Annotated in this window: 43 protein-coding genes, 1 tRNA gene and 2 pseudogenes (1 of these 46 running past the window's edge); 26 read left to right on the forward strand and 20 right to left on the reverse strand. The window is 72.3% G+C overall.

All coding sequences use genetic code 11. The annotated features are described in order from the left end of the window. Positions 1-132: 132 nt before the first annotated feature. Genes EMA17_RS44205 through EMA17_RS44215 form a run of 3 tightly spaced genes read right to left on the reverse strand, consistent with a single transcriptional unit; the run spans position 133 to position 2,967 of the window. Complete coding sequence (locus tag EMA17_RS44205) at positions 133-936, reverse strand: ABC transporter ATP-binding protein (protein WP_126642873.1); 804 nt, start codon at positions 934-936, stop codon at positions 133-135. Next, complete coding sequence (locus EMA17_RS44210) at positions 933-1,985, reverse strand: FecCD family ABC transporter permease (RefSeq protein ID WP_126642874.1); 1,053 nt, start codon at positions 1,983-1,985, stop codon at positions 933-935. Before EMA17_RS44210 ends, EMA17_RS44205 begins: the two co-directional genes overlap by 4 nt. A 10-nt stretch (positions 1,986-1,995) precedes the next feature. Further along, the gene (locus EMA17_RS44215; protein ID WP_246127297.1) at positions 1,996-2,967 is read right to left on the reverse strand and encodes an ABC transporter substrate-binding protein; all 972 of its coding nucleotides are present in this window, start codon (positions 2,965-2,967) and stop codon (positions 1,996-1,998) included. 415 nt (positions 2,968-3,382) lie between these two features. Here EMA17_RS44215 and EMA17_RS44220 point away from each other — a divergent pair, with 415 nt between their 5' ends. Together EMA17_RS44220 and EMA17_RS44225 are read left to right on the forward strand one after the other, a co-directional pair. Next, a complete protein-coding gene (locus tag EMA17_RS44220) occupies positions 3,383-3,844 on the forward strand; it encodes a MerR family transcriptional regulator (protein WP_126642875.1) in 462 nt (153 codons plus the stop codon). After that, a complete protein-coding gene (locus tag EMA17_RS44225) occupies positions 3,822-4,820 on the forward strand; it encodes an aldo/keto reductase (RefSeq protein ID WP_126642876.1) in 999 nt (332 codons plus the stop codon). Before EMA17_RS44220 ends, EMA17_RS44225 begins: the two co-directional genes overlap by 23 nt. Before the next feature lie 34 nt (positions 4,821-4,854). Here EMA17_RS44225 and EMA17_RS44230 read toward each other — a convergent pair whose 3' ends face one another. From EMA17_RS44230 to aceE, 3 genes are all read right to left on the reverse strand, one after another. Continuing rightward, positions 4,855-6,015 carry an ARPP-2 domain-containing protein gene (locus tag EMA17_RS44230; RefSeq protein ID WP_126642877.1) on the reverse strand — a complete coding sequence of 387 codons (1,161 nt, stop codon included), beginning with the start codon at positions 6,013-6,015 and terminating at the stop codon, positions 4,855-4,857. After that, entirely contained in the window at positions 6,012-7,442 is a 1,431-nt protein-coding gene (locus tag EMA17_RS44235; protein WP_126642878.1) for a hypothetical protein, read from the reverse strand. Before EMA17_RS44235 ends, EMA17_RS44230 begins: the two co-directional genes overlap by 4 nt. A 213-nt stretch (positions 7,443-7,655) precedes the next feature. Next, positions 7,656-10,391, reverse strand: coding sequence for a pyruvate dehydrogenase (acetyl-transferring), homodimeric type (gene aceE / locus EMA17_RS44240; protein WP_126642879.1), 2,736 nt, complete (start codon positions 10,389-10,391; stop codon positions 7,656-7,658). A 391-nt stretch (positions 10,392-10,782) separates the two neighbouring features. Between aceE and EMA17_RS44245 the strand changes: the two genes are divergently transcribed. After that, positions 10,783-11,007, forward strand: coding sequence for a DUF1918 domain-containing protein (locus tag EMA17_RS44245; protein WP_126642880.1), 225 nt, complete (start codon positions 10,783-10,785; stop codon positions 11,005-11,007). 192 nt (positions 11,008-11,199) lie between these two features. After that, positions 11,200-11,643, forward strand: coding sequence for a DUF3052 domain-containing protein (locus EMA17_RS44250; RefSeq protein WP_126642881.1), 444 nt, complete (start codon positions 11,200-11,202; stop codon positions 11,641-11,643). Positions 11,644-11,743: 100 nt separating this feature from the next. Here the strand turns inward: EMA17_RS44250 and EMA17_RS44255 are convergent, their stop codons facing one another. Beyond that, complete coding sequence (locus EMA17_RS44255; protein ID WP_126642882.1) at positions 11,744-12,691, reverse strand: maleylpyruvate isomerase N-terminal domain-containing protein; 948 nt, start codon at positions 12,689-12,691, stop codon at positions 11,744-11,746. A gap of 130 nt (positions 12,692-12,821) precedes the next feature. On the opposite strand from EMA17_RS44255, the gene EMA17_RS44260 reads away from it, so the two are divergent. The 5 genes from EMA17_RS44260 (at position 12,822) to EMA17_RS44280 (ending at position 16,937) form a co-directional block, all read left to right on the forward strand. Continuing rightward, positions 12,822-13,280, forward strand: coding sequence for a peroxiredoxin (locus EMA17_RS44260; RefSeq protein ID WP_126642883.1), 459 nt, complete (start codon positions 12,822-12,824; stop codon positions 13,278-13,280). Between the two features lie 166 nt (positions 13,281-13,446). Then, on the forward strand, positions 13,447-14,022 hold the full coding sequence (locus EMA17_RS44265) for a TerD family protein (RefSeq protein ID WP_126642884.1): 576 nt from the start codon (positions 13,447-13,449) through the stop codon (positions 14,020-14,022). Between the two features lie 197 nt (positions 14,023-14,219). Next, the gene (locus tag EMA17_RS44270; protein WP_126642955.1) at positions 14,220-14,798 is read left to right on the forward strand and encodes a TerD family protein; all 579 of its coding nucleotides are present in this window, start codon (positions 14,220-14,222) and stop codon (positions 14,796-14,798) included. A gap of 146 nt (positions 14,799-14,944) precedes the next feature. Continuing rightward, positions 14,945-16,099: a DUF475 domain-containing protein gene (locus EMA17_RS44275; RefSeq protein WP_126642885.1), complete on the forward strand. Its 1,155-nt coding sequence runs from the start codon at positions 14,945-14,947 to the stop codon at positions 16,097-16,099. 145 nt (positions 16,100-16,244) lie between these two features. Further along, the gene (locus EMA17_RS44280) at positions 16,245-16,937 is read left to right on the forward strand and encodes a Tellurium resistance (protein ID WP_126642886.1); all 693 of its coding nucleotides are present in this window, start codon (positions 16,245-16,247) and stop codon (positions 16,935-16,937) included. 76 nt (positions 16,938-17,013) lie between these two features. Here the strand turns inward: EMA17_RS44280 and EMA17_RS44285 are convergent, their stop codons facing one another. Beyond that, complete coding sequence (locus EMA17_RS44285; RefSeq protein ID WP_126642887.1) at positions 17,014-18,279, reverse strand: TerD family protein; 1,266 nt, start codon at positions 18,277-18,279, stop codon at positions 17,014-17,016. A gap of 250 nt (positions 18,280-18,529) precedes the next feature. Here EMA17_RS44285 and EMA17_RS44290 point away from each other — a divergent pair, with 250 nt between their 5' ends. The 4 genes and pseudogenes from EMA17_RS44290 to EMA17_RS44305 all read left to right on the forward strand — a co-directional run bounded on the left by EMA17_RS44290 (position 18,530) and on the right by EMA17_RS44305 (position 24,001). Continuing rightward, complete coding sequence (locus EMA17_RS44290; RefSeq protein WP_126642888.1) at positions 18,530-19,702, forward strand: HpcH/HpaI aldolase/citrate lyase family protein; 1,173 nt, start codon at positions 18,530-18,532, stop codon at positions 19,700-19,702. Positions 19,703-19,787: 85 nt separating this feature from the next. Next, a pseudogene (locus EMA17_RS54880) lies at positions 19,788-22,282 on the forward strand (phosphoribosyltransferase). After that, positions 22,279-23,106: an HAD family hydrolase gene (locus EMA17_RS44300; protein ID WP_126642889.1), complete on the forward strand. Its 828-nt coding sequence runs from the start codon at positions 22,279-22,281 to the stop codon at positions 23,104-23,106. The pseudogene EMA17_RS54880 and the gene EMA17_RS44300 overlap by 4 nt, the downstream one beginning before the upstream one ends. 85 nt (positions 23,107-23,191) lie before the next feature. Then, the gene (locus EMA17_RS44305) at positions 23,192-24,001 is read left to right on the forward strand and encodes a 4'-phosphopantetheinyl transferase family protein (RefSeq protein ID WP_160161786.1); all 810 of its coding nucleotides are present in this window, start codon (positions 23,192-23,194) and stop codon (positions 23,999-24,001) included. On the opposite strand, the gene EMA17_RS44310 is transcribed toward EMA17_RS44305, so the two are convergent. The 5 genes from EMA17_RS44310 to EMA17_RS44330 all read right to left on the reverse strand — a co-directional run bounded on the left by EMA17_RS44310 (position 23,972) and on the right by EMA17_RS44330 (position 29,585). Beyond that, positions 23,972-24,451, reverse strand: coding sequence for a hypothetical protein (locus tag EMA17_RS44310; RefSeq protein ID WP_126642891.1), 480 nt, complete (start codon positions 24,449-24,451; stop codon positions 23,972-23,974). The two genes, EMA17_RS44305 and EMA17_RS44310, sit on opposite strands and share 30 nt — an antisense overlap. Before the next feature lie 333 nt (positions 24,452-24,784). Next, positions 24,785-26,143 carry a hypothetical protein gene (locus EMA17_RS44315; protein ID WP_126642892.1) on the reverse strand — a complete coding sequence of 453 codons (1,359 nt, stop codon included), beginning with the start codon at positions 26,141-26,143 and terminating at the stop codon, positions 24,785-24,787. Positions 26,144-26,405: 262 nt separating this feature from the next. Beyond that, positions 26,406-26,999: a lytic polysaccharide monooxygenase auxiliary activity family 9 protein gene (locus EMA17_RS44320; protein WP_126642893.1), complete on the reverse strand. Its 594-nt coding sequence runs from the start codon at positions 26,997-26,999 to the stop codon at positions 26,406-26,408. 368 nt (positions 27,000-27,367) lie between these two features. Continuing rightward, on the reverse strand, positions 27,368-28,327 hold the full coding sequence (locus EMA17_RS44325) for a PhzF family phenazine biosynthesis protein (RefSeq protein ID WP_126642894.1): 960 nt from the start codon (positions 28,325-28,327) through the stop codon (positions 27,368-27,370). A gap of 91 nt (positions 28,328-28,418) precedes the next feature. Then, positions 28,419-29,585 (reverse strand): serine hydrolase domain-containing protein, encoded by a 1,167-nt coding sequence (locus EMA17_RS44330; RefSeq protein WP_126642895.1) that lies wholly within the window; start codon positions 29,583-29,585, stop codon positions 28,419-28,421. Between the two features lie 508 nt (positions 29,586-30,093). On the opposite strand from EMA17_RS44330, the gene EMA17_RS44335 reads away from it, so the two are divergent. Next, a complete protein-coding gene (locus tag EMA17_RS44335; protein WP_126642896.1) occupies positions 30,094-31,104 on the forward strand; it encodes a hypothetical protein in 1,011 nt (336 codons plus the stop codon). Positions 31,105-31,139: 35 nt separating this feature from the next. Here EMA17_RS44335 and EMA17_RS44340 read toward each other — a convergent pair. Then, positions 31,140-33,068 (reverse strand): annotated as a pseudogene (locus EMA17_RS44340) (glycoside hydrolase family 5 protein). A gap of 375 nt (positions 33,069-33,443) precedes the next feature. On the opposite strand from EMA17_RS44340, the gene EMA17_RS44345 reads away from it, so the two are divergent. After that, positions 33,444-33,517: transfer RNA gene (locus EMA17_RS44345), tRNA-Val, on the forward strand. 477 nt (positions 33,518-33,994) lie between these two features. Beyond that, entirely contained in the window at positions 33,995-35,482 is a 1,488-nt protein-coding gene (locus tag EMA17_RS44350) for a glycosyltransferase family 39 protein (RefSeq protein WP_160161787.1), read from the forward strand. Positions 35,483-35,528: 46 nt separating this feature from the next. Here the strand turns inward: EMA17_RS44350 and EMA17_RS44355 are convergent, their stop codons facing one another. Together EMA17_RS44355 and EMA17_RS44360 are read right to left on the reverse strand one after the other, a co-directional pair. Next, positions 35,529-36,317: a polyprenol monophosphomannose synthase gene (locus EMA17_RS44355; RefSeq protein WP_126642898.1), complete on the reverse strand. Its 789-nt coding sequence runs from the start codon at positions 36,315-36,317 to the stop codon at positions 35,529-35,531. Positions 36,318-36,359: 42 nt separating this feature from the next. After that, positions 36,360-36,965, reverse strand: coding sequence for an ATP-binding protein (locus EMA17_RS44360; RefSeq protein ID WP_126642899.1), 606 nt, complete (start codon positions 36,963-36,965; stop codon positions 36,360-36,362). Between the two features lie 318 nt (positions 36,966-37,283). Between EMA17_RS44360 and EMA17_RS44365 the strand changes: the two genes are divergently transcribed. After that, entirely contained in the window at positions 37,284-37,949 is a 666-nt protein-coding gene (locus tag EMA17_RS44365) for a nitroreductase (protein ID WP_126642900.1), read from the forward strand. Here EMA17_RS44365 and EMA17_RS44370 read toward each other — a convergent pair. Continuing rightward, entirely contained in the window at positions 37,936-39,303 is a 1,368-nt protein-coding gene (locus tag EMA17_RS44370) for a type III PLP-dependent enzyme domain-containing protein (RefSeq protein WP_126642901.1), read from the reverse strand. The two genes, EMA17_RS44365 and EMA17_RS44370, sit on opposite strands and share 14 nt — an antisense overlap. 505 nt (positions 39,304-39,808) lie before the next feature. Between EMA17_RS44370 and EMA17_RS44375 the strand changes: the two genes are divergently transcribed. From EMA17_RS44375 to EMA17_RS44390, 4 genes are read left to right on the forward strand one after another with little or no spacing between them, the layout of a single operon-like run. Next, positions 39,809-41,431: an NAD(P)-binding domain-containing protein gene (locus tag EMA17_RS44375; protein WP_126642902.1), complete on the forward strand. Its 1,623-nt coding sequence runs from the start codon at positions 39,809-39,811 to the stop codon at positions 41,429-41,431. 5 nt (positions 41,432-41,436) lie between these two features. Continuing rightward, positions 41,437-42,579, forward strand: a complete 1,143-nt coding sequence (locus EMA17_RS44380) for an alpha-hydroxy acid oxidase (RefSeq protein ID WP_126642903.1) — start codon at positions 41,437-41,439, stop codon at positions 42,577-42,579. Next, complete coding sequence (locus EMA17_RS44385) at positions 42,576-44,075, forward strand: cytochrome P450 (protein ID WP_126642904.1); 1,500 nt, start codon at positions 42,576-42,578, stop codon at positions 44,073-44,075. Before EMA17_RS44380 ends, EMA17_RS44385 begins: the two co-directional genes overlap by 4 nt. A gap of 13 nt (positions 44,076-44,088) precedes the next feature. Beyond that, on the forward strand, positions 44,089-45,363 hold the full coding sequence (locus tag EMA17_RS44390; protein WP_126642905.1) for a cation:proton antiporter: 1,275 nt from the start codon (positions 44,089-44,091) through the stop codon (positions 45,361-45,363). Between the two features lie 228 nt (positions 45,364-45,591). Here the strand turns inward: EMA17_RS44390 and EMA17_RS44395 are convergent, their stop codons facing one another. Together EMA17_RS44395 and EMA17_RS44400 are read right to left on the reverse strand one after the other, a co-directional pair. Next, positions 45,592-46,308, reverse strand: a complete 717-nt coding sequence (locus EMA17_RS44395) for a helix-turn-helix domain-containing protein (RefSeq protein ID WP_126642906.1) — start codon at positions 46,306-46,308, stop codon at positions 45,592-45,594. A 541-nt stretch (positions 46,309-46,849) separates the two neighbouring features. Further along, positions 46,850-47,533 carry an FMN-dependent NADH-azoreductase gene (locus EMA17_RS44400; RefSeq protein WP_126642907.1) on the reverse strand — a complete coding sequence of 228 codons (684 nt, stop codon included), beginning with the start codon at positions 47,531-47,533 and terminating at the stop codon, positions 46,850-46,852. A 253-nt stretch (positions 47,534-47,786) separates the two neighbouring features. Here EMA17_RS44400 and EMA17_RS44405 point away from each other — a divergent pair, with 253 nt between their 5' ends. From EMA17_RS44405 to EMA17_RS44420, 4 genes are all read left to right on the forward strand, one after another. Next, positions 47,787-48,689, forward strand: a complete 903-nt coding sequence (locus EMA17_RS44405) for a sigma-70 family RNA polymerase sigma factor (protein ID WP_126642908.1) — start codon at positions 47,787-47,789, stop codon at positions 48,687-48,689. 1,501 nt (positions 48,690-50,190) lie between these two features. Then, on the forward strand, positions 50,191-54,075 hold the full coding sequence (locus EMA17_RS44410; protein WP_126642909.1) for a Pls/PosA family non-ribosomal peptide synthetase: 3,885 nt from the start codon (positions 50,191-50,193) through the stop codon (positions 54,073-54,075). Continuing rightward, a complete protein-coding gene (locus EMA17_RS44415; RefSeq protein ID WP_126642910.1) occupies positions 54,075-55,580 on the forward strand; it encodes a M1 family metallopeptidase in 1,506 nt (501 codons plus the stop codon). Before EMA17_RS44410 ends, EMA17_RS44415 begins: the two co-directional genes overlap by 1 nt. 79 nt (positions 55,581-55,659) lie before the next feature. Further along, positions 55,660-56,433, forward strand: coding sequence for an SDR family NAD(P)-dependent oxidoreductase (locus tag EMA17_RS44420; RefSeq protein ID WP_126642911.1), 774 nt, complete (start codon positions 55,660-55,662; stop codon positions 56,431-56,433). 23 nt (positions 56,434-56,456) lie between these two features. Here the strand turns inward: EMA17_RS44420 and EMA17_RS44425 are convergent, their stop codons facing one another. Continuing rightward, a complete protein-coding gene (locus EMA17_RS44425; RefSeq protein WP_126642912.1) occupies positions 56,457-56,837 on the reverse strand; it encodes a hypothetical protein in 381 nt (126 codons plus the stop codon). A 334-nt stretch (positions 56,838-57,171) separates the two neighbouring features. Here EMA17_RS44425 and EMA17_RS44430 point away from each other — a divergent pair, with 334 nt between their 5' ends. Then, on the forward strand, positions 57,172-57,671 hold the 5' portion of the coding sequence (locus tag EMA17_RS44430; RefSeq protein WP_160161788.1) for a helix-turn-helix domain-containing protein. It continues 331 nt past the right edge of the window; the window shows 500 of its 831 coding nt (coding positions 1-500); its start codon is at positions 57,172-57,174; its stop codon lies off the right edge, out of view.

A 57,671-nucleotide genomic window follows, 5' to 3' on the forward strand; every position in this document is an offset into this window, starting at 1 on the left:
TCCCGTTACGACTCCGCCCCCGAGCGTCGCTCCCGTCGCGTCCCCGCCCCCGCGTCGTGTTCGCCCCGTCCCTTCGCGCCTTCGGCTCCCGCCATCCCGTGCCCGAAAGCTTCGTGGGCCGGTCGGCGTCCATTACCCGGTGTCGTTTCGCGTGTCGCGTTTCGGGCGGATCGGGTGGACTCGGGGGCGGCCGTCCGGGCCGCTGTCGACGGTGACGGTTGCCTGGTAGTGCTCGGCGATCGTGTCGGGGGTGAGTACCTCGGCGGCCGGGCCGGAGGAGACCGCGCGGCCGCCGACCAGCATCAGCAGGCGGTCCGCGTACTGGGCGGCCACGCTCAGGTCGTGCAGGGTGGTCAGGACGGTCAGGCCGTCGGTGATCCGCAGCGTGTCGACCAGTTCCAGGACCTGCTGCTGGTGGCCCAGGTCGAGGGCGGTGGTCGGCTCGTCCAGGAGCAGCACCGGGGCCTGCTGGGCCAGGGCGCGGGCCAGCACCACACGCTGCCGTTCGCCGCCGGAGAGCCGGCCCACGTCGCGGTCGGCGAAACGGCCCAGGTCGAGGCGGTCGAGCACCTCGCTCGCGATGGCGCGGTCGCGGCGGCCCGGGCGAGCCAGGTAGCCCAGGTGGGGGGTGCGGCCGAGGAGGACGTACTCGTGGACGGACATCTGGTCCGGCACGACCGGGTTCTGGGCGGTGTAGGCGATGGTCCGGGCCAGTTCGCGCGCGGAGAGGCCGCGGACCGGGCGGTCGGCCACGGTGATCTCGCCCACGTGGGGGAGCAGGCCGGCGACCGCCTTGAGGAGGGTGGACTTGCCGGCGCCGTTGGGGCCGATCACCGCCACCCATTCGCCGGGTTCGACGTCGGCGCGCACGTCGCGCAACACCGGGACGCCGTCCCGGTCGACCCCGGCCTCGCGCAGCGACAGGCGCGCGCTCACACGTCCACCTTCCGGGTGCCGCGCAGCACGAGGACGAAGAACGGCGCGCCGACGAACGCGGTGACCACGCCGATCGGGAGTTCGCCGGGCGCGGTCAGGGTGCGGGCGAGCACGTCGGTCAGGACCAGGAACGTGGCGCCGCACAGCAGCGACATCGGCAACACCCGCCGGTAGCTGCCGCCGACGAAGCGGCGCACGAGGTGCGGCACGACGATGCCGACGAAGCCGATCAGGCCGCTGATCGCGACCGCCGACGCGGTGGCGAGGGACGCCGCGAGCAGCACCACGAGCCGGACCCGGCCGGCCCGGACGCCCAGGCCCGCGGCCTCCTCGTCGCCCACCGACATCACGTCCAAAAGGCGGCCGTGCAGGACCAGCACCACCGTGCCGAGCAGCGCGTACGGCAGGACCATGCGCAGGTCGGCCCAGCCGATCCCGGACAGCCGGCCGAAGATCCACGAGTAGATCCGGCGCAACTCGTCGGTGTTGGCGGACTGGACGTAGGTCTGCGCGGCGGCCAGGAACTGGGCGACCGCCACACCCGCCAGGACCAGGTTCGCGGTACCGCCGGAGCGGTTCGCGGTCGTGCCGATGGCATAGGCGAGCAACACCCCGCCCATCGCCCCGACGAAGGAGGCGAGCGGCACCACCGGCACGCCGCCCACGCTGTCCCCGTGCGCGTACACGATCACCAGCGTCGCGCCCAGACCCGCGCCGGAGGCGGCGCCGAGCAGGTACGGGTCGGCCAGCGGATTGCGGAAGACGCCCTGGTAGCCGGCCCCGGCCAGGGCGAGCAGCCCGCCCACCATCACCGCGGCCAGCACGCGCGGCAGGCGCAGGTCCATCAGCACGGCGTGCTGTACCGGGGACAGCCCGTGGTCGACGTGCACGAGCGGCAACTCGTCGAGCAGCGCGAGCACCACCCCGCGTGCGGGCAGGTCGGCCGCGCCCACGATCAGACCGAGGACGACCGCGCCGACCAGCGAGGCGCCCGCGCAGAGCAGGGGCAGCAGCGCCGGTCGCCGTCGGGTCGCCAGGAGGTCCCGCATGGGCCGGCCGTCAGCCCTTCGCCGCACCGGCCCTGGTGACCGCGTCCGCCACGGCCCGGACCAGGTCCACCACGCGCGGACCCCAGCGCGAGGCGATGTCGTCGTCGAGCGCGACCACGCCGCCGCCGCGCACGGCCTTGAGCCGGTCCCAGCCCGGGCGCTTGGCCACCGTCTCGGCGCTCTGCCCGCCGCCCCCGGCGTCGGCGAGGAAGATCAGGTCGGGGTCGGACTGCACCAGGGCCTCGGCGGACAGCTGCGGGTAGCCCGAACCGCTCTTGTCCGCCTCGTCGGCGATGTTGCGCAGACCGAACTGCGCGTACACCTGACCGATGAAGGTCTTCGAGGTCGAGGTGAACAGCGTGTTGTCCAGCTCGTGGAAGTAGGTCAGCGGCTTCGCCGGCTTGGGCGTCGCGGCGACGACGGCCGCGATGTCGGATTTCATCCTCGTCGCCACCTCGCCCGCCTCGCGGCTGTGGCCGGTGGCCGCGCCCAGCGTGTTCAGCTGCGCGTAGGAGTCGTCGAAGGTCTTCGCGGCGGGCGTCAGCACCACCGGGATCCGCAACTTGTTCAGGGCCGCGACCACGCCGTCGGTGTCGTCGGTGGTCACCACCAGGTCGGGCGTGTAGTTGCTGATCGCCTCGACGTTCGGCTTGAAGCCGGACAGCTTGGTCTTGGGCGCGTTCGCCGGGAAGTTCGACTGGTCGTCGACCGCGGTGACCTGGCCGCCGGCGCCGATCGCGTACAACATCTCGGTCGCGGTGGGCGCGAGCGAGACGATCTTCTTCGGCGCGGCGGGGATGGTGACCTTGGCGCCGCCCGAGTCCACGGTCGCGGGGAACGCCTTGGTGTCGGGGCCCGACCCGGTGCCGGACGCCGCGGGCGCGCCCTGGGACCTGTCGTCCTTCGAGTCGTCCGAGTCACCGCACCCGGTCAGGACGAGCGCGCCGAACAGCAGCACGGCGGCGGAACGCAGCAGGGGCACGGATCTCAACGGAAACTCCAGGTCCACGGGACGCGGCAGGCGTCGGGACCCGTGGGGACGGATCGCCCCTCCTGCGAGGCCGATGTCGTCGGCGCGGACGAGGCGACCCGGCTCGGCGACCCCGGGGAGCGGGGCGGGCCATCACGGTTGCGGGACAGCGCCGGGATCACACCGGACTTCGCTGCGTTCGACGCCGTCGGCGACAAACCGGTCGCCGACGGGCGAACGATATCAACGCCCTCGTTCACCCTCGGTGATCGGGGGTGGTTTGCCGCCCCTCGCGGCACGCGGTGCGCCGCCGCCCCCGACTTGACCGACCCGCGAGAGCGAGTGCTTGCTTGGAGTGCGCTCGAACTCCGTAGCGTTCCCGTCATGCCCGTCCCACCGGGGCGGGCCTCCCACCGGAGGCTTCTCGATGTCGGTACAGCAGACCCGGCCGTCCGCGGACTACGAGGTCGGCAAGTACTCGATCGGCGAGGTGGCCGAACGCACCGGTCTGACCGCGCACACGCTGCGCTGGTACGAGCGGATCGGCCTGATGCGGCACGTCAGCCGCCAGCGCCCCCGGACGGGAGGGGACGGTAACGGGCGGGGGAGTCGTCGTCGCTACAGCGACCACGATCTCGACTGGCTGGAGTTCGTCGGCAAGATGCGCCTGACCGGGATGCCGGTGGCGGACATGCTCCGATACGCGGAGCTGGTCCGCCAGGGCGATCACACCCGGCGCGCGCGCCGAGAGCTGTTGGAGGACCACCGCGAGGAGGTCCGCGACCGCATCAGCGATCTCCAGAGCTGCCTGCTCGTCATCGACCACAAGATCGAGACGTACGCGGACGCGGAGGCGAGCAACGACGATGAGCACTCTCAAGCTGGGTGAGCACGGCCCGGAGATCTTCGCCCAGGGCCTGGGCTGCATGGGCATGAGCGCCTTCTACGCGGGCGCCGAGCACGACGCGTCGGTGGCCACCCTGGAGCGGGCCCTCGACCTGGGGGTCGACCTGTTCGACACCTCCGACGTCTACGGCCCGCACACCAACGAGGAACTGCTCGGGGCCTTCCTGGCCGAGGGCGATCGGCGCGCCCGGGTCACCCTGGCCACCAAGTTCGCGATCAGGTACACCGACGACGGCACGCGGGAGATCCGCGGCGACGCGGCCTACGTCAGGCAGGCCGCCGAGGCCAGCCTGCGCCGGCTGCGCACCGATGTGATCGACCTGTACTACATGCACCGCCGCGATGTCCGGGTGCCGATCGAGGAGACGGTCGGCGCGATGGCGGAGCTGGTCCGCGAGGGCAAGGTCCGGCACCTGGGCCTGTCCGAGGTGACCGCGAAGGAGCTGCACGCGGCGGCGGCCGTGCACCCGATCGCCGCCGTGCAGTCGGAATGGAGTCTGTTCACCCGCGACATCGAGGAGAGCGTGGTACCCGCCGTGCGTGCGGTCGGTGCCGCCCTGGTGGCCTACTCGCCGCTCGGCCGGGGCTTCCTCGGCGGTGCCTGGGCCAGCGCCGACACGCTTCCCGAGGGCGACTTCCGTCGTTTCCAGCCGCGCTTCACCGGCGACAACGCCGCGGCGAACGGGGCGATCCTGGCGCCGTTGCGGACGATCGCCGAGGCGCACGGCGCCACCCCCGCGCAGGTCGCGCTCGCCTGGGTGCAGTCGCGCACCCGGGCCTGGGGCCTGCCGGTGGTGTCGATTCCCGGGACCACCAAGCGGCACCGGCTGGAGGAGAACGTGGCGGCGGTCGACCTGGTGCTGACCGACGCCGACCTGGCCGCGCTCGAACCGATCGCCGGACAGGTCACCGGTGCGCGCTACCCGGACATGACGGGCACCTTCAACGACCGCGACTGAGCCGAACCCCGAGGCCGTCCCGCGCGGGGCGGCCTCAGCGGCGGCGGCCCTCGCGCTCCAGGCGCTCCACCACGTGCTGCCGCAGCAGGCCCTCGAACCCGGATTCGCGGATCCGCCGGGCGAGTGCCGAAGGCGTGGTGTTCAGGGCGGTCGCCGCCGCGTCCAGGGCCCAGCCGTGCGCGTGCAGCGTGGTGAGCAGGTGGCCGCGACGGATCTGCGCCGCGGACAGCCGGAACGTCTTGCAGTAGGCGAGTCGCCCGTCCTGGTGGGTGATGCGCTCGCCGATGTGGTTCTCCTCGTCGAGCCGGAACGAGGGCAGGAACCGGGACAGCTCGAACGGCCCCAGCCGGTACACCGACTCGCTCGTGTAGGAGCCCTCGCCGGTCAGGCCGGACAACATCAGGTGGTGGAACCGCTCCCAGGCCCCGGCCTGCCCGGCCGCCGCCCGGCGCAGGTCGGCGAGCGAGGACACCCGCTCGGCCTCGATCCCCACCACGAAGTCCGGCACCGCCTCGACGTAGTTCGCGTAGTGGAACAGCACCTCGCCGTACAGGTCTTCGAGCAGCGTCGCGTGCAGGGCCCGGTAGTCGGACGGATGCGGCACCACGAACACGCTCGCGAGCGTGTCCGCGACGTAGAGCGCGACCCCGCACTGGCCCCGATGGATCTCGAACACCTTGAGCGCGTCGGCCAGACCGCGCACCGCGTATCCGCAGTACGCCTCCTCCACGCGCGGCGACAAACCCTCGCGTACGGCCCGGTCGGTCCACTCTTCCCACACGATCGCGGGCCCGCCGAAGTGCAGCGCGAGATATCCCTCCAGGGCCAGGTGCATCGGCAGGAAGCGCAACCGGTTGCCGCCCAGGCCGCGGGCCATCCGGCGCGTCGCGCGCCGGGGCGGCATCCTCATCCGCGCGTTGCGCGGTGTGACCGGGCGCTCCTGGAGCTGGGTGCCGAACGCCGCGGTCCGATCCCCGTCGGGATCCCACGACGCGACGAAGGCGTGCGGAATGAAGGAGCGGTAGTAGGTGCCGTCGCCGACGTCGACGATCGAGGGATCACCGACCTCGTGGACCCGCCGATCCAGTCGCAGGCCGACCAGCGGCGCCTCGCGCACCAGCGGCACCAGCCGCACCGCGCCCCACACCTGCGCGGGCCGGGCGATCAGCCCGGTCGCCGCGAAACCGCCGTTCACGCCGCCGCCCTCCGGGACCGGAACCGGTCCTGACGATCCGCCAGATAGCGGCGCAGCTCGGCGAACCCGGCCCGCCCCTCGGCGAACCGGGCCAACTCCACCAGCGCCGGCACGTCCTCGGCGTCGCGCACCCCCACCGTCGGCACACTCGCCGACAACCGCTTCACGTCGAAGCCCTCCGCGTCGTACACCGGGTTCAGATGCACCACCGCCGTCGCCCCCGTCGGATCCAACCGCTCGCGCCACACCCGCAACACCTCGGCGGCCAGCCCCGGCGGACTGTTGTCCCACCCGTCCGAGACCACGATCAGCCGGTCCGGGGCCAGTTCGAGCGCGTCGATCAGGCGCTCGCCCAGCGGCGTCGGCCCGCTCGGCCGTACCAGCAGCGGATCGTGCGTGCCCGAGGTCCACAACCCGGTGAACTCCCCGGCCAGCGCCTTGAGCAGGAACCGACACGCGAGCGCCACGGCCAGCGGACGCTGCCGCTTCGCGGTCGAACCGAAGGACGAGAAACTGTCGTCGAGAACCGCGACCACCCGCCCCCAGGAGCCTGCGGCGGGGCCCGCCACGCGGCGTGCGGAGACGGTCATCGCGTGCCGCAACTCGTCGTGCCGGGCCGCCCGTTCGGCCTGCGACAGGGACAGTACGTACGACGCGAGCCGGGTCAGCGGCATCCCGGTGAGATCGGCCCGGACCGCCGCCACCCCGGCCCGCTCGGCCGCGTCCTGCAGGCGCAGGCGCTCCAGGCGGGTCAGCTGCGGAGCGATCTTCTCCAGGAACGTGGCCCGCTTGATGCCGTGCATCGAGGCCAGCCCCTCGGCCACGCTGTACGGCAGGTCGTAGAGCGCGCGCTGCGCGTAGTGCGCCTGTCGCCACGTCTCGAACAGCGGTGTGCCGAACGCCGACACCTTCCGCGGCGAGCTGAACAGGAACGTCCCGGTCTCGGCGGGCACTTCCAGATGCGCGTGCCGCATCGTCGCCTTCACCCCGGTCCGGTACTTCACCGCGTCGAGGACCGGATCGCGGCGCTGCGCCGTCCAGTCCCGCATGATCGCCCGGGTGCGCCGGTTGTTGACGCCGCGCCGGGCCAGCTCGCGAAACAGTCGCCAGACCCGCTGAGGGGCCATCAGCTCCAGCCGGCGGGCGATCAGTTCGCCCTCGCGGCGGCGCACCTCGGGGGTCAGGTCGCGGCTGCTCACCAGCAGGTTGCGGACGATCAGCGCGGCGTTGAAGTCGTTGATGTCCAGGGCCAGGGACGCGGCGTAGAGCTCGCGGTAGTTGCCCAGGATGTATTCGTGCAGGAACTCCACCGACAACCGCTGTGCGATCGCGTCGTCACGGAACTCGCGTTGCCCGGTGGAGGTCACCGCCGCGTTGACGAACATCACCACGTCTTCGCAGGCGACCAGGTCCCGGCGGTCCACCACGCATCCCCTCAGCCCGACGAAAGCGGATGCCGGCCGGGGAGTGGAGGAGCGAACAGCGAAGTGACGCTTAAGAGGCGATTCCGAAAGTCGCAAACCGAAGTCCCGCGGCCGGCCCGGAAAGTCTAGACCGGGGGTGATCCCGAAGGCGCGGGAAATAACGGCCGAGGCCCCGATCCGCGCAGGGATCGGGGCCTCGGCCGGGCTGTCGGCGGGTCAGGCGTCGCCGCCGACCGTGCCCACTCCGGCCGCCTTGACGTCCAGGAGCTGGTACTGCGCGATGGCCTTGGCCACCACGCCCGGGTCGATCTCGCCCCGGCGGGACAGCTCGGACAGCACGCCCACCACGACGGACTCGGTGTCCACGTGGAAGAAGCGCCGCGCCGCGCCGCGGGTGTCGGCGAAGCCGAAGCCGTCGGTGCCCAGCGACGCGAAGTCGGCCGGGACCCAGCGCGAGATCTGGTCCGGGACGGCCCGCATCCAGTCGCTGACCGCCACCACCGGGCCGGGCCGGCCGTCGAGCACGCGGGTCACGTACGGGATGTGCGGCTCGGCCTCGGGGTGGAGCAGGTTGTGCTCCTCCGCCGCGACCGCGTCGCGCCGCAGCTCGTTCCAGGAGGTGACCGACCAGACGTCGGCGACCACGTTCCAGTCCTGGGCGAGCAGCTTCTGCGCGTCCAGCGCCCACGGCATGCCGACACCGGAGGCGAGGATCTGGGCCCGCAGCGCGCCCTCCTTGGCGGGGCCGTCCTGGTAGAGGTACAGGCCCTTGAGGATGCCGTCCACGTCGACGTTCGCGGGCTCCGCCGGCTGCGCGATGGGCTCGTTGTAGACCGTCATGTAGTAGAAGACGTCCTCGGCGTTCTCGCCGTACATCCGCCGCAGACCGTCCTTGACGATGTGCGCGATCTCGTACGAGAAGGCCGGGTCGTACGCCACACAGGCCGGGTTGGTCGAGGCCAGCAGCTGCGAGTGCCCGTCCGCGTGCTGGGTGCCCTCGCCGGTCAGCGTGGTGCGACCGGCGGTGGCGCCGAGCACGAAGCCGCGGCTGAGCTGGTCGGCCATCTGCCAGAACTGGTCGCCGGTGCGCTGGAACCCGAACATCGAGTAGAAGACGTACACGGGGATCATCTGCTCGCCGTGCGTCGAGTACGTCGAGCCCGCGGCGATCAGCGACGCCACACAGCCGGCCTCGGAGATGCCGTCGTGCAGCATCTGGCCCTGCGCCGACTCCTTGTAGGACAGCAGCAGTTCCCGGTCCACCGAGTCGTAGGTCTGCCCGTGCGGGTTGTAGACCTTCGCGGTCGGGAACATCGCGTCCATGCCGAACGTGCGGTACTCGTCCGGCGCGATCGGCACGAAGCGCTTGCCGATCTCCGGGTCGCGCATCAGGTCCTTGAGCAGGCGTACGAACGCCTGCGTCGTGGCGACCGGCTGCTTCGAGCCCTTCTTCAGCACGCTGTAGACCGGGTCGCCGGGCAGCTTGAGCGCCTTGGACCGGTCCAGCCGCTGCGGCAGCGAACCGCCGAGCGCGGCGCGCCGCTCGCGCATGTACTCCATCTCCTCGGACTTCTCACCGGGGTGGAAGTACGGGGGGACGTCGCCCTCGAGTTGCTCGTCCGTGATCGGCAGGTAGAGCCGGTCGCGGAACGCCTTCAGGTCCGACTTGGTGAGCTTCTTCATCTGGTGCGTGGCGTTGCGCGACTCGAAGTTCGGGCCGAGCGTCCACCCCTTCACCGTCTGCGCCAGGATCACCGTCGGCTGGCCGACGTGCTCACGTGCCGACTTGAAGGCCGCGTAGACCTTGCGGTAGTCGTGCCCGCCGCGGCCGAGCTTTTGGATGTCCTCGTCGGACAGTTCCGACACCATGCGGCGCAGCCGCGCGTCGTCGCCGAAGAAGTGCTCGCGTACGTAGGCGCCGGACTCCACCGCGTAGGTCTGGAACTGGCCGTCGGGCGTCGTGTTCATCTTGTTCACGAGCGCGCCGTCGGTGTCCTGGGCCAGCAGCGGGTCCCAGTCGCGGCCCCAGACGACCTTGATCACGTTCCAGCCGGCGCCGCGGAAGTACGACTCCAGCTCCTGGATGATCTTGCCGTTGCCGCGCACCGGACCGTCGAGTCGCTGCAGGTTGCAGTTGATCACGAAGGTGAGGTTGTCCAGCTCCTCGCGCGCGGCCAGGCCGATGTTGCCGAGCGACTCCGGCTCGTCCATCTCGCCGTCGCCGAGGAAGGCCCAGACGTGGCTGCGCGAGGTGTCCTTGATGTTGCGGTTGTGCAGGTAGCGGTTGAACCGGGCCTGGTAGATCGCCCCGAGCGGGCCCAGGCCCATCGAGACGGTCGGGAACTCCCAGAACTCCGGCATCATCCGCGGGTGCGGGTAGCTGGGCAGCCCGTTCGGCGCGGCCGACTTCTCCTGCCGGAAGCCGTCGAGCTGGGCCTCGCTCAGGCGTCCTTCCAGGAAGGCACGTGCGTAGATGCCCGGCGACGCGTGTCCCTGGAAGTAGATCTGGTCGCCCGACTCCCCGTGGTCCTTGCCGCGGAAGAAGTGGTTGAAGCCGACCTCGTACAGGCTCGCCGAGGACGCGTAGGTGGCGATGTGGCCACCGACGCCCAGGCCGGGCCGGTTGGCCCGCGACACCATGATCGCGGCGTTCCACCGGACGAACGCACGGATGCGCCGTTCGATGTTCTCGTCGCCGGGGAACCAGGGCTCGCTCTCCGGGGCAATCGTGTTGATGTAGTCCGTGCTCCGCAGGCCCGGCACGCCGACCTGACGTTCACGGGCCCGTTCGAGCAGCTTGAGCATGATGTAGCGGGCTCGCTGGCGGCCCTGCTCGTTGATGACTGCGTCCAGCGACTCCAGCCATTCCCCGGTCTCGTTCGGATCGATGTCGGGGAGCTGGCTCGGGAGGCCGTCGCTGATGATCGAGAAGCGCTCTCGTCCGGAAGCCACGCTGTTCCTTCGCCTTATCGGTAGATGGGGACCCTCCCCGCGAGAGCGGGGTCGACCACCCTGAGCGGTGTCGCGCCGTCCCCATCGTGGTACCCGGACGTCGGATCCGTCATCTCTACCGACCGGTAATGGACCGGCGGGGTGCCCGCCTGCGTCTCATCCACCGATCATGTACCGAGCCCGATCCGTGTTCGGTTACCGCGACAGGAGCGGAGCTGCCCTGATCGTCCGGCTGTCACCGGACGCTCCACGCGGCGGTTCGCGATTGCGGGGTGATGCAACCGTGAACCTCCAAGACCTTACGCCGAGTGTCTTACGCACAGAGCACTGGCGTAGTTCCCTGGGAGGGTGTGAGTGGTTTCGCACCCGTTCGACAGGGAGGTCAGGGCTGATGCGGGCACGAATCGGCGACCGGCTCCACGTGCACGGGAAAACGGTCGGCCGAGGCGATCGATTCGGGGAGATCATCGAGGTCAGGGGCCCGGACGGCGGGCCGCCGTACGTGGTGCGGTTCGAGGACGGGCACGCCGGTCCGGTGATCCCCGGCGCCGACGCGGTGATCGAGCGGGTCGGCGGCGCGGATCCGGCCGCGGGGCGGCCCCGGCGCACCTGGTGAGCTTTCGTCTGTCAGGCTGGACCCTCGAATACGTTGCGTGATCCACGCCCGGTGGGGGTAGCTTCCGCACGACACGTGGTGTGGCGTTTGTGCGAGTACGTGACCTGGGTACTTGCGCGAACAGCCTGGCGCGTGTGGACTTACGCGCGTGAGCCCCGAAGCGTTGTGGGGCCGGACAAGGGAGGTTGATTCGTGAGCGCGACCGCGGACCACGCGGAAGAGCGGGCCAACTCGGCCGTTCGACTTGGGTTCCAGCCCGGACAGGTGGTCCAGGAGCTCGGTTACGACGACGACGTGGACCAGGAGTTGCGCGAGGAGATCGCGGAACTCACCGGAAACGAACTCGTCGATGAGGACTACGAGGAGGACGTTGCCGACGTCGTCCTGTTGTGGTTCCGGGAGGACGACGGCGACCTCGTCGACACCCTCGTGGATGCCCTCGCCACGCTCACGGACGGCGGCCATATCTGGCTGCTGACCCCGAAGACCGGCCGGGACGGATATGTAGAACCCTCGGACATCGGTGAAGCCGCGCCGACGGCGGGATTGGCCCGCACGACGAGCTTCGGCGCCGTCAAGGACTGGTCGGCGACCCGTCTGGTGTCGCCCAAGGCGGTGCGCAGCGGCAAGAAGTGACTCGACGCCACTGCGGTAAGCAGACGAAGAGACCCCGGTGCGGTGACGAAGGTCACCGCACCGGGGTCTCGGCTGTTCGGGGCCTCTCGGCTGTTCCGGGTCAGGGGCGGGTTCGGGTGAGGGTGGGGAGCAGGGCCGTCATGCGGCCGACGCCGCCGAGCGCGGCGGCGGTCAGGCGCAGGGCCGGGCCGCCGGGCAGGCCCGGGACGTGGTCGAGCAGGGGGGCCAGGGACAGCAGGCCCGCCAGGTTGTGCGGCTTCAGGTCGCGGCGGGCCAGGAGGGCGGGGACCGGGCGGCGGCCGGCGGAGGCGTCCAGGAGCAGGGCGGCGGCGCGGGCCTCGACGGCGGGGAGGTTCGGGCGGCCGGGCGGGAGCGGGAAGACCTCCCAGCCGGTGCCGGCCGCGCCGGGCGCGGCGAAGCCCCAGCCGCCGCCGGGGACGGCCAGGCCGGTACGGGCCCGGACGCCGTGCCGGGCGGCGAGCGCGCCGGTGATGTCGGCCAGGGCCAGGACGCCGGCGTCCAGCAGCTCCGGCGGCGGTTCGCCCGCGCCGCAGGGGGCCAGGTCGAGCGCGTGTACGGCCAGCTCGTAGGCGATCGCGCCGAACTGGGTGAGCAGCGGGACCGGGCCGACCTGCGAGCCGGTGCGGGCCAGTGCCAGGGACGGGTCCCGGGTGGTGGCGTCGAACGCGGCGACCAGTCGGGCCCGGCCGTCGTCGAGCGCGGCGAGCAGTTCCTCCCGATCGGCGTCGCGATGGGCCAGGACCAGGCGCGCGTTGACGTCGTCCTGGTGCATCGGCGCCGCGTCCGGGGCCCGTCGGCCGCTCGCCTCGGCCAGCAGGCGGGCGAGCAGCGGGGCGTCGGGCCAGGACGCGAGGTGGGTGATCACGGCGCGGCCGTCCCAGCCCGGCAGGCGGGACGGCGCGTCGGGGTCGACCCGGCCGGCCAGCTCGCGGAAGGCGTCCCAGGCGGCCAGGGCCCGCGTGCGCTGCGCCTCGGCGGGCATGGAGGCGGTGCCCCATGGGCCGCTGACGATCTCGATCGAGGACATGCCCGCATACTGCCCGCTTCCCCGACCACCGAACGCCGGGCCCCCACCCGCCCGTGCCGGCTTCCGTGCGCCATCCGGCTAGGCTCGCCGGCGCGAAACGGACGTCGACCGGGACGAGGAGACACACACGATGACCGTGGAGATCGGTAGCGAGGCGCCCGACTTCGAACTGCGGAACCAGCACGGCGAGTGTGTGCGGCTCGCGGACTTCCGCGGGGAGAAGAACGTGCTCCTCGTCTTCTACCCCTTCGCGTTCACCAGCGTGTGCACGGCCGAGCTCGGTGCGCTGCGCGACGGGCTCCCCGCCTTCCGGAACGACGATGCGCAGGTGCTCGCGGTCTCCTGTGACGCGCCGTTCTCGCTGCGGGTGTTCGCCGAGGCGGAGGGCTACGAGTTTCCGCTGCTCTCGGACTTCTGGCCGCACGGCGCCGCGGCTCGGGCGTACGGGGTCTTCGCCGAGGACAAGGGGTGCGCGTTGCGGGCGAGCTTCGTGATCGACCGGGACGGCGTGATCCGCTGGAGCGTGGTCAACGCGATGCCCGACGCGCGGGACCGGACGGAGTACCACAGGGCGCTCGCGGCGCTGTGAGGCGAGGTTCGTCGGCCGGTTCGGGCGTAGCTCGGGCCGGGGCGGGTACCCATGCCGCGGCGAGACCTCCCGCCGGTCAGGAACTCATGACTAGGATCGGCGCGTTGTCACGTCGTAGGCGAAAATCCCGGGGCACCCGTTGCTCCATGAACTTTTTGGAGGACTCGTGGGCGTCAGCCTGAGCAAGGGCGGCAACGTCTCGCTCTCGAAGGAGGCTCCCGGCCTGACCGCCGTTCTCGTCGGCCTGGGTTGGGACGTGCGTACGACCACCGGCACGGACTTCGACCTCGACGCGAGCGCGATCCTGCTCAACGGAAGCGGCCAGGCGCCGTCGGACGGGCACTTCGTCTTCTTCAACAACCTGAAGAGCCCCGACGGCTCCGTCGAGCACACCGGCGACAACCTCACCGGCGAGGGCGAGGGCGACGACGAGGCGATCAAGGTCAACCTCGCGGGTGTCCCCGCCGATGTCGAGCGGATCGTCTTCCCGGTCTCGATCTACGACGCCGAGACGCGGCAGCAGAGCTTCGGTCAGGTCCGCAACGCGTTCATTCGCATCGTGAACCAGGCCGACAACAAGGAACTCGCCCGGTACGACCTCACCGAGGACGCGTCGACCGAGACCGCGATGGTGTTCGGCGAGCTGTACCGCAACGGCGCGGAGTGGAAGTTCCGCGCGGTGGGCCAGGGCTACGCGTCCGGCCTGCGCGGCATCGCCAAGGACTTCGGGGTCAACGTCTGACCCGGGCGCACAGTGATCGACGCCCGCCGACCGCTCACCGCGGTCGGCGGGCGTTCGTCGTCCCGGACCGGTCGGGCCCGCGCCGAGGGCTGTCGATTGTGCCCCTGTACACGTCTCGAGCTGTGCAAAAAGGGGGTCCCGGCGGGTCGGGGGCGTGGCAAGGTTGAACGCGAATGTACGACGATCAGGAGGATTCGATGGGGGTCACCCTCGCCAAGGGCGGAAACGTCTCGCTGAGCAAGGCCGCACCCAATCTCACCAATGTGCTGGTGGGTCTGGGCTGGGACGCGCGCGCCACCACGGGCGCCTCGTTCGACCTGGACGCGAGTGCGCTGCTGTGCGGTGGGGCGGGCAAGGTGCTCGGCGACGACTATTTCGTGTTCTACAACAACCTGAAGAGCCCCGAGGGGTCGATCGAGCACACCGGTGACAACCTCACCGGCGACGGCGACGGTGACGACGAGGTGATCCTGGTCGACCTGACGGCCGTTCCGGAGCAGGTCGAGAAGGTGGTTTTCCCCGTCTCCATCTACGACGCGGAGATGCGCGGGCAGACCTTCGGCCAGGTCCGCAACGCCTACATTCGGATCGTGAATCAGGCGGACAACAACGAGCTGGCGCGTTACGACCTGACCGAGGACGCGTCAAGCGAGACTGCCATGATCTTTGGAGAACTTTACCGTTACCAGGGGGAGTGGAAGTTCCGCGCAGTAGGGCAGGGGTACGCTTCGGGCCTGCGGGGGATCGCACTCGACTTCGGCGTCAGCGTGCAATGAGTACGTGCTGACGGTGTGTCAGGGTCGGTCACCCGGTGGGGCCGGCCCTGACGCCTTTTCCGAGGACTCTCGGGTGGGGGACGAGGGCCGGTCTTCCTGATGACCCACCCGGAGATTGCAATCCCAGGTAGATAAGGACCTCATCCGTGGTAATCCGTACGTTCGGCTGGTCGTTCGCTGTGACGGCGGTCGGTCTCGCCGTCGCCGCCTATTTCTGGGGAGCGACCGGATTCGGCATCGTGCTGATCCTGTCGATCCTCGAGATCTCGTTGTCTTTCGACAACGCTGTAGTAAATGCCACGATCCTCAAGAAGATGAATGCCTTCTGGCAGAAGATGTTCCTGACGGTCGGCATTCTCATCGCCGTCTTCGGCATGCGTCTCGTCTTCCCGCTGCTCATCGTGTGTCTGACCGCCGGAATGAGTCCGACGGACGTGGTGGACCTGGCGTTCCACGAGGACAAGATGATCGACGGGATGACCTACGCGAACCACCTGGACGAGGCACACCCGGCGATCGCCGCCTTCGGTGGGATGTTCCTGCTGATGATCTTCCTGGACTTCATGTTCGACGAGGAGCGCGAGCACCACTGGGTCGGCCCGCTGGAACGGTTCACCGGCAAGCTCGGCAAGCTCGACGTGCTGTCCACGCTGATCGCGCTGATCGTCCTCGTGGTCACCGCGCAGACGATCGCGCCCGCGCACAAGGAGGGCACGGTCATGGTGGCGGGCGTGCTCGGCCTGATCGCCTACCTGGGTGTCGGCGGGCTCTCGGACTACTTCGAGACACACGGCACGCTCGGTGAGATCAACGCGGCCGAGGACGACGAGGACGACGAGGCCGAGGAGGGCGCCGCGGTGGCCCGGCCCGCGCGCAGCGGCCCGAACGGTGCGCAGCTGGCCGCCGGCAAGGCCGCGTTCTTCCTGTTCCTCTACCTCGAGGTGCTGGACGCGTCGTTCTCCTTCGACGGTGTGGTCGGCGCGTTCGCCATCACCCAGGACCTGCTGATGATCACGCTGGGTCTGGGCATCGGCGCGATGTACATCCGTTCGCTGACCGTCTACCTGGTGCGTCAGGGCACGCTGGACGACTACGTGTACCTGGAGCACGGCGCGATGTACGCGATCGGCGCGCTGGCGAGCATCCTGATCCTGTCGATCAAGTGGGAGATCCACGAGGTGATCACCGGTGTGGTCGGGGTCGGCTTCATCGGCGTCGCGCTGATCTCCTCGATCATGCGCAACAAGCGGATCGGGCACGTCCCGGGGCAGAACGGCGAGGCCAAGGCCGAGGCGGCCTAGCGGCCCGGCGGCTTTGCCGCGCGAGCACGACCGGTACCGCGTCCGACGATCCGTCGGGCGCGGTACCGGTGTTTTCCGGCCCGGTTATGTTGTGTACTGAAGCCGCCACCACGCGTACGCGGGCACGGGATCAGGGGAGGGCTTGATGCCGCTTTTCGACTGGCGTCGGGGATTGATCGAACGCGAGCCGGACCACGGCGGGCACAAGGTCGCGCTGACCCGCTCGACGCCCGAGGTCTCGCTGACCCAGGCGGGCTCGGCGACCGGCACGCTGCGGGTCAACCTGCACTGGAACCCGCAGGTCGAGCAGGCGCCGCCGCGCCAGCGCAGCGGCGGGCTGTTCCGGCCGCTGGCCGTGCAGGCGCCGCCGCTGCCGCAGAAGATCGACCTCGACCTGGGCTGCATGTGGGAGATGTCCGACGGCTCCAAGGGCGTGGTCCAGGCGCTCGGCAACCTGTACGGGCAGTTCAGCCAGCCGCCGTACGTGCGTCTGGACACCGACGACCGCTCCGGGTCGGCGTCGGGCGAGACGCTGTTCATCAACATCGACCAGGCGCGCAACGTGCGCCGACTGCTCATCTTCGTCTACATCTACGAGGGCATTCCGGCGTTCGACCAGGTCAACGGCGTGGTCACGCTGTTCCCGAACGCGGGCCTGCCGATCGAGGTGCGGCTGGACGAGCACGCGCGCGAGGCGCACACCTGCGCGGTGGCGGTGGTGGAGAACCACGGCGACGACATCGTGGTCCGCCGCGAGGTGCGCTACGTGCACGGCTATCAGGCCGAGTTGGACCGCGAGTACGGGTGGGGTCTGCTGTGGGCGCGCGGCTACAAGTGAGCCTCGGGCACCGGTGATCCGGTGCGCCGGGTGACCCGGTCCGCCGACGGACCGGGTCACCCGTGCGCGAGGCGGGTCAACCCTGGAACTGCGGGCCCTGCGGTGGCGAGTCCAGGCGGCGCAGCTGGGGCGGACCGCCGTGGCCCTGGGGCGGGGTGCCCTGATGCGGCTGCGGGGGCATGCCCATGCCCTGCGGCGGGGTCATGCCCGGTTGGTACTGCCCGGGCGGCTGCGGGGCGCCGTGGGAGGGCGTGTACGGGCCCGGGGGCTGGGGTGCGCCGTGCGCGGGCGTGTACATACCGGGAGCCGGGAGCTGCGGGCCGCCCGGGGGCATGTGCATCACGCCCGGCGGCGTCTGGAAGGCGACGCCGTGCGAGGGGGTGCCGGGAGGCTGCGCGAAGCCCTGCGGCGGGGTGCCGCCGGGGCCGGGCGGCGGTGGCACGGGCGCGCCGGCGGAGGGCGTCTGCGGGTAGCCGGGAGGCGGGCCGCCGAACGTGTGCGGCGCCGGCGGCGGCGGGATCGTCGGGCCGTCGTGGCGCGGCGGGGGCGGCACCGGGGAGCCGCCGTACGGCGCGTTCCCGGAGACGGGCAGCACGCCCTGGGGCGGCTGCTGCCGCGCGGGCGGGGCACCCTGGCCGTACTGGGGCAGCACGGCGGTGGGTGCCGCGTCCTGGTAGGTCGGCTGCGGCGGCGCCGGGGGGTTGCCGAAGACCGGGGCCGGCGGCGGGGCCGGCGCGGTGGGCGGCGACTGGTGCACCGGCGGCAGCGGTACGGGAGCCGGGGCGGGCGGGGCGCTCGCGGGGGCCGGTTCGTCGTCGACGCTGATTCCGTAGTCGGTCGCCAGACCGGCGAGACCGCTCGCGTAGCCCTGGCCGACCGCCCGGAACTTCCACTGGTCGCCGCGCCGGTAGATCTCGCCGAACACGAACGCGGTCTCGGTGGTCGCACCGACGATCGGGAAGTTGAGCAGCTCGCCGCCGCCGTCGACGTCGTACAGTCGAAGGACCAGGCCGGGCACCGCGCCGATGGTGCCGCCGTCGGCGGAGGCGGCCACGATCACGTGCCGGACATCCGGGGTGAGCGCGGCGACGTCCACGCGGACGCCGTCGGTGCAGCGGTCGGGGGCGGTGTGCTTGCCCTCGTGGACGACCGTGCCGGAAGGGTGTCTGGGCTGGTTGTAGAAGACGAAATCGTGGTCGCCGCGCACTTTGTCGTCCGCGCCGAGCAGCAGGGCCGAGGCGTCCATGTCCGGGACACCGGCTCCCGGCCGCCATTCGAGGACCACGCGCACGGACCGGGCGGGGAGGGCCGTATTCGCTCCCTTGGACATCACCTGGGTCATGTCCCCATCCTGCCGTCCCGACGGAGTCGGACTCAACGTGGGTCGCGGCCGTGACGATTGTGTGAACACATGGTCCTATAACCGGATCGTACGTCTTCGATTTTGCTTTTCGGTTACCGTAGGCAGCACCTGCCGGCGGCTCACCGGCTCGGCGCGTAATGCGCCTTTCGATACATCCGGGGCGGGTACGGGTTCCCTTCCCGACGCGCCTGTGCCATCACCACCGACGGTCGAGGGGGATCAGATCACGATGCGGCATTTCGGCTACCTGGACGACGCGGTCCGCGACCATCTGTTCCACCGCGAGCCGGAGACCTTCGACCGGGACAGCGATGCCGGCGTCCTCGCCTCGGCTCTCGGCGCGACCCTGTACAGCCCCGCGACGCGCGGGACGCTCGCGAAGGACATCGCCAAGCAGGCCGCCCGCGGGGTGACCTCGATGGTGTTGTGCCTGGAGGACTCGATCGACGACCGCGATGTGGTCGGCGCCGAGCAGAACCTGGTCGAGCAGTTGGCCGCGTTCGCCGACTCCGGGGCCGAGGGGCCGCTGCTGTTCATCCGGGTCCGCCACCCCGAGCAGATCACCGACCTCGCCGAACGACTCGGCGACACGCTCGACGTGCTGACCGGATTCGTCCTGCCCAAGTTCGAACCGGACAGCGGCGCGCGCTACCTCAAGGCGCTGGACGAGGCGATCACGATGAGTGGTCGCCGACTGTTCGCGATGCCCGTCCTGGAATCGCCGTCGATCGCCTACATCGAGCACCGGCGGGCCGTGCTCGCCGAACTCGTCGAGCTGATCGCCGCGCACCGCGAGCGGATCCTGGCGGTACGGATCGGGGCCACCGACTTCCAGTCCGCGTACGCGCTGCGCCGCTCGCGCGATCTGACCGCCTACGACGTGCACCTGGTGGCGCAGCTGATCGGCGACATCGTCAACGTCTTCGGTCGGGCCGACGGCACCGGACACGTGATCAGCGGGCCGGTGTGGGAGTACTTCCCGCAGGGCGAGCGGTTGTTCAAGCCGCAACTGCGGCGCACGCCGTTCGCCGAGGCCGAGGATCCGGAGGCGGTCGACCTGCGCACCCGGCTGATCTCCGCCGACCTGGACGGGCTGATCCGCGAACTCGAACTGGACAAGGCCAACGGCCTGCTCGGCAAGACCGCGATCCACCCCAGCCACGTCGCGGTGATCCACGCGATGTCGGTGGTCACGCACGAGGAGTACTGCGACGCCGGCGACATCCTCGCGGAGGGCGCGGCCGGCGGCGGGGTGCTGCGCTCGGCGTACACCAACAAGATGAACGAGGTGAAGCCGCACCGCGCGTGGGCACAGGCGGTAATGCGCCGGGCGCGCGCGTTCGGCGTGGCCCGCGAGGACGTCACGTTCGTGGACCTGCTCGCGGCGGGGGTCATGGAGTGAGCCGGCCGCCGGGGCGGGACGTCCCGGCGGGGTCGGTCGATACGGGGCAACGAGGGAAGCGGGTTCGTGCGTGACGCGACATCGGATGGAAACCGGGCCGGGCGGGGCGACCGCGTCGGGCGGGTCGACGGATACGGAGACCTGGGCGGGGAGTTGGGTCGCCGAGCGACTCGGCGTGGCGCTCGCCGGGGACGGGCTCGACGCGCTGGTCGGGCTCGCGCTGCGGCGCAACCCGCGCCGGGCCCACCTGCTGGTGTCCACCGTGTTGGGCAAGCACGTCCCGCAACTGCCCGAGGTGGTGCACGACGCGGGCCGCGACCTGGGCACGCGGGTGGCGCGCGTGCTGGCCGGCGAACCGACGCCGGTGGTGCTCGGCTACGCGGAGACCGCCACCGGCCTGGGGCACTGTGTGGCCGAGGCCCTGCCGGGGGCGGCCTACCTGCACTCCACCCGACGTCCGGTGGCCGGGGTGGAGCGGTTCGGCGCCTTCGAGGAGGAGCACTCGCACGCCACCTCGCACCTGATCCTGCCGCGTGATCGCGAACTGCTCTCCGGGAGCGGGCCGTTGGTCCTGGTGGACGACGAACTGTCCACCGGGCGCACGGTGTCCAACACGATCCGGGAACTGCACGCGGTCGCGCCTCGGACGCACTACGTGATCGCCGCGCTGATCGACGTGCGCGGTCCCGCCGACCGGGCCGAGTTCGAGGTCTTCGCGGCCGAACTCGGCGTCCGGGTGGACGTGGTGGCGCTCGCGGCCGGCACCGTGGACCTGCCCGAGGACGTGCTCGCGCGCGGCACCGCGCTGGTCGCCGCGCACGAGGCCGGCGGGCCGGCGGACGAGCCGCCCGGCACGGTGCGCACCCTCGACCTGGACTGGCCGGCCGACCTGCCCGACGGCGGGCGGCACGGGTTCACCCAGGCCGACCAGGACGCCCTGGAGCGGATCCTGCCCGCCTTCGGCGCGGCGCTGGCCGGTCAGGTGGTGGGCCGGCGGATCCTGGTCCTGGGCTTCGAGGAACTGATGTACACGCCGCTGCGGTTGGCCCGCGTGCTGGCCGAGCACGTGCCGGCCGGGGTCGAGGTGCGCTACTCGACCACGACCCGCTCGCCGGTGCTGGCCGTGGACGATCCCGGCTACGCGATCCGCACCCGGTTGCGATTCCCCGCCCACGACGATCCGGCGGACGGGCCCGGCGAGCGCTACGCGTACAACGTCGCGGCCGGCGCCGACCCCGAGCGGCGCTTCGACGAGGTGCTGATCGTCGTCGACTCGGTCGCCGACACCCCCGAACTGCGCGCTCCCGGTGGGCTGTTGGACGCGCTGTCCCGGGTCACCGACCACGTCGGTCTGCTCGTCGTCCCCTCCTTCACCCCCGAGGTGCGCAGGTCATGAACCACCAGTCCGTGAACGATCGGCCCGGTGCGGCCGGACCCGACACCGGGAAGCTGCCGGAGCCGCTGTACGGTCCCGCGTTCTCCTCCTACGCCGCCGACGAGGTCGCCTGGCTGCTCAAGGACCTGTCCGCGGTCGAGTTGGAGGCGCCGCTGGAGGAGCGCGAGGAGGCGATCCAGCACGCGGGCGCGCACTACGCCGAGTCGCTGCCCATCGAGTACCAGCCCTCGCCCGAGTACCAGGCGCTGTTCCACGCCGCGCTGGACGCCTCGGCGGAGCGGATCGCGCACGCGGTCGGCGTGGTCACCGAGACCATCCTGGCCGAGCGCGGCCGGGACGCGGTGCTGGTCTCGCTGGCCCGTGCCGGCACCCCGGTGGGCGTGCTGATGCGCCGCTGGGCCCGACGCGCGCACGGCCTGACGCTGCCGCACTTCGCCGTGTCGATCGTGCGCGGACGCGGCATCGACACCACCGCGCTGCGTTGGCTGGGCCGCGAGTTCGACCCGTCGCGGATCGTCTTCGTGGACGGCTGGACCGGCAAGGGCGCGATCACCCGCGAGTTGTCCGACGCGCTGGACCTGACCGCGGCGACCACCGGCATGCGCTTCGACCCGGAGTTGGCCGTGCTCGCCGACCCGGGCTCGTGTGTGCGTACCTACGGCACCCGGGACGACTTCCTGATCCCGTCCGCGTGCCTGAACTCGACGGTGTCCGGACTGGTCTCGCGCACCGTGCTGCGCGACGACCTGATCGGCCCGGACGAGTTCCACGGCGCGAAGTTCTACGCCGAGTTGGCCGGCGCGGACGTGTCCGGGTCGTTCCTGGACGCCGTCGCCGAACGGTTCGACGCGGTGGCCGAGGACGTGGCGCGCGACCAGCCGGCGCTCGCCGCGAGCGACCGCACGCCGACCTGGGCCGGATGGCGCGCGGTCGAGCGGATCGGCACCGAGTACGGGATCGACAACATCAACCTGATCAAGCCCGGGGTCGGCGAGACCACGCGGGTGTTGCTGCGCCGGGTGCCGTGGCAGATCCTGGCCCGCGAGGGGGTCGGCGCGGAGCTGGACCACGTGCGGATGCTCGCCGCCCAGCGCGGGGTGCCGGTGATCGACGTGGACGACCTGCCGTACTCGTGCGTGGGTCTGGTCAAACCGGGCTTTCGCCGGGACGGGAGCGCCGCGTGAACGTGCTGGTGGCCAGTGACCTGGACCGGACCCTGATCTACTCGAAGGCGGCCGCACGGCTGGGGCTGGGCCCCGAGGAGCCGACGCCCGAGCTGGTGTGCGTGGAGGAGTACGAGGGCGCGCCGATGTCCTTCGTCACCCGCCGGGCGGGCGAGCTGCTGGCCGAACTCGCCGAGCACAGCACGTTCGTGCCCACCACCACCCGTACCAGGGAGCAGTACGGGCGGATCGTACTGCCCGGCCGGGCGCCGGAGTTCGCGATCTGTGCCAATGGCGGCCACCTGCTCGTGCACGGCGAGAGCGATCCGGACTGGCACGCCGGGGTGCGCAAGACGCTCGCCGCGAAGGCCGCGCCGCTGCCGGAGGTGATCGCCCATCTCGAAGTGGTCGCCCGACCCGAGTGGACGCTCAAACTCCGGGTGGCCGAGGACCTGTTCGGTTACCTGGTGGTGGAACGCGCGGCGCTGCCGCCGGAGTTCGTGCCGGAGTTGACCGAATGGGCGAACGCGCGCGGCTACGGCGTCTCGCTCCAGGGACGCAAGCTCTACCTCGTTCCGGACGCGTTGACCAAGGGCGACGCGGTGCGCGAGGTGGCCCGACGGGCCTCGGCCGACGCGGTGTTCGCGGCCGGCGACTCGCTCCTGGACATCGAACTGCTGCGGGCCGCGGTCGCCGGGGTGCGGCCGGGGCACGGCGAACTGGCCGACAGCCACTGGTCGGCGCCGCACGTGGAGGCGTTGGACGCGATGGGACTGTCCGCGGGGGAGCGGATCGCGGAGTGGCTGCTGGAGCGGAGTCGCAGTCGGCCGGTGGTCGGCGCGTAGCCGGTCGGCGCACCGGTTCGGGTGATCGGGGCCGGCTCCGGTCCGGGCGCGGTTGAATGGTGCGCGACGAGGAGGAGGGGTCGTCGTGGGACCTGCCGAGTGTGTCGTGTGGTGGGCCGAGCCGGATCCGGACGCGGTCGCGCGGGCCTGGTTCGACGCGGCGGAGCGGGCCAGATACGAGCGGTATCGCCGTCCGGCCGACCGGGCCAGGTTCGCCACCGCGCGGGCGCTGGCCCGGCGGGTGCTGGCGGCTCGGCTCGACGTGGCCCCGGGCGAGGTGCGCTTCGACACGACCTGCCGGCTCTGCGGGTGCGACCGGGGCAAGCCGAGGGTGGCGCACGGCCCGGCCGGGCTCGACTTCTCCATCTCGCACGCCGGGGAGCGGGTCGTGCTCGCGGTGGTCGAGGGCGCCGAGGTGGGCGTGGACGTGGAGCGGATCGCCACCGTCGAGGGCACCCTGTCGAGCGCCGAACTGGCCGCGCGGGATCGGCTTCCGGCGCGTCTGCGGGCGGCCGACGCGATCACCCGGTGGACCCGCAAGGAGGCGCTGCTCAAGGTGTACGGGCTCGGCCTGACCGTCGATCCGCGCCGGTTGACGGTGTCCGGCGCGGGCGAGCCGCCGCGATTGCTGGACTGGCCGGACCCGCCGGAGGCGGCACGGGCGGCGGGAGTGCCGGGCGACCTCGCGGCGATCGACCCGGACGGCGGACATCCGCACCACGGGCAGGATGCGGTGCGGATGTACGACCTGGCGCCGGGCGTCGGCTACGCGGCGACGGTGGCGCTGCGCGGACCCGGGCCGGACACGGTGCGCGAGCGCTGGGTGGACGCGGTGTCGGTGCCGGGCGGGGCGGCGCCGGACCGGTCAGACGCAGGCGCCGCGGACGGTCAGTAGTTCGGCGCGGGCGTGCAGCTGTCGGCCGCACTCCATGTCGAAGGTCAGCTCGAAGCCGTCGCGCGCGGCGCGCACCCGGGTCAGCGCGACCTCGGTGAACCGGTCGAGCGCGCCGCACAACTCGTGCATGACCACCCCGGTCGAGGACAGGCCGAGCACCGTGCCGTCGCCGAGGGTGACCACGTCGCAGCCGCGGTTGCCGGTCGCCGCCTGGGCGTCGGTCACCCGCAGCGGGCCGCGCCCGAGCGAGTGCAGCCAGCTGACCGCCAGGCGATGCAGCACCGCGCGCTCCTCCTCGTAGGCGACGGCCATCATGCGGTGCATGTCGGTTATGTCGTCGTTGTGCAGGGGCAACACCGGGGCCGTCCGCGGGGCCCGGCGCAGCGCACGCAGGCAGGGCGGTACCAGGACGAGGAGAAACACGAACAGGAGCATCAAGAGCACGGGCATGTGCGACTTCCCGGTGTCAGCATCGTGGTCGCCGGCGCGGCGCGCGGGATCCGTCCCCGGCGCCTCGGCTCTCCGCCCCGAGCGCCCGGGGTCTCGCACCCGAGCGCCACGGGGTTTCGCCCCCGTGAATCGGGACCAAGGTCTCGAAGTCGGCCGGTCCGTCGACTTTAAACCTTGAATTTCGGGAAAGTGGCCACCGGTGCCGATTCTTTACCCGACCGCTCGAACGCGGCGACGAAATCGCTACACGGAGTTGCGAATCGGGCGTCGATTACCGAAAATCCCGACTTTCGGGCGGCGGATGATTGCTGTGCGTAGTGTCAGGGTTTGGCGTCAGTGCGGGCCGGGGCCGGCCCGGTCCTCGCGGATCACCTGCACGGTGGCCGCGACCTCGGCGCGGATGTCCCGGGTCTCGCTGAGGAAGCGCCACCAGTCCGGGCGGGGCTGCTCGGGCTCCGCGGCGATCGCCTCCAGGCGGTACACCAGCGCGTCCAGCCGGCGGGCGTAGCGCTCCTCGGCGTTGGCCCGGCCGCCGAGGGCGAGCCGCTGGGCGTCGCGCAGCGCGAATCGGGTGCGCTCCAGCTCGGCCTCCGGGTCGCGGGCCACCTCCTCCAGCGCGTGCAGCCGATCGCTGACCGAGGCCATCGCCTCGTCGGCGTCCTTGAGGGTGGCCCGGGCGGTGGCCAGCCGGCTGACCGCGTCGGCGTACTCGCCGCGCCCGGCCGCGGCGCCGGCCTCCTCCAGGCGGCTGCGGGCCACGCCCAGGGACTGTCGGGTGCGCGCCGGGACCTGCTCCAGGTCGACCCAGCAGGACTGTACGTAGTCGCGGCGCAGTCGGTGCAGGGCCGGCTCGATCGTGGCCAGGCGGGATTCCAGCGCCTGGGCGCGGGTGCGCAGCGAGGACAGCCGGTTGGTGACCTCCTCGCGCTGCCTGGGCAGCCGCTCGGCCTCCGCGCGCAGCTCGCCGGCCGCGATCTCGATCCGCCGGGCCACATCCAGCGTGCCCGGGATGCCGAGCGCGGCCGGGCCCCGGTCCAGCTCGGTCAGGTCGGCGCGCACGGCGGCCAGTCGGGCGGCGAGCGTGGTCGAGCCGAGGCCCGCCCGCTCGGTCTCGGCGACCGCTTGTTCGGCCTCGGCGGCGGCCCGGCGGGCGCGGTCCACGGCGGGGGGCAGTTGGCCGAGCGCCTGTTCGGCGTCGGCGAGCAGCGGGCCGAGCGAGGTGCCGAATCGGTCCAGTTCCTGGCGCACGGCGTCGAGCCGACTCGCCACCTCGGCCAACTCCCGCCGGGCGGAGTCGTATTCGTCGGTCTCCAGCTCCACGTCGAGCGGATGCCGGTCCATCAGCGCGATGTAGGCCGCGCTCGCCTCGTCGATCCGCAGGCTCACCGCGGCGAAGCCGCGCAGCGCGTCCTCGGTGCCGCGCGCGCCGCGTACGGCTCGGACCGTCTCCAGCGAGAGCATCATGTCCCGCTGTGCGGTGTCCAACTGGAGGAACGCCTCGCCCGCCGCCTCGCGCGCGGCCAGCGCGGCCGAGCGGGCGGCGTCCTTGCGCCGGCGCCACGGGCGGGTCTCGCCGCCGGCGAACGCGCCCGGGAGCAGAGCCGGGAGCAGCGGCGCGAGCGTGACCCACAGGGGAAGGCCGCCCCCGAGGGACCGTCGTGCGGATCCGACCACCACGCCTGCTCCCGTCACCGTGTGAACTGTGCGCACTCCATCCTGCCCATCCTTCCAGGTGCTGTCCGATGGAGGTCCACCAACCGTCGCTTCGGCGCGTGTCCGGGGGTGGACCGGGCGCCTGGGGGCGGTGTGGGACGGGCCGTCGGGCCTGGTGGGCGGGCGGGTGCGGCGGGGTGGGGGCGGTGCCGGGCCCGGCGGCCGTTGTGGGTGACCGCCGGGCGTGGTGGGGGCGGGGATGGAGCAGGGTGTGACGGGGTGGTTCCGGTGGGTGTTTCGGTCAGAAGGTCACGTCGGAGCAGGAGTAGAACGCGTTGTCGGTGTCGTCGACGTCCCAGACGGCGAAGATCAGCGCGCGGCCGGTGCGGCCGGCCGGGAGGGTGCCGGTGTGCACCTGGTGCGCGGCGGGCAGGGCACCGTGATACGGGACGGTCAGGAACGGGGTGCTCTCGATCTGGGCGCGACTGATCGGGGTCGCGGGGTTCCAGGTCGGCTTGGTGATGTAGTAGCGGAACGAGGTGGTCGAGTGCCGGGCCTCGATCTCCCAGGTGAAGCTGAACGAGGCGCCGGAGGTGAGCGGGGTGGTCGGCCAGGCGCCGTTGCGCGGGTTGTCGAGCGGGGCCCAGCGGCCGTCCGCGCCTGCGCACAGCTGCCCGTCGGGCGGTCCGCCCGCGGGGTAACCCTTGGGACCCTCGACGCTCTGCGGCTCCCACTGGATGTCGCCGCAGCGCTTGACCTTGCCCTCGCCGCACAGCGCGGAGCGGCTGGCCGGGCTGGAGATGTACCCGTGGGCGGAGGCGGAGGACGCCGGCAGCAGGAACGGCAGGGCGAGCACCGAAGCGCTCAGCGTGGCCAGGATGGTGCTCTTGCGCATCGAACTTCTCCTCGTGAACGAAGTCGTGCCGGGACGGGCAGACTCGTTCGGACGCGGCCTCGAAACGGTCCGCGCGCGTGCGCACGTGCGCCGGAGCGCGGATGTCGCGAGTCGATGGGACGTCGACATCCGCATCCGAACGTGGAACCACACGGTCCGGGTGCGGATCGTGTCGGGTGCGACCTGCGCGAGTCGCGTGCCTTCGTTACCGGGGGCGCTCTTTCACGCTAGAAGCGGAGATTCCGGTCGGTCAATGGTCTGGACCACGTGCGGCACAAATTGGCGAACCCGGATCGGCGCGTTCGACGGCGGCCCGGCGGCGCGAGGGCCCGGCGGCGCGGTCGGGCGGCGGCGCCGGACGCACGGGCTCAGCCGGCCGGGTCGGGGATCGGGACGGCCGGGCCGGAGACGCGGACGCGGGGGTCGTGCTCGTCGAGGTCGACGGTGAGTACGCCGGGGCGGCCGAGGTCGTCGCCCTGGTGCAGGGTGAGCGTGGCCCGCGCGGGGACCAGGGCCAGGGCGCGCAGGTAGTGGCCGAGGGCCGCCGCGGCGGCGCCGGTGGCCGGGTCCTCGATCACGCCGCCGACCGGGAACGGGTCGCGGACGTGGAAGGTGTCCGCCGAGGTGCGTCGGACCAGTTGCAGTGTGGTCAGGTCGCGGGCCCGCATGAAGGCGGCGAGGCCGTCGAAGTCGTAGTCCAGGTCGGCCAGGCGGGACCGGGTCGCGGCGGCCAGGATCAGGTGGTGGGCACCGGCGTAGGCGTAGCCGGGCGGCAGTTCGGGGTCGAGGTCGTCGGCGCTCCAGCCGAGCAGGGCCAGCGCCTCGGCGACGTCGGCGGCCGGGGCGGGGGTGTGGTGCGGCTCGACGCTGGTCAGCGTGGCGCGGAGGCGGCCGTCGGGGCCGGGGGTGACGTCGACCGGGACGAGGCCGGCCCGGGTGGTGAAGGCGAGCGGGCCGGGGCCGATGCGTTCGGCGAGGGCGATCGCGGCGGCGATGGTGGCGTGGCCGCAGAAGGAGACCTCGGCGAGGGGGCTGAAGTAGCGGACGGTGTAGGCGCGGGGGGTGGTGGGTGCGGCTTCGGTTGTTGCGGGTTCGGCTTCGGCTTCGGCTTCGGGTTCGGGTTCGGCTTCGGGTTCGGCTTCGGGTTCGGTTCGGGTGAGGAACGCTGTTTCGGAGTAGCCGAGTTCGGCGGCGATCGTGAGCATGTCCCGGTCGGTCAGTGCGCCGGCGTCCAGGACCACGCCGGCGGGGTTGCCGCCGTTCGGGTCGGTGGAGAAGGCGGTGTAGCGAAGCGGGGCGTCGGTGGGTGCCGGGTCCGGTGTCGTCATGTCGCAGGGCAACGCCGCCGGGTGGCGGGACGATTCCCGGAGCCGGTGGCCGTCCGGGCGGCAATCGGCCGCCCGGCGGCGGGCCGTGGGGTCAGGCGTGGGCGGCGAGTCGCCAGAACGCGCGCATCGGGGCGGGCGGGGTGGGGCCCGCGAGTTGTACCTGGGTGAACAGGATGGCGGTGGTGCCGGTCGCCGGGACGATGTGGGCCGTGGTGCCGGTGCCGCCGATCCATCCGTAGCGGCCGGGGACGTTCCACGGGTTGACGGCCTCGATGTCGACGGAGCCGCCGAAGCCCCACCCCTGGCCCTCCAGGAACAGGTCGGTGGCCTTGCGCTGCGCCTCGGGCAGGTGGTTGGTGGTCATCCGGCGGATCGACTCGGGGGAGAGCAGACGCCGCCCGGCGACGGTGCCCTCGGCGAGGAGCAGGCGGGCGAAGGCGTGGTAGTCGTCCACGGTGGAGACCAGGCCGCCGCCACCGGACGGGAAGGCGGGCGGGGTGCTCCACTGGCCGGTCGGGGCGTCGACGGTGAGGAGGGCGCCGCCGTCCGGGTCGGGGAGGTGGCAGGTGGTGAACCGCCCCAGGTCGGCGGGCGGTACCGCGAAGCCGGTGTCGACCATGCCGAGCGGTTCGAACAGTCGTTCCGCGAGGAATTCGGGCAGCGCACGACCGGTCGCCCGGGCGATCAGTACGCCGAGGATGTCCGAACAGGTGTTGTAGAGCCAGGCCTCGCCCGGCTGGTGGAGCAGCGGGATGTCGGACAGCCGCGCCATCCACTCGTCGGGCGCGGGCACCTGTTGCGGCTGCGGGGGACCCTGGCCCAGCCGTTCCATCAGCGGGACGAGCGCGGGCAGCGAGAAGTCGCTCGGAAAGCCGTAGCCGGCCCGGGAGGTGAGCAGGTCGAGCACGGTGATCGGGCGATCGGCGGGGACCACGTCGTCGATCTCGGCGGTGGGGGTGCGGACCACGCTGCGGTCGGCCAGTTCCGGGAGGAGGTCGTCGACCGGGTCGTCGAAGGTGATCCGGCCGTCGTCGATCAGCATCATCGCCGCGGCGGCGACGACGGGCTTGGTGAGCGACGCGATGCGGAAGATCGAGTCCCGGGCCATCGGGGCGGTGCCGGCGGTGTCGAGGGAGCCGGCGGCCCGTACCTCGACGCGGTCGCCGCGGGCGATCAGGGCGACGGCGCCCGGGAGTGTTCCCTCGGCGATGTGGGTTTCGAGCAGCGTTCGCAGGTCGTCGGGGGTGTTCGGGTTCATCGGGTCGGCTCCTCGGGGGGCGACGTGCGGGTCGGCTCCGTGTGCGCGGCGGCCTCCGTACCGTCGAGTACCGCCGAAAGGGAGACTCCCCGGGGAGGCGCGGAATCATCGCTCCGACACGGGCGACATCGCGGGCGAACGGCGGTCGGGTCGTGGGACACGGTGGGCGGATCGGTACGGACCGTGTGCCGCGGACGACGTGGGGTGCGGTTCAATACCGTGGCCTCGGAATTCAACTGCCTTGGCGTGGAACGTACTTCATGTTCCGGGCGAATTTCCGTGACGCGCCGGGGGGTCCACCGCGTTCTACCTAGTGGGTGAGCGGGCGGCATGCGGCGCGGGTCCGGCGGGTTGCCGGTCGCGCTCCGTGGCCGCGCCCGTTTCCGGTACGGAAGGGTGCGGAACGGAACGGCCGCCCGATCCGAGAGGAGAGCGGGTTGCCCGCCGACACCGCTTCGGGGCGGGGCACGACACGTGGTGGAACGGATGTCTAGGAGACAGCAGGCCGATGGGATCCCCGGGTTCTGAGGAACAGCAGTTGGCCGCCGCGATGCGCGGGGCGGCGACCGAATTGATCCCGCCCGCGGGGTTGGTCGCGGGCGGGATCACCCGGGGGCGACGGATGCGCCGGGCGCGTCGGATGCGGATCGGCGCGTCGGCGGTGGCGGTGGTGGCGCTGGGCGGAGCCGCCGCGGTGGTGCTCCCGGGGATGGACGACGGCCGGTCGGCGATACGGGCGACGTCGGGCCCGGCGGGCGGGCAGAGCGGTGCGCCCGGGCCGAGTACGAGCCCTCCTTCCGACCCGGCGGCCGTGCCGCCGGCGGGCCGGGAGGCCGTCTCCCCGCAGGAGATCGCGCGGATCCTGCGGCAGATGCCGATGGGCGACAACATGCGGGACGCCACCGGGGCCGGGATCGTGCCGACGGCGGGGGAACCGACGTCGGTGGGTGCGTTCGCCATGGTGTTGGTGGTGAGCAACAAGGGAGCGGCGACGCTGACGGTGACGGTGCAGGCGAGCGGTCGGGATGCCGCGGGTGACGATTGCGCGGCGGTACGGAAGATGTACCGCCTCTGCGACGTCTTCGTGGAATCCGACGGCACCCACGGCTATCTCGCGCAGACTCGGCCCGAGGGGCAGACCGTGGACCCCGGGGGCAAGGAACCCTCCGCATGGGCCGCGCAGGTGATCCGACGCGACGGCGTGCGGGTTTCGGCGACGTCGACGTCGAGGGTCGACGCCGGGACCCTGGGGATTCCGGGCTATGCGATCGTGTCGATCAAGCAGCTCCGGGACATCGTGATGTCGCCGAGTTGGTCGCTCTGGGTCGAGCCGGAGGTCAATCGGGCCGCGCGGGCGAAGATGCTCGATTTCCGGGAACAGATCCCGACCAGCCTTCCCCGGACGCCGCCGAACCGGGACCGGCCGAGCAGCACCGCGCTCCCGCCCGCGCCGACGGGCACGCCCTCGCAGTTGCCGGGCGCGGGCTGGGGGAGCGGGGGCGGGGGCGCGGGGCGGTAGGTGCCTGGTGCCTGGTGCCTGGTACCTGGTGCCGTTCAGGCCAGGCGGGTGCAGAGGAGGGCGTCGGGGGTGCCGGACGAGCCGACTCGGCGGGTGAAGGCGACGCCGGCCGCGTATTCGTCGGCGTTGCACTGGCCCTTGTACGCGCCGGACGCGAACTCGCCGCCCGTGCCGTCGGTGCTGTTCGCGGGGCGGTTGTCGCCTCGATCGAACCACAGGGTGCGGGCCCGGGTGCCGAGCGCGGCGCCGGCGGGTCGGGTGCACAGGATCGCGGAGACGGTCGCGCCGCGCACGCTGTACCCGGTGATCGCCATGCCGGTGGGGCACTGGAGCTTGGTGTAGCCCGTCGCCCAGTCGTCGCGCACGTACGATTCGTCGCGCACCACCGTGATGTCGGCACCCGGCGCGCCGAGGTCGGGGCCGCCGATCGTGGTGCACAGGCCCCGGTTGCCGGTGTGGGCCAGGCCGATGATCCGCTCGCCGTCGGGGCATACGCCCTTGCGGGCACCGGAGTCCCAGTCCGGTCGGGCGCGCATGCGCAGGGACGGTTGGGCGTCGGTGCTGCCCAGGTCGAGCATGTTCCATCGGGCTGACGGGGCGATCGGACCGGTGCGGCCGGCGGCGCCGATCAGCCTGGTCCAGGCGGCGGCGCGCCAGTCGTTCGGGTCGTCGAGGATGCCGCCGCGCACGCCGTCGGGGTCGTAGCGCAGGAGGGCCCAGGAGTCTCCCCGGCCGTTGCCCTTCCAGCCGAGCAACGGCCAGTAGGCGAAGTCGAGATCGCGTGCGACGAGGTAGTCGGTGAAGTTGGTGAACCAGGCCCGGGCGGCCGGGTCGGTCTCCTCCGCGCCGGTGCCGAACTCGCTGATCCACACGGGGGCGGTGTGGTGTTGCCCGTCGGTGGTCACGTATTGCGCCGATCGGTCGATCTCGGCGAACAGTTGATCACGCGTCAGGTCCTGGTAGCGGGCGTCGTGGGTCTCGCCGGTGCCGTACGCGCCGCTGTGGTTGGGGCCGGTGTACCCGTAGAAGTGCGCCGAGTAGACCAGCTTGTTCGGGTCGACGAGGGTGTGCGACAGGGTACGGACCGGGGTCAGGGTCGGGCGGCCGTGCGGCAGGCCGTCGAGCGGGATGCCGGTCCAGTTGATGCCCTCGACGATGATCAGCAGATCCGGGTTGGCCTCGGTGAGGATGCGGTTGCCCGCCAGGAGGGAGGCGGCCTGCCAGTCCTTGTCGTTGCCCCAGCCCCAGTTCGGGTCGTCGGTGATGTTGCGGCGGACCTCGTTGTACAGATCGGCGCCGACGACCCGCTTGTTGGTGCGGTAGCGGCTTGCCATGGTGACCCAGTCGTTCGCTCAGTCGGTGGTGCCGCGCGAGGTGTTCCAGCGTTCGTTGCCGTCCAGGCCGCAGCACCAACGGGTGGTGCCGGTGTGGTTGTTCAGCACGACCGCGAAGCCGTCGGCGGTCAGCGCGGCGACCACCGCGTCGAAGACCTGGAGCGGGGTCTTGCCGCGCAGTTCCGGGTTGGCGGCGACCGCGGTGTCGGGTACGGGGGCGCTCGCGTGCACCATTTCGTTGGAGAACGGCAGGCGGATGCTGTTGACGCCGACCGCGTGGAAGCCGGCCAGGATCGACGGCAGGCTCGCCCGGTCGAGCCCGAGCGGCATGCCGTTCGCGTTCTCGCCGCTGTGGTGGTTGGCGGGGTCGGCGATGTCGCCGGAGCCGTTCCAGGTGCCCTGGGCGCCCGCCCAGTTGGCGGAACGCAGCTTGAATCGTCGGCCGTCGGCGTCGATGATCCAGCGGCCGCTGGTGGAGAGGGGGGCGGCCCAGGACACGGCGCTCGGGGCGGCGGGGGTGGCGGGGGTGGCGGCGGCGTCGGCTCGGGTGGTGCTCAGGAGGCTGCCGGTGAGCGCGGCGACGGCGGCGCAGGCGGCGAGGGCGAGCGATCGGTGCCGGTTGCGATGCATGGGTACCTGCCTCGGTGAGGGGTTTCGGGGTCAGGCCGTTCGACCGGCCGCCGGCGGAAACACCGGCGACCTCGCCTCGACACGCACGTCCCCGCGGACCCGGCCGATCGAACCGGCCCACAAGGCGGCGAACGAGCCGCGTCCATGGCCGCGCACGGCCACGGCCACCCGACCCTCCCACCCCCAACCAACGAACTCCAGCCCAACACAGCCCCCTCCGAGCCCCCCAGCCCCGCCGACCCCGGCCACGCCGACCCCCCAGCCCCCGCCCCGCCTCCCCGGCGCCTACCGCCCCCCGCCCCACGAAGTGACCACTCCCACCCCAACCCGGCACGACGCACCCCCACAGATTCGGTAGGCTGTCCTCTCACATCCGGGCGCATAGCTCAGTTGGTTAGAGCACTGCTCTTACAAAGCAGGGGTCGACAGTTCGAGTCTGTCTGTGCCCACCCGATATGAAGCCCAGGTCGGTTTGCTGACCTGGGCTTATCGCTGTGCGTGACGGTGAGTCCGTCCGTTGGAGGGGCGCCCGGGGTGCGATGTCCCAAGGTGGACCGCGGACTTGGCGCGGTCGCCGTGCGTTCGACATCAGGGGGCCGGTCATCGGGCGGGCTTGGTAGCATCTGCTCGGCATCCTGTGCTTCCCGTCGGGTGTGCTCGCGCCCGTAGGGGGCGTCGGTGTGACGGGTTGGTGTCGTCGAGGTCGAGGATGGCTCGATGAGGGGTGGCGACGGGGTGGGTCGTGCCCTTCTCATCCCTGTCCGGCGGGCCAAATCCGGTGCGTTAATGTCCGACCCATGTCTACACCGACACCTCGCGCCGCCATGGGCGGACCAGCCGGTCCGTCCTCGGTGACGCCTTTCACGGCCGATGCCGGGGCGCCGTCCCGTGCCGGTCGGATTCTGCGTTCGGTGTGGTTGTGGCCGATGTTGCTCACCTTCGGTGTGGGGCTCTACAAGGTCGACACCCCGGAGCTCTGGCGCGATGAACTCGCGTCCCTGAGCGCGGCCGATCGTAGTGTTCCGCAGTTGTTGCGACTGCTGGAGCACGTGGATACCTCCAGCGGCGCGTACTACTTCTTCATGCACTGCTGGATGAAGGTCTTCGGAGACTCGGTCCTGGTGCTCCGGCTGCCCTCCGTCCTGGCCATGGCGGCCACCGCCGGCTGCCTGGCCGCGATCGGGCGCCGGATGCTCTCGGCGCGGGCCGGTGTCCTGGCGGCGCTGGTGTTCGCGGTGATTCCGTCGGTCTCCCGCTACGCGCAGGAGGTCCGCTCCTATGCCCTGACCATGTTCATGGTCACCCTCGCGACGCTCATGTTGCTGCGCGCGTTGGAACAGCCGCGTGCGCGACGGGCGAAGAGGCAGCGGATGTTGCGGTGGTTGCTCTTCGGGGGGAGCGTCGCGGTCGCGGGACTGCTGAGCCTGGTCTCGCTGGCGGTCCTGCCCGCCTTCGGGGTGCTGACGCTGTTGGAATGGCGACGGCAGCGTGACCGCCGGGTGTTGTGGGGCTTCGTATCGGCCTGCGTCGGCGGGGTGTCGGTCCTGATCCCGGTGGCCGTGAAGGCGGCCGGCCAGGCCAGTGCCCAGATCTCGTGGATCCCCGAACCGAGCCTGACGGACGTCGGACACCTCTGGCCGCAGATCGGCTGCTCCTACGCCGTCTCCTACGGCATGGCGGCCTGCCTGGTCCTGCTGTTGCTGCTCGCCGCGTTCCGCCGGATCGACCGCACCCAGGCCCTCACCGCGCTGACCCTCGCGGTGCTGCCCGTCGTGGTGGTCTGGCTGGTCTCGCAGGGTGGTCAGTCCTACTGGCTGGCGCGTTACCTGCTGTTCATCGTGCCGGCCTGGGCACTTGTCGCCGGCGCCGTGCTGTCCTGCCTCGGTCGTGTCGCGGCCGTGTCGGGGTTGGTCGTCGTCACCGCCCTCGGCGGGACGAATCAGGTGCAACTCCGCGCCCGCGGCTCGCACGACGTCTGGGACTACCCCCACAGCGTGAAGGCCGCCTCGGTCGACTACGAGGCCGCGGCGAAAGTCATCCAGGCGAATCACCAGCCCGGCGACGGGCTGGTGACCGCGCAGTGGCTCTGGGCGCCGTTCCTCTTCGACGTCGGCCTGCGCTACTACCTGCCCGAGGGGGAACTCGGACTGCGGAAGCCGGTACTGGCCCAGACCGCCAACAAGGCGGGGCTGCTCGGCCAGGTGGACACCGCCCAGCCACGCCGGCCGATCGGCAGCGAGCCCCGCCTGTGGCTCGTCACCCTCGTCGTGGGTGAGGAACTGGAGCCGTACCGCTTCATCGCGGGGGACATAGGGGCGGCCCTCCAGGCCCACTACCGCATCGAGAAGCAGTGGCGGGTCTCCTCGGGCGCGGAGGTCGCGCTCCTCGTACGGATCCCCTCACCGCCCAAGTAGCCGGGGTCGCGGGCCTGGCCGGTAGGCGGGTTCGGCCCCGTGCCGCTCAGGTCTCGCGGTCCGCGACCGGGGGACCGATCCGGCCGAGCCGGTTGTCGATGCCCCAGCCGGTGACCCGGAACAGCGCCTCGGCGAGGATGTCGCGGCTCATCTTGCTGGCGCCCAACTCGCGCTCGACGAAGGTGATCGGGACCTCGACCACGGAGAAGCCGGCCCGGACCGCGCGCCAGGCCAGGTCGACCTGGAAACAGTAGCCCTGCGAGGCGACCTGGCTCATGCCCAGACCCAGCAGGGTCTGCTTGCGGAAGGCCCGGTAGCCGCCGGTGACATCGCGGATCGGCACCCCCAGCATCAGCCGCGAGTACATGCTGCCGCCGCGTGAGATGAACTCGCGGCTCTTCGGCCAGTTCACCACCTCGCCGCCGGCCACCCAGCGCGAACCCAGCGCGAGGTCGGCGCCGCCGCGCAGCGCGGTCAACAACCGGGGCAGCTGTTCGGGCTGGTGCGAGCCGTCCGCGTCCATCTCCACCAGGATGTCGTAGCCCCGGTCGATGCCCCAGCGGAAGCCCGCGAGGTAGGCCGCGCCCAGCCCCTCCTTGCCGCGTCGGTGCAGCACCTGGAGGTTGGGGTCCTGGGCGGCCAGCCGGTCGACCTCCGCGCCGGTCCCGTCCGGACTGTTGTCGTCGGCCACCAGGATGTGGGCCTCGGGTACGGCGGTCCGGACCCGGGCGATGATCCTCCCGACGTTCAGGATCTCGTTGTACGTCGGGATGATCACGAGGATCTTGCCCAGGTCACCGAAGGCGTCGGCGCCCCCGGCGGTGCTGTCCGTCACGGACCGGCCCCTTCTTCGACATCTCGGCGACCCTCGGCCCCCTTACCGGTCCGACCGTGTCGCCGACAGAGCTGTCGTACGCCACCTCGAAACCGGATCACACGTCCGGCCCCGGTCGGAACCGCCCTGCAGGATACCCGGGTCCCGTGGAGCGGCGGCGCCATGGTCTCGGGGCCTGCGCGGCGGTCCGGCCGGGCGTTGTCCGGCGGCGGCCGGCCCGGTTGTGGGGGCGTGCGCCGGCCGTGAACGGGGCGCGGGGTCGCGGGCGTCGACGTCGGCCCAGACGGTCTTGCCGGCCCGGTGGGTACGCACGCCCCAGCGCGAGGCGATCGTGTCGAGGATGTGCAGGCCGAAGCCGCCTTCCTGCCGGGGGCCGGTGTCGCGCCGGGTCGGCGGTCGGGGGTCGGTGTCGGTGACCGACAGCCGCGCCCCGTGCCGGGTGCGGCGTACGGCCAGGCCGATGGGCCCGTCGGTGTGCAACCGCGCGTTGGTCGACAGCTCCGATACGACCAGGACGGCCGTCGCGACGCGGTCCTCGTCCCAGCCCCAGCCGGCGAGAGCGGCGCGCACCTCGTCCCGGGCCCGCCCGGCCGCACCGGTCTGTCGTGGCAACCGCCACCGGAAGAGGGAACGGCGAAGTCGAGTCATGACCGGACCTTCCTCGAAGACCAGGGACACGGGCGGACGGCGGACGGCGGACGGTGGACACGGGACGGGACTCCGGCTCGGCGCCGGCTCGCCGACCACTCGTACGAGCCGCACACCTGCCCCCTGATCGGCGACTCAAGCCTCGGCCGGCCGCGAGGACCGGCGCGAGTTCGGCCCGGCGGATCGGGGGCGGGGATGGACGGCTCCCCAAGGTGTGGACGACCTCTCCCACCACCGGGGCTGCCGGTCACCTCTGTGTTTCCCGAGTCGTCAGAGGTGTAGGTGGGTGTGGTGAGGGGGCGTGAGAGGTGGTTGGGCTTGGACGTGTACGAGGCCGTGGCGACTCGACGCGCGGTGCGCGCATTCACGGGCGATCCGGTTTCGCGGGAGGTGCTGGAACGGGTGCTGTCCGCCGCGTCCCGGGCGCCTTCCGGAGCCAATCTTCAGCCCTGGCACACCTACGTGCTGACCGGTTCCGCATTGGATCGGCTCAAGAAGCGCACCGCCGAGCGGGTGGCCGCCGGTGATCCCGGAGACGCGCGGGAGTACGAGATGTACCCGCCCGAACTGGGCGCGCCCTACCGCGAGCGGCGGTCCGCGGCCGCCGAGCAGCGCTATGGGGCGCTCGGCGTTTCGCGCCACGACCCGCGGGCACGCGCGCGGGTCGTGGCCGCGAACTGGGACTGCTTCGGGGCGCCCGCCGCGCTCTTGTGCTTCATCGACCGCGGGATGGGATCCGCCCAGTGGGCCGATCTCGGCATGTACCTCCAGACGGTCATGCTGCTGCTTCGCGCGGAGGGTCTGCACAGTTGTCCGCAGATGGCGTGGTCGGTGTATCGGGCGACCGTCGCGGAGGTCGTCTCACCCCCGGAGGGGCTGATTCTGTACTGCGGCCTGTCGATCGGCTTCGCGGATCCCACCACGGGTGCCTTCCGCACGGACCGGGCCCCGATCACCGAGACGACGACCTTCATGACGGACTGATCCCCTCGACCGCGGGCGGGCGTGGAACCAGGGAGTCGGTGTGGGTCGTGCCGCTGTCGGTGAGCACCTCGGTGATGGTCTGGGCCGGGCGGATCGGGGTGAAGGTGGTCTCGCCGGCCGGGGTGGTGCGGTAGCCGTGGATGGCCGGGCGGGGGAGCGAGTTGTAGGAGAAGTGGGTGGACAGGGAGTAGGCGCCCGTGTCGTGGAGGGCGAGGACGTCGCCCGGTTCGAGCACCGGCAGGTCGCGGGCGACCGCCGAGAGATCGCCCGCGAAGCACAGTGGGCCCGCGATGTCGTGGGGTTCGGTCGGGCCGGACTTCGGCCGGCCCTTCGCGTCGAACGCGTCGATGCGGATCGGCCAGGCCTCGGGCATCGACATGGCGCGGGTGAGGATCTGGCCGCCCGCGTGGGTGACGGCGATGCGGCGCCCGCCGGTGGTCTTGGTGTATTCGACGATCGAGGCGACGGTGCCGTTCTTGGCGAAGATCGCGCGGCCGAACTCGGTGATCAGGTCGTAGCGGCCGTCGAACAGGGTCGGTACGGCCCGGCGCAACTCGGCGACGTACTCGGCGAAGGTCGGCGTGTCGGTGTCGTCGGCGAAGTTCACCGGCAGGCCGCCGCCGATGTCCAGACCGGTGACCCGGCGCGGCCCCACCTCGGCGTTCACCCGCTCGGCCAGCGCGTGGGCCGCCGCCACGCCCTCGGCCATCAGCGGCAACGGGCAGCCCAGCGAGCCGACATGGGTGTGGATCCGGGTCAGCCAAGGGTGCCTGGCGAACGCCTGTACGACCGCCTCGGTCGCGCCCTCGTCGCGCAGCGCCACGCCGAACTTCGACGTCGAGGTGGCCGTACTCGTGGAATCCACCGAACCGCGCCCCACCTGGGGATTGACCCGGATCCCGAGCGGCGCCGGCGCGGGCCGACCCGCGAGCAGGGCGTCGACGCGGGCCAGTTCCTGGAAGTTGTCCACGTTGAGCGCGATGCCGTGGGCCAGGGCGAACTCCAACTCCGCGACGGTCTTGATCGGGCTGTCGTACACGATGCGCCCGGGCGCGAAGCCGGCCGCCAGGGCCAGCCGCAGCTCGCCGGGTGAGGCGACCTCGCAGTCCATCCCCGCCTCCGCCATCAGCCGCATCACCGGGGCGAGGGCGCACGCCTTGGCCGCGAAGGCGTGCCGGACCGGGGCCGGGGCGAACGCCGCGTGCAGTTCGGCGACCGTGCCGAGCAGCCCGTCCACGTCCAGCAGCCCGACCAGTGGTTCGGTCGCGCCCAGCAGCCCCTGCCGCACGGCCTCGGCCACCGCCGCGTCCCGGGCCGTGCGCCGCCGTCGAGCCGCATCGGAAGTCGTCTCCACCGGATCTCCTCGTCATTCGCCGCGAGTCACTCACCGCGCGCCCACGCCCACCTCGCGGGGACACCTCCGGCGCGCGGGAGGGCATCGCCGTACGCCGCCGCCCCGTCCGGACGCACGCCCAGCATCGCCACCCCGGCCGCGCCGAACATCGTCGAACGCGACGAACCGTCGGCTCGACGTTGTGGCGGGCGACGAGCGCGGCTTGCGTCATCATTCGCCCGCGCCGTGTTGTTGCCCGGCGTATCGCTCGTTACTACCGTGGTTGTTGAGTCTTCAAGGGACTACGACGTCACGCCGCGATCCTCGGCCGCGGCCGGACCGTTCAGCGCCGCCCCGCCCCGTCGGCCCCGACCCCGCCCGCCCGGTCGGCACCCGCGCCCGCGCCCGCGCAGCCCGGTACCTCGCCGCGCCCGCACGCGCGCATCCCCCGCACCTCCGCACCTCCGTCTCATCCGTCCCCACCGGTCTCCGGGCCCGTCCTCGCCCGGAGCGCTAGGAGAGTTCGATGACCTCCGTATCCGGCACGCCCACCGTCCCCGCCACGCCCCCCGACCTCCTCGACTACCTGGTGATCGGCGCCGGGCCCGCCGGGCTTCAGATCGCGCAGTTACTCCAGGCCGCCGGGCACGGCTACCGGGTCCTGGAGAGTGGCCGCACCCCGGGCACCTTCTTCCGGACCTTCCCGCGGCACCGCAAACTGATCTCCGTCAACAAGGTGTACAACGGCACCGACGATCCCGAGTTGAACATGCGGATGGACTGGAACTCGCTCCTGTCCCCGGATCCCGAGCTGTTGTTCACCCGCTACAGCAAGCGCTACTTCCCGGACGCCGACGATCTCGTGCGCTATCTGGCCGACTTCGCCGCCGCGTTCGAACTGGACGTCGTCTACGACACCCGAGTCGAGCGGATCGGGCGCCGCGCCGACGGCGGCTTCACCGTGACCGACCAGCGGGGGGTGCGACACCACGCCCGGCGACTGATCGTGGCCACCGGACTGACCCGGCCCAACACCCCCGATATTCCGGGCATCGAGACCGCCGACGACTACTCGGTGGTGTCCGTGGACCCGGAGGACTTCATCGACCAGCGGGTCCTGATTCTCGGCAAGGGCAACTCCGCGCTGGAGACCGCGGACAACCTCCTGGAGACCGCGGCGGTGATCCACGTGGCCGGACCGCACTCCATCCGGCTCGCCTGGAACACCCATTTCGTCGGACACCTGCGCGCGATCAACGTCAACTTCCTCGACACCTACCAACTCAAGCTGCGAAACGCCGTGTTGGACGGCCGCGTGTTGTCCGTGGACAAGGGCGGCGACGCGGGGCGCTACCGGGTGCGGTTCGCGTTCTCGCGCGCCGACGAGGTGGTGAAGGAACTCCACTACGACCGCGTCGTCGTCTGCACGGGCTTTCGCTTCGACGCCTCGATCTTCGACCCGGACTGCCGCCCGGAACTGGTCATCGACGACCGATTCGCCGCCCTGTCCCCGGCATACGAGTCGGTGAACGTGCCCGGCCTGTACTTCGCCGGCACCCTGATGCAGCAGCGCGATTTCAAGAAGTCCACCGGAGGCTTCATCCACGGATTCCGCTACGCCGTCCGCGCCCTGAGTCACATCCTCGACGAGCGCCACCACCAACGGCCCTGGCCGCGACGGTCGTTGCCGGGTACGCCGGTGGCGCTCGCGGATGCCGTGGTGGCCCGGGTCAATCGCAGCTCGGCGCTGTGGCAGCAGTTCGGCGTGATCGGGGACCTGATCGTGGTCGACCACGACGGGCGGGCGCACTACCGCGAGGAGGTGCCGGTCGCCTACGCGCACGAGAGCCGATCGCGCGACGGCGGCGACTACTTCACCATCACCCTCGAGTACGGGCCCGACCACGACAAGGTCGACCCGTTCGACATCACCGTGCGGCGCACCGCGCAGAACTCGGTGGACGGTTCCGTCGACGCCGCCTACCTGCACCCGGTGATCCGGCACTTCCGGGACGGCGAGTTGTCGGCCACGCACAACATGACGGAGAACCTGGAGAACGAGTGGGACCACCCGCGGGTCCACCACGCCCCACTCGTGGCCTTCCTCGCCCGGGAACTGGACCGGCGGCCGAGCCCGGCCGGGCGGTGAGCGGGGTGCGGTTCACCGTGCACGACTTCGAGGAGGCCGCGCGCGCCCGACTGGACCCCGTATACGCCGACTTCATCGCGGGTGGAGCACGCGACGAGATCACCGTATGGGCCAACGAGGCGGCGTTCGCCCGGCTGCGACTGCTGCCCCGGGTGCTGCGCGGCGGTGCCGAACGGGACGTGTGCGTCACCCTGTTCGGCGAACGGGCGAGCCTGCCGATCCTGCTCTCGCCGACCGCCTTCCACAAGCTGGTCGATCCGGAGGGAGAGGCGGCCACCGCGCGGGCCGCGGCCGCCGCCGGGGCGATCATGATCGTCTCCATGGCGTCCACGGTGGCGGTGGGCGAGGTCGCCGACGCGGCCCGCGCCGCCGCCGAGCCCGGCCAGGCGCCGCCGCTGTGGTTCCAGCTCTACCTGCAACCCGACCCGGGCATCACCGAGGCGCTGGTGGGCCGGGCCGAGGAGGCCGGCTGTACCGCCCTGGTGGTCACCGTCGACTCCCCGGTGCTCGGCGCGGGCGAGCGCAATCGGCGCAACGGCTTCCACGACCTGCCGCCGGGGATGCGCTGCGAGAACCTGGTGGATCTGCGGGACGGCGAGCGCGGGCACGTCCGGCAGATCGCCATGTCCCCGGAGTTCACCTGGGAACACGTGGATCGATTACGGCGGTTCACCGATCTGCCGGTCCTGCTCAAGGGTGTGCTGCATCCCGAGGACGCGCGCCTCGCGGTGCGGCACGGCGTCGACGGACTGCTGCTGTCCAACCACGGCGGTCGGCAACTCGACACCGTGCCGGCGACGTTGGAGCTGTTGCCCGAGTTGGTGGCCGCGGTGGCGGGGCGCATCCCGATCGTGCTGGACGGCGGGATCCGGCGGGGTACCGACGTGGTCAAGGCGCTGGCCCTCGGCGCGGTCGCCGTGGGCATCGGCCGACCGGTGATGTGGGCGCTGGCCGAGGGCGGCGAGAAGGGCGTACGACGGCTGCTGCACCTGCTGCGGGACGAACTCGACGACGCGCTGGCCCTGTGCGGCGCCTCCCGACTCGCGGATCTGACGCCCGACCTGGTCCGGGTGCCGGGGTGGGCGTCCGCACCCGGTCCCACCGTGACGCCGGGGGCGGACACCCGATTCGGCGGGGTGGTCGCGTGAGCGCCGTCGGCTGGTCGATCGTCGGCGCGGCCGTGCTCCCGATGGCGGTGCTGCCCTACTGGCTGCCCGGGATCGTGGTCGCGCTGCGCGTGCGCATCTTCGCCCGGGTGGGCGGTGTGGACGGTGTGCGGGCACCCGGACCCGAGGTGCCCGCCGAGGAGTTCAAACGGGTGTACGGGCATCCGGCGGCCGACGGCCGCAGTCGCGGGGCCGCCCTGTCCGACCTGTTCTGGTACTGGCTGGCCCCCGGCCCGGAGGTGCACCAGGAACACCTGGAACCCGGGCCTCGCTACGACGACGTGGCCAGGACCACCCGACGGATCCTGGCGGGTTTCTCCCGGGAGCAGTGGATCGAACTGGTCGGCCGCTGCACGCGCAACGTCCTCGACGAACTGACCGACGGCGAGCCGACCGCGGGCCAGGCGACGCACGACCGCCCCGAGCCGACCGCAGGCGAGGCGACGCCCGGCGGACCGCGCGAACACCCGCGCACCGCACGGACCTTGCACGTACGCCTACGCGACCTGATGATGCCCGTCTGGGCCGAGGTCTACTACGAGGTGGTCTTCCGCGAGCCCTGCCCCCGCCACGTCCGAAACCTGATCACCGACCACGCGAACGACGTGGTCGACTCGATCAAGTGCCTGGGCCTTCGGCACATGGACCGGCGGGCCCGGCTCACCGAACACCTGCGGGCCCGGCTCGCCGACGACCCGCCGCCCGGGCCGCTGCCGGACTCGTTGGACCGGCGGGAGCAGGCGTACTACCTCCAGGGCACCTTCTTCAACACCGCCGTGGTGCAGATGTCGGAGGCGTCGGCCCACCTCCTTCTGGCCCTGGCCACTCACCGCGACACGCAGACCCGCCTCCAGGCGCCCGGCGCGGATCCGGACCACCTGGACCGGATCGTCGACGAGACGCTGCTGCACTTCCCGCTCTTCGGCGTGGCGCACCGGATCACCTCGGGAGAGATCCCCCGGGAGGGCCGCGAGCCGATCCCGACCGGCTCGGTGCTGCTGTTCAACTACCCCGAGTATCAGGGCTCCCGGGGCCTCGCCTTCGACCCCGACCGGTGGTTGGACCCGGACACCCGGCCCGCCGGATACATCCCGTTCGGTGTCACCGCCAACCGTCCGTGCCCGGCCCGCGGCTTCGCCCTGCTCACCCTGCGGGTCGCGGCCGAGGAGACGCTGCGCCGCTTTCGGCTCGACTCCTCGGCGCAACACACCCGTTCCCTGCCCAACCGAGGCCCCTGCCTGCTCATCCCGCGCACCGATCCGGACGCCCCGCCGCCGCGCCGGCCCCGGGTCCGGCTCGCGGTGATGCGCCTCACGGACCGATGGGCCGCCGTCCCGCGCAGCCTCACCCAACTCGTGTTCGGCGCCTACATGGTCCGTGACGCCCGCCGCCGGGGTTTGTGCCGCGCCTACTTCGGCACCTCGTCCGCCGGTCCCGCGTCCGCCGGTCCCGCACCCTCCGTTCCCGCCGGCCGATGAGAGGGGCGAGACGATGACTCCGTCGGAACTCGCGCCCGTGTTCTTCCTGGCCGTCGTGGTGATCCTGCTGACGTGTCGGCTGGTCGTTTTCGTGGTGGGCCGATTCGGGCAGCCTCCCGTGGTCGGCGAGATGATCGCCGGAGTGCTGCTCGGCCCGTCCCTGTTCGGGCTGGTCGCCCCGGGCGCGTCCGCCGAGGTATTCCCGCCGGAACTGAAGCCGGTGTTGTACGTGGCCGGGCAGATCGGCCTGGTCGCGCTGATGTTCGCCACCGGGTACGAATTCCGGGCGCACGCCGGGCGCGGACTGGCCGGCACCGCGGTCGCGGTCTCCGCCGCCGGGGTGGTGATCCCGCTGGTCCTGGGCATGGGGCTGACCCTGGCGGCGTACGGGCACGTGGGCATCTTCGTCGACGGGGTGTCGGTCTGGGTCACCGCGGGGTTCGTCGGCGTCGCCCTCGCGATCACCGCGTTTCCGATGCTCGCCCGGATCATCACCGAACGCGGCCTGTCCGGAACCCGGTTCGGCTCCCTCGCGCTGGCCTCCGGGGCCACCGACGACGCCCTCGCCTGGATCATGCTGGCGGGGGTGCTGGGCGGGGCGTCCGGCGAGGTGCGACCGGTCGTCAAGACGGTCGGCGGCTCCGTGCTGTTCGTCGTGGTGCTGTTCCTGCTGGGGCGCCTGCTGCTCCGGTGGATCGTGGAGCGTCCGGGTCTCGGCGACGACACCCGGCTCATGCTCGTCCTCGTGGTGCTGTTCTGCGCCGCGTGGTTCACCGACACGATCGACCTCTTCGCGGTGTTCGGCGCGTTCTGCGTCGGGATGGCCATGCCGCGCGGAGAGAACTCGGAGCGGCTGGTGCGGTCCACCCAGTCCGTGACCCAGGTGGTGTTCGTACCGATGTTCTTCACCTACTCCGGACTGAACACCCGATTCGACGTGTTCGCCGACCCGTCGGTGATGGTGTTCGGGGCGACGGCGGTGATCGTCGCGGTGGTCGGCAAGTTCGGTGGTTGCTGGGCCGCCGCCCGGCTGCGTGGGGAGCCCCGGCCGGTGGCCGCCCGGGTCGGCGTACTGATGAACGCCCGGGGGCTGATGCAGCTGATCGCGCTGAACATCGGCCTCGCGGCGGGCATCGTCGGCGACGAACTGTTCGCCGCGCTGGTCCTGGTCGCCCTGGTCACCACGATCATGACGGTTCCGCTCCTGAGCGTGCTCGATCGTCGCGAGGCCGGCGCGCGGGCGCACGCGCGGGCGACCAGGGAGGAGGAGGCGGTGACGTCGGGCTGAGCGGCCGGCGTGCTCGGCTCCGGTGACGCGCGACTTCGCGCGAGGGCGGGAGAGTTCGGGGCGCGGCCCGGCGAGAGCGCCGGGCCGTGCCCTGTGCGGGTGGTGCGGGTGGTGCGGATGGTGCCGGTTGCGTCGGCGGCGCCCGTGTCGTCGCGTGGGGACGGCCTTGCCGGGGCGGAGGGCGGTGACCCTTGCGATGAGTGCGCGCGCGAGCGGTGATCGCAAGGATCAGCGTTTTGCGATGCTTCGGGTGCCGGGCGCAGCGCCGGTGCGGCGGCCGAGGAAGTGCACGACGGCCGCGCCAAGTCCGGCGAGGCCGCCGGCGGCCTTCGGTCTGCGGCCGAATCCGGCGAGGCGGCTGGTGCGATCGGGCGGGGCCGGGGGTTCGGCCCGTTCGCTCCGGTTGACGCGCGTAACGCTCCGGTCGGGCGTGCCGGTCGGATCGGCGCCCGGGGAGGCGGGCGGTCGGGGCGGTGCGGCGGGGGCCGCCGGCGAGCGGGCCGAGGTGTCGAGCGTGGGTGTACCGAGGGTTTCCGTGCCGCCCGGGACGGTGCTCTCCCGGATCGCGGTCAACCAGGCCGCGCGTTCGGCCAACGCCCGTGCGCGCAGCTCCAGCAGGAGTCCGTGCGGAAGCTCGAACAGGCGCTCGTAGGCGACCAGGAGCGGTTCCCCGGGCATGCGCCGGGCCTTCTCGAAGTCGGCGAACGCACTGTGCGAGCTGTATCCGAGACGTCGGGCGAGGACCCGGAGGGAGAGGCCGCGCTCCAGACGCAGACGGTACAGGGTCAGCCCCAACTCCCGGTGGCACGAGCCGACCGGCCGGGGCACGGGGGTGCCGGGAGTCGCCGACGCCACGTCGGGACCGCCGTCGCCGGCCGGGGAATCCGATGCGCGCGCCCGGAGTTCGGCGCCCGTCGAATCCTCGGGTCGCGGCGCGGCGGTCATCTCGCGGTTCCTTCACAACGGGGTAAGTGCGACATCTGGTGGTTCCTCCTTGAGGGAAGGTGGTGCCTCCGGTGCGCTTGACGACCCGTCCCGTCGAGCCGTGGTGGTCGTCGAACCGTTCTCGTCGAGTGGTTCGGGCCGAATCGGGCCCGGCCCGAACCGGGCCGGGTACGTCGCGCCTGCCTCCCGTGGCGCGGCGCGCGGAGATCGGAGGGGTGGATCACCGCACACGACGTGCTGAACCTCGACGTGGGAAAACGTGGTGCCCGGGAGGGGGATCGGGTCGCCACAGAGCATATCCAGCGGCGATCGCGGGCACTCCGGCTCGCACATAACGGCGAGTCCGGGCGCGCCGGCCGGATCGTCGCCGGTGCCCGACGGGCCGGATGGCCGACGCGGGCGGGTTTCGGGCCTGTACCCGATCTGTACCCAATATGTTCGCGGACGCGGAAATCCCGGCCGGAGCGGCCGTATGACGGTCCGTCGGGTGCGCCGAGGAGGCGGTGGCGGGTGCCCGCCCCGCCCCTCGGCGACGGGTCGGTCAGACCGTGATCGGTGCGGGCGTACGGGAGTCGGGAGCGGCGCGCAGTCGGTCGGCGATGTCGCGGGCGTGGCGGATCGTGTCGGCCCGGGCTTCGACGAGGACTCGGTGGGCGAGCGGACGCAGGTCCGCCAGCGCGGGATTGACGTCGGCGGCGGTGAGTTCGGCCGTGGCGTCGACGACGTCGAGCCCCCAGACGTCGCCGAGGATGCGATTCAGGTACGGCGTGGCGTGGTCCCAGCCCGCGCGCGGGGTGCCGGGAGCGTAGCCGCCGCCCCGGGCCTGGACGAGCAGGGCCGGGCGGCCGGGCACGATCGGGCGGGAGACGTCGGCGGCGCGATGGTCGGTGATGACCAGGTCGATCCAGGTCTTGACCTGCTGGGGGACGCCGAAGTTGTACATCGGTACGGCGAGGAGGAAGGCGTCGGCGGACAGGAACTCGTCGGCCAGCTCCGTGCCGAGCGCCGTCGCCGCGCGCTGCTCCCGGGTACGGGCGTCCTCCGGCGTCGTCCGGCTCGCCTCGGCGATCGGCCAGACCGGGGGCAGGGGATGACGACCCAGATCGCGCCGGACGAACTCGGCGTCCGGGAACGTCCGGGTCCACTCGGCCTCGGCGAGGTCGGCGAGGGATCGGCTGATCGAGCCTTCGACGCGGATGGCGGCGTCGAGACGGAAGAACTTCACGGGGGGCTCCTGGGCTGGGGTGTCGGGGTGGTGTCGGGCCGGGTCGGGGCGTGCGGGAGCGCGCCGGGGCGGCCCGGCGTGGGGCGGGGATCTCGGGTTCTCGGGCTCGGGCCGCGCCGTGCCACGCGGGGCACGGGTGCCGCGAGGGGTCGGTGGGTCGGCGGTAAACTCGGCTGTTGTCTCCTCCATCGATCGGCATCGTGCGGAAGCGGCTCTTCTCCCCTCTGACCGATGCCTGATCGGAAAGGTGACCATGAACGGAACCGAGGCCCTGGCCGAGCGCTTCGAGGCGCATCGTGAGCACCTGCGCACGGTCGCCTATCGCATGCTCGGCTCGCTGGACGACGCCGACGACGCCGTGCAGGCGGCCTGGTTGCGGGTCGACCGGGCGGGAATCGACGGCGTCGAGAACCTGGGCGGGTGGCTGACCACGGTCACCGCGCGGGTGTGTCTCGACATGTTGCGGATCCGCCGGACCCGGAGCGAGGAACCGCTGGCGGCGGCGCCGGAGGCGGTCCTGGAGCGGCCGGGTGGCCCCGAACCCGAGCAGGAGGCGGTGCTGGCCGAGTCCGTGGGTCTGGCCATGCTGGTCGTGCTCGGCAGGCTGACCCCCGCCGAGCGGGTCGCCTTCGTCCTGCACGACATGTTCGCCGTGCCGTTCGCCGAGATCGCGCCGGTGGTGGGACGCACGCCGGTGGCGAGCAAGAAGCTGGCCAGCCGGGCCCGCGAGCGGGTACGCGGGCGGGCCGCGCTCGACGAGGTCGACCTGGCCCGGCACTACACCGTGGTGGACGCGTTCCTGGCCGCTTCGCGCGGTGGCGATCTGGACACGCTGGTCGAGTTGCTGGCGCCGGACGTGGTGCGCCGCGTCGACCGGTTCGCGGTACCGACCGGGGTGGCCGGCGAGGTCCGGGGCGCGCGGTCGGTGGCCGAGGAGACCCGGATGTTCGCCCACCGGGCCCGGCTGGGCGCGGTCGCCCTCGTGGACGGGCGGCCCGGCATCGTGATCGCGCCGGGTGGACGACTGTTCGCGGTACTGCGGCTGAGCTTCGCGGACGGGCGGATCACCGACATCGAGGTGATCGCGGACCCGACGCGCCTGGCCGAGATGCCGCTGGGCGCGGGGGCACACGACGGCAGGCCGCTGGGCGGCTGAGGCAGGCCCGGCGGCTCCCGCCGGGGTCGCGCCGCCCGGCACCGCGCCTCGCCGCACCGGGGGAACCACGATGCGGGGGCGCGGGGGCGCACGGCGGTGGGCCGCTGGGCGGCTGAGGCGGGTTCGGCGGCTCCCGGCGGGGTCGCGTCGTCCGGCACCGCGCCTCGCCGCACCGGGGAACCACGATGCGGCTGCTTCTTCGGCACGCCGAGGAACGGCATGGGACGGCGTGACTCGATTCGCCGAGGTTTGCCGGGCAGGCCTTGGCCGTCGTACCCGAGTGGCATGGCATGGGACGGCGTGACTCGATTCGCCGAGGTTCGCCGGGCAGGCCTTGGCCGTCGCGTCCGGGTGGCGCGGCATCGGACGGTGCGACTCGATTCACGGAGGTCGGCCGGGCAGGCCTTGGCCGTCGCGTCCGGGTGGCGCGGCATCGGACGGGGCGACTCGATTCACGGAGGTCGGCCGGGCAGGCCTTGGCCGCCGCGTCCGGGTGGCGCGGCATCGGACGGGGCGACTCGATTCGCCGAGGTCGGCCGGACAGCTTGGCCGCCGCGCCCGGGTGGCACGGCATCGGACTGTGCGACCCGATCCGCCGAGGTCCGCCGGACCGGCCCTGGCCGCCGTATCCGAGGTATCGAGGACTCGGCCGGACGCGAGCGCGCCACGTGGTGCCGACGGGCCGGACGTCGACGCGTCGGGTGCTTTGGTGCCAACGCGTCCGACGGGTCGGTCGTCATCGGCAGTGGGCGTTCGTCGGCCGACGCGCGGCGATCCGGGCTGCGGGCCGACCGGTCGCGGCGGTGGTGGTCACCCATCCGCGTCCGGACCATGTGGCCGGCGTCGGCGTGCCGCACGAGGTGTTCCCGTGCATGCCCGGGTGCTCGTCCCGGGCCGGCGCGGACCGGATGGGTGCGGATGTGCCGGCCTGCCACCCGCCCGCCCGGAGTCTGCCCGGATCCGATCACGCGCCGCGGCTCGCCCCTCCCGATCACCCGTCCGCGCCGGGGCCCGGCCTCGCCGGACCTGCCCCGCGCGGCCTCGGCACCGGTGGCGGACGGCCTTCCGATCGCCTCCGCGCCGGGCCTCGCCCGCGGTCAGTGATCGGCCGGAGACAGCCCCGCCCGGCCCCGCGGGCGGCGTCATCCGTCCGGCCGAGCCCGATGGGCGGGGTGGTCGGGGCGGGCATACCGTGTTGCGTGGGTCACAGGAGTGCGGGGTGGTGTGTAAGTCGGGTTGTGAGCTGACGAGGCGTCAAGAGGCATGGTTTCAGGGGGAGATGGAATCTGACGGACCGTCAAGTCATATATGACGATGCGTCAGATCCCTTTGTTTCAAAGGTAGTTGATCGCATCACGAGTCGTGGCTCCGGGGCGAACGGGGTTAGTGTCGGTCGGGTTGCCACGCTCGAGAAGCGACCCGGTCGGCCAGGGGCCGGGCCCGCGACACCTCCCCGGGGAGCCGATCGCAGGCCTTGACGGGGACCAGGGATGAGGACCTCATGGCCATAGCGCTACCGCTGCGCGCCACCGACGATCCGTTCGGTACCGCGCCCACGTCGACCCCCGCCGTCTACTCCGGACGGCCCGCGTCGACGCCCCGCACGCTCGTGGACGTCCTGGACGCCACCGTCCGTGCCCACCCCAACGAACCCGCCCTCGACGACGGCCGCCGTACGCTCACGTATCGTGCCCTGGCCGCCGAGGTGGAGGGACTGCGCCGGCGGCTCGCCGAGGCCGGCATCGGGGTCGGCGACCGGGTCGGCGTCCGGGTGCCCTCCGGCAGCAACGACCTGTACATCTGCATCCTCGCCGTGCTGGCCGCCGGCGCCGCCTACGTCCCGGTCGACGCCGAGGACCCCGACGAGCGCGCCGACCTGGTGTTCGGCGAGGCGGGCGTGGCCGCCGTACTCGGCGCCGAGCGCGACCTGCGCGTCACCCGCGTGGGTGACCCGCGCCCGCCCGCCCGCCCCACCCCCGCCGACGACGCCTGGATCATCTTCACCTCCGGCTCCACCGGCAAGCCCAAGGGCGTCGCGGTCACCCACCGCAACGCCGCCGCCTTCGTGGACGCCGAGGCCGGCCTCTTCCTCCAGGAGGAGCCGATCGGCCCCGGCGACCGGGTGATGGCGGGCCTGTCGGTCGCCTTCGACGCCTCCTGCGAGGAGATGTGGCTGGCCTGGCGCTACGGCGCCTGCCTGGTCACCGTGCCCCGCTCGCGGGTGCGCTCCGGCGCCGACCTCGGACCCTGGCTGGCCGAGCAGGAGATCACCGTGGTCTCCACCGTGCCGACGCTCGCCGCACTGTGGCCGACCGAGGCGCTGCTGGACGTACGCCTGCTGATCTTCGGCGGCGAGGCCTGCCCGCCGGAGCTGGTGGAGCGGGTGGTCGCCGAGGGTCGCGAGGTGTGGAACACCTACGGCCCGACCGAGGCCACCGTGGTCGCCTGCGGCGCGCCGCTCACCGGCGAGGGCCCGGTCCGCATCGGCCTGCCCCTCGACGGCTGGGAGCTGGCCGTGGTCGACGCCGAGGGCCGCCCCGTCGCGATGGGCGAGACCGGCGAGCTGGTGATCGGCGGCGTCGGCCTGGCCCGCTACCTCGACCCGGCCAAGGACGCGGAGAAGTACGCCCCGCTGGAATCGATGGGCTGGAAGCGCGCCTACCGCAGCGGCGACGTGGTCCGCGCCGACGCCGAGGGCCTGGTCTTCGTCGGCCGCGGCGACGAACAGATCAAACTCGGCGGCCGACGCATCGAACTGGGCGAGATCGACGCGGCGCTCCAGGCGCTGCCCGGCGTGGTGGGCGCCGCCGCGGCCGTCCGCACCGTCAAGGGCGGCAACCAGCTCCTGGTCGGCTACCTGGTCACCGGCGACGGCTGGGACCGCGAGGACGCGGTCGCCCGGCTGCGCGCCGAACTGCCCGCCGCCCTCGTACCCCGCCTCGCCCCGGTCGCCGACCTGCCCACCCGCACCTCCGGCAAGGTGGACCGCGACGCGCTGCCCTGGCCGCTCGCCGACACCGAGGACACCGGCCCCACCGAACAGCTGTACGGCACCGAGGCCTGGCTCGCCGAGCAGTGGACCGACGTGCTCGGCATCGCCCCCGACACCGCGCAGGACGACTTCTTCGCGATCGGCGGGAACAGCCTGGCCGCGGCCAGGCTCACCACGCTGCTGCGCGAGCGATATCCGGCGGCCGCGGTCGCGGACATCTACCAGCAACCCACGCTGCGCAAACTCGCCCGCCGACTGGAGCGCTCGGCGCAGGACGCGGGCGCGATCCGCAAGGTGGCGCCCACGCCGACCCGGGCCCGGGTGGCCCAGCTGCTCCTGCTCGTCCCGCTGTACACGCTGATCGGCCTGCGCTGGACGGTCGGCCTGCTCGCGCTCGGCAACGTCGCCGCCTGGTTCGGCCACTACCCGTGGGCGCCCACCGCGTCCTGGTGGTGGGTCGCGGCCGGCTGGGTCGTGTTGTTCAGCCCGCCCGGCCGGGTGGCCATCTCCGCCGGCGGCGCCCGACTGCTGCTGCGCGGGCTGCGCCCGGGGACGTATCCGCGCGGCGGCGGTGTACACCTTCGGCTGTGGGCGGCCGAGCAGCTGGCCGACGCGAGCGGGGCGACCTCGCTGTCCGGGGCCTGGCTGCTGCGCTACGCCCGCGCGCTCGGCGCCAAGGTCGGCCGCGACGTCGACCTGCACACGCTGCCGCCGGTCACCGGCCTGCTCAAGCTCGGCCGGGGCTGCGCGGTGGAGGCCGAGGTGGACCTGTCCGGCCACTGGCTGGACGGCGACCGCCTGGAGATCGGCGCGATCAAGGTCGGCGCCGGCGCGATCGTGGGCACCCGCAGCACGCTCTTCCCGGGCGCGCGGATCGGCCGCTCGGCCGAGGTGGCGGCGGGCTCCGCGGTCACCGGCAACGTGCCGCCGAGTCGGCGCTGGGGCGGGGTGCCGGCGATACGGCTCGGCAAGGTGGACCGGAGCCGGTTCGGCGACCGGCCGCCGCGTCGGGCGTACTGGTCGGTGCTGTACGGGGTCGGCGGGCTGCTGCCGACGCTGCTCCCGGTCCTGGCCGCGCTGCCCGCGCTGGCCGTCCTCGGCGCGTTCGTGCACCCCGGCGACGGGCTCGGTACCGCGCTCGGCGGCGCGCTGCTCGCGCTGGTGCCGGCGGTGGCCGCGTTCGCCGCGGTGTACGCGCTGTCGATCGTGCTCCTGGTCCGGCTGCTCAGCGTGGGCCTGCGTCCCGGCTACCACCCGTTGCACGGCCGGATCGGCTGGCAGGCGTGGACCGTCACCCAGTTGATGGACCTGGCCCGGGAGAAGTTGTTCCCGATCTACGCGAGCCTGTTCACGCCGGTGTGGTTGCGGGCGCTCGGGATGAAGGTGGGCAAGGGCGTCGAGGCGTCCACCGTGCTGGCGCTGCCGAGCCTGACCACGGTCGGTGACGGCGCGTTCCTGGCCGACGACACCCTGATCGCCTCGTACGAACTCGGCGGCGGGTGGATCCGGATCGGCGCGGCGACGATCGGCGAGCGGGCCTTCCTGGGCAACTCCGGGATGACCGCCCCCGGCCGTTCGGTGCCCGCGCGCGGCCTGGTCGGCGTGTTGTCGGCGACGCCGAAGAAGACCAAGAAGGGCGGCTCGTACCTGGGCATGCCGCCGATGCGCCTGCCGCGCTCGGCCGACGTCGCCGACCAGGGGCTGACCTACGACCCGCCGGCCCGGCTGCGCTGGGCGCGCGGCCTGGTCGAGGTGTGCCGGGCGATCCCGGTGTTGTGCTCGGCGGCGCTGGCGCTGCTCACGCTGACCGCGCTGGCCTGGCTCGGCACGTACTCGCTCGTCCTGGCCGCGCTGCTCTCCGGCCTGGTCCTGCTCGCCTGCGGGGTGGCGGCGTGCGTGGTGTCGATCGCGGCCAAGTGGCTCCTGGTCGGGCGTTTCCGCCCCGTCGAGCACCCGCTGTGGAGCGGCTTCGTGTGGCGCAACGAGTTGGCCGACACCTTCGTCGAGGTGCTGGCGGTGCCGTGGCTGGTCGGCCGGGTGTCCGGGACGTCCGTGCTCAACCTGTGGCTGCGCGGCCTGGGCGCGCACATCGGGCGCGGCGTGTGGTGCGAGAGCTACTGGCTGCCCGAGGCGGACCTGGTCACCCTGGAGGACGCGGTGAGTGTGGGGCGCGGCTGCGTACTCCAGACGCATCTCTTCCACGACCGGATCATGCGCATGGATACTGTGATCCTTCGCGAGGGCGCCACGCTCGGCCCGCGCGGGATCGTACTGCCCGGCAGCACGATCGGGGCACGCAGCACGCTGGGCCCCGCCTCGCTGGTGATGCGGGGCGAGACCGTTCCGGAGGACACCGGCTGGCTGGGCAATCCGATCGAGGCCTGGCGACGGTAATGCGTTTCGAGACGGCGTCGCGCGGCGCGGCTCGTCCCGCGACGGTGGGCGCGACGGGGACGGAGCACGAATCGGTGATCGACCAGGGGCCGCGCTCGGGTGCCGGCGAGGCGTACTTCGCCACACACGGCGACCCGCGCTATCGCGTACACCGCTACGAGTTGACCCTGGACTACCGCCCGGGCCCCAACCGCCTGGCCGGCGGCGCCCGGATCGGCGCGGTGGCCGGGGAGCACGCGCTCGCCGAGATCGTGCTCGACCTGGCCGAGTTCCGCATCGGTCGAGTGCTCGTGGACGGCCGGCAGGCGCGCTACACGCACCGCGCGGGCAAGTTGCGGGTGCGCCCCGGCACAGCGATCCGGGCCCGGGCGGCGTTCACCGTCGAGGTGCACTACGTCGGCAATCCCAAGCCGGTACGCAGCCCCTGGGGCGGGGTCGGCTGGGAGGAGTTGACCGACGGCTCGCTCGTGGCCGGTCAGCCGATCGGCGCGCCGTCCTGGTACCCGTGCAACGACCGGGTCGACGACAAGGCGGCCTACCAGATCTCGGTCACCGCGCCGTCGATGTACACCGTGGTGGTCGGCGGCCGGCTGCTCACCCGCAGCAGCCGGGGCGGGAACTCCACCTGGGTCTACGAGCAGCCCGCGCCCACCGCGAGCTACCTGGTCACCGTCTCGATCGGGCGCTACGAGACCGTGCCGCTCCCGGGGACGGGCGTACCGCAGGTCGCGCACGTGCCGGGGCGGCTGGTGTCCCGGTTCCGGTCGGACTTCGGCCGCCAGCCGCAGATGATGACGCTGTTCGAGGAACTGTTCGGGCCGTACCCGTTCGGCGAGTACACCGTGGTGGTCACCGACGACGACCTCGACATCCCGATCGAGGCCCAGGGGATGGCCACCTTCGGGGCCAATCACGTGGACGGCGCGCGCGGGGCCGAACGGCTGGTCGCGCACGAGTTGGCGCACCAGTGGTTCGGCAACAGCGTCGGTCTGGCCGAGTGGCGGCACATCTGGCTGAACGAGGGCTTCGCGCGCTACGCGGAGTGGTTGTGGTCCGAGCGCTCGGGCGGGCGTACCGCCGCCGTGCAGGCCGCGATCGAGCACACCGACCTGAGCGGGCGGCCGCAGGACCTGCTGCTCGGGTCGCCGCGCCCGAAGCTGATCTTCGACGACCGGATCTACGGGCGGGGCGCGCTGACCGTGCACGCGGTGCGGTGTGCGCTGGGCGACGTGGCGTTCTTCGCGATGTTGCGGGAGTGGGCCACGGCACACCGACACGGGCTGGTCACCACCGACGACTTCATCGCGCACGCGGGGCGGTACGCCTCCCGGCCGCTGGACACGTTGTTCGAGGCGTGGTTGGACCGCGAGGCGCTGCCGCCGCTGCCGGTCGGGCAGGTCGTTTCCGCGCCGCCGTCCGCGCCGGCCGCACCCGCCGCGCCGCCGCAGCGACGGGGGCGGTTGGGGTGGCCCTGGACGTCGGGGCAGGGCGGATCCTCCGGCTGAACCGGAGGGCGGCGATGTGGGGGCGGGGCGATCCGGCATACGGTGCGGGGAGGCCGGCGTCGACGAGAGGAATGCCGTGATGAGCCAGGACGAGACCGCGAACCCCGCTTCCGCGCCCCGAGGTTGTGCGGTGGTGACCGGCGCCAGCAGCGGGATCGGCGCCGCGACCGCCGTGCATCTGGCGAGTCTGGGCTACGACGTCGTGCTGGGCGCGCGGCGCAAGGACCGGTTGGAGGAGGTGGTCGCGCGCTGCGCCGGAAGGGGCCGGGGGCTGCCGCTGGACGTGGCCGATCCGGACTCGGTCGCCGCGTTCGCCGCCGAGGTGGAGCGTTGTGACGTGCTGGTCAACAACGCGGGCTTCGCGCGCGGTACGGAGTCGGTCGCGGAGGCCGACGAGGCGGCGTGGACGGCGATGTACGAGACGAATGTGCTCGGGACGTTGCGGGTGACGAAGGCGTTTTTGCCGCTGCTGCTCGCCTCGGGCGACGGTCAGGTGATCACGATCGGCTCGGTGGCGGGGCGGGAGCCGTACGAGGGCGGCGCGGGGTACAACGCGGCCAAGCACGCGGTGACGGCGATGACGCGGGTGTTGCGCCTGGAACTGCGCGGGCAGCCGGTGCGGGTGTGCCAGATCGATCCGGGCATGGTCGAGACCGAGTTCACGCTGAACCGGCTCGGCGGGGACGCCGAGGGCGCGTCGGCGGTGTACGCGGGGATGACGCCGCTCGTTGCCCAGGACATCGCGGAATGTGTCGGGTGGGTGGCGACACGACCGCCGCACGTGAACATCGACACGATGACGGTGCTGGCCCGGGACCAGACGTCGGCACGCGTGGTGCACCGGCGAGCCTGAACACGGGCGGCCGGCGTGTGCCGTCACGCCATCACCCCCGCCGCGCGCGCGGCCACGGCCCAGTCGTGGGCGGGCCGCGTGCGGGCGTCGCTTCGCGCCGGTTTCCGGGTCGCGCCCGCCTCGGTCGCGCCCGCTTCGGCGTACCGTCGGCGCCGCTCGGCGAGTTCGCCCGGCGTCATCAGGTACGGCGGGACCACCGTCGCCGAGTCCTGCACCGGCGGATCGTCGCCGGCGGGACCGGGCGGCACGAAGTCCCGCCACCCACCTCGGCGAACCGCCGGCTTCGGCGCGCAGGGCCGCCCCGGCCGCAGGGCCCGCCCGCCCCGGCCCTCGTGCGGGTCGCGGGACGCGGGGCCGAGCAGCCGCAACACCCAAGCGAGCACCCGGGTAAGGGAATTCGTCACGCTGTCGGCCTCGGACATCAGGGCAGCCGCGAGGTTGCGAGCGGCGACGTGCCGGGTGCCGGATAGCGGCAGCCCGGCGAGCACGTGCACGGGGGGTTGGCGTCGACGGGTTCGTCGCCGAACGGCCACGGCAACGAACTCCCGTAGAGCGTAGGTGGTTTGACCAGCCGCGTACCGTTTTCGTCGACCCTGTACACCGCCAAAGTCATGCCATTGCGCATTGTTTCCGCCTTGCGTGATGTGTGAAGTGATCACCAGAATGACCCCCCGCCGGCTACGTTTGGTAGTGATTCCGTCGCACAGGCGGAGCCGAGCACATCGGGAGGCAAGCACCGTGTCGGACGACCAGCCAACGACATCGAACGCGCAAACGGTGTACGGCCGTCACCTGCGACAACGGCGAAACGCCGCGAACCTGAGCGCCGACGACCTCGGCGCGATCGGGCACTGCTCAGGTTCGCTTGTGTACCAAATCGAGCGTGGCGAACGACGCCCCGCGTGGTCCTTCACTCGGGCGGTCGACACTCGCTTCGGCGGGGACGGACTGCTGTGCGATCTGCACGACCTGATCGACAACGAGAACCCGATCCACCCGAAGTGGTTCGGCGATCTGCTGCGAGCCGAGCCGCGTGCAACTCGCATCCGCCTCTTCGAGCCCCAGGCACTACCCGGATTGCTGCAAACCGAGTCCTACGCCCGTGCGTTGATCAGCGGCATGCGTCCCGTGAACGCGTCGGTCGATGAACTGGTCGCCGGGCGAATGGCGCGTCAACGATTGTTGTTTCGTCAGGTTCCGCCGCAAATGTGGGCGCTTATCGACGAACCGGTGCTACT

Source organism: Embleya hyalina, assembly GCF_003967355.1.
In the GTDB taxonomy this organism is placed as follows: domain Bacteria; phylum Actinomycetota; class Actinomycetes; order Streptomycetales; family Streptomycetaceae; genus Embleya; species Embleya hyalina.

What these genes read in the sequence shown, in the direction of transcription:
- EMA17_RS44335 (WP_126642896.1), top strand. Translation starts at nt 30,094, where the DNA reads ATGGGATCCCCGGGTTCTGAGGAACAGCAGTTGGCCGCCGCGATGCGC.
- EMA17_RS44320 (WP_126642893.1), bottom strand. Translation starts at nt 26,999, where the DNA reads ATGCGCAAGAGCACCATCCTGGCCACGCTGAGCGCTTCGGTGCTCGCC.
- EMA17_RS44325 (WP_126642894.1), bottom strand. Translation starts at nt 28,327, where the DNA reads ATGACGACACCGGACCCGGCACCCACCGACGCCCCGCTTCGCTACACC.
- EMA17_RS44375 (WP_126642902.1), top strand. Translation starts at nt 39,809, where the DNA reads ATGACCTCCGTATCCGGCACGCCCACCGTCCCCGCCACGCCCCCCGAC.
- EMA17_RS44395 (WP_126642906.1), bottom strand. Translation starts at nt 46,308, where the DNA reads ATGACCGCCGCGCCGCGACCCGAGGATTCGACGGGCGCCGAACTCCGG.
- EMA17_RS44420 (WP_126642911.1), top strand. Translation starts at nt 55,660, where the DNA reads ATGAGCCAGGACGAGACCGCGAACCCCGCTTCCGCGCCCCGAGGTTGT.
- EMA17_RS44360 (WP_126642899.1), bottom strand. Translation starts at nt 36,965, where the DNA reads ATGACTCGACTTCGCCGTTCCCTCTTCCGGTGGCGGTTGCCACGACAG.
- EMA17_RS44280 (WP_126642886.1), top strand. Translation starts at nt 16,245, where the DNA reads ATGCCGCTTTTCGACTGGCGTCGGGGATTGATCGAACGCGAGCCGGAC.
- EMA17_RS44220 (WP_126642875.1), top strand. Translation starts at nt 3,383, where the DNA reads ATGTCGGTACAGCAGACCCGGCCGTCCGCGGACTACGAGGTCGGCAAG.
- EMA17_RS44310 (WP_126642891.1), bottom strand. Translation starts at nt 24,451, where the DNA reads ATGCCCGTGCTCTTGATGCTCCTGTTCGTGTTTCTCCTCGTCCTGGTA.
- EMA17_RS44405 (WP_126642908.1), top strand. Translation starts at nt 47,787, where the DNA reads ATGAACGGAACCGAGGCCCTGGCCGAGCGCTTCGAGGCGCATCGTGAG.
- EMA17_RS44290 (WP_126642888.1), top strand. Translation starts at nt 18,530, where the DNA reads ATGCGGCATTTCGGCTACCTGGACGACGCGGTCCGCGACCATCTGTTC.
- EMA17_RS44210 (WP_126642874.1), bottom strand. Translation starts at nt 1,985, where the DNA reads ATGCGGGACCTCCTGGCGACCCGACGGCGACCGGCGCTGCTGCCCCTG.
- EMA17_RS44245 (WP_126642880.1), top strand. Translation starts at nt 10,783, where the DNA reads ATGCGGGCACGAATCGGCGACCGGCTCCACGTGCACGGGAAAACGGTC.
- EMA17_RS44225 (WP_126642876.1), top strand. Translation starts at nt 3,822, where the DNA reads ATGAGCACTCTCAAGCTGGGTGAGCACGGCCCGGAGATCTTCGCCCAG.
- EMA17_RS44285 (WP_126642887.1), bottom strand. Translation starts at nt 18,279, where the DNA reads ATGACCCAGGTGATGTCCAAGGGAGCGAATACGGCCCTCCCCGCCCGG.
- EMA17_RS44330 (WP_126642895.1), bottom strand. Translation starts at nt 29,585, where the DNA reads ATGAACCCGAACACCCCCGACGACCTGCGAACGCTGCTCGAAACCCAC.
- EMA17_RS44350 (WP_160161787.1), top strand. Translation starts at nt 33,995, where the DNA reads ATGTTGCTCACCTTCGGTGTGGGGCTCTACAAGGTCGACACCCCGGAG.
- EMA17_RS44415 (WP_126642910.1), top strand. Translation starts at nt 54,075, where the DNA reads ATGCGTTTCGAGACGGCGTCGCGCGGCGCGGCTCGTCCCGCGACGGTG.
- EMA17_RS44255 (WP_126642882.1), bottom strand. Translation starts at nt 12,691, where the DNA reads ATGTCCTCGATCGAGATCGTCAGCGGCCCATGGGGCACCGCCTCCATG.
- EMA17_RS44260 (WP_126642883.1), top strand. Translation starts at nt 12,822, where the DNA reads ATGACCGTGGAGATCGGTAGCGAGGCGCCCGACTTCGAACTGCGGAAC.
- EMA17_RS44410 (WP_126642909.1), top strand. Translation starts at nt 50,191, where the DNA reads ATGGCCATAGCGCTACCGCTGCGCGCCACCGACGATCCGTTCGGTACC.
- EMA17_RS44270 (WP_126642955.1), top strand. Translation starts at nt 14,220, where the DNA reads ATGGGGGTCACCCTCGCCAAGGGCGGAAACGTCTCGCTGAGCAAGGCC.
- EMA17_RS44390 (WP_126642905.1), top strand. Translation starts at nt 44,089, where the DNA reads ATGACTCCGTCGGAACTCGCGCCCGTGTTCTTCCTGGCCGTCGTGGTG.